Origin of the sequence: Streptacidiphilus cavernicola, assembly GCF_042510955.1 — a bacterium.
GTDB lineage: Bacteria > Actinomycetota > Actinomycetes > Streptomycetales > Streptomycetaceae > Streptacidiphilus > Streptacidiphilus cavernicola.
Genome location: NZ_JBHFAB010000023.1, coordinates 54,717 through 108,402 on the forward strand (window position 1 = coordinate 54,717; position 53,686 = coordinate 108,402).

Annotated in this window: 59 protein-coding genes (2 of these 59 only partly in view); 29 read left to right on the plus strand and 30 right to left on the minus strand. The window is 72.7% G+C overall.

The window, feature by feature from the left end:
- From ACEZDE_RS26220 to ACEZDE_RS26235, 4 genes are all read right to left on the minus strand, one after another.
- Positions 1 to 311, minus strand: partial view of a hypothetical protein gene (locus ACEZDE_RS26220; protein ID WP_380540692.1) — the 5' portion only. It extends 97 nt beyond the left edge of the window; the window shows 311 of its 408 coding nt (coding positions 1-311); the start codon lies at positions 309 to 311; its stop codon lies off the left edge, out of view.
- Between the two features lie 172 nt (positions 312 to 483).
- Positions 484 to 1,158 carry a peroxiredoxin-like family protein gene (locus tag ACEZDE_RS26225; protein WP_380540695.1) on the minus strand — a complete coding sequence of 225 codons (675 nt, stop codon included), beginning with the start codon at positions 1,156 to 1,158 and terminating at the stop codon, positions 484 to 486.
- Positions 1,159 to 1,248: 90 nt separating this feature from the next.
- Positions 1,249 to 1,908: a TetR/AcrR family transcriptional regulator gene (locus ACEZDE_RS26230; RefSeq protein ID WP_380540698.1), complete on the minus strand. Its 660-nt coding sequence runs from the start codon at positions 1,906 to 1,908 to the stop codon at positions 1,249 to 1,251.
- Positions 1,909 to 1,924: 16 nt separating this feature from the next.
- The gene (locus ACEZDE_RS26235) at positions 1,925 to 3,196 is read right to left on the minus strand and encodes an MFS transporter (RefSeq protein ID WP_380540701.1); all 1,272 of its coding nucleotides are present in this window, start codon (positions 3,194 to 3,196) and stop codon (positions 1,925 to 1,927) included.
- Between the two features lie 114 nt (positions 3,197 to 3,310).
- On the opposite strand from ACEZDE_RS26235, the gene ACEZDE_RS26240 reads away from it, so the two are divergent.
- Positions 3,311 to 4,318 (plus strand): ArsR/SmtB family transcription factor, encoded by a 1,008-nt coding sequence (locus tag ACEZDE_RS26240; RefSeq protein WP_380540704.1) that lies wholly within the window; start codon positions 3,311 to 3,313, stop codon positions 4,316 to 4,318.
- A gap of 38 nt (positions 4,319 to 4,356) precedes the next feature.
- Entirely contained in the window at positions 4,357 to 5,124 is a 768-nt protein-coding gene (locus ACEZDE_RS26245; protein WP_380540707.1) for a dienelactone hydrolase family protein, read from the plus strand.
- Positions 5,125 to 5,188: 64 nt separating this feature from the next.
- Here the strand turns inward: ACEZDE_RS26245 and ACEZDE_RS26250 are convergent, their stop codons facing one another.
- The gene (locus tag ACEZDE_RS26250) at positions 5,189 to 6,028 is read right to left on the minus strand and encodes an alpha/beta fold hydrolase (RefSeq protein WP_380540710.1); all 840 of its coding nucleotides are present in this window, start codon (positions 6,026 to 6,028) and stop codon (positions 5,189 to 5,191) included.
- Positions 6,029 to 6,093: 65 nt separating this feature from the next.
- On the minus strand, positions 6,094 to 6,663 hold the full coding sequence (locus ACEZDE_RS26255; RefSeq protein ID WP_380540713.1) for an AAA family ATPase: 570 nt from the start codon (positions 6,661 to 6,663) through the stop codon (positions 6,094 to 6,096).
- Between the two features lie 149 nt (positions 6,664 to 6,812).
- Between ACEZDE_RS26255 and ACEZDE_RS26260 the strand changes: the two genes are divergently transcribed.
- Positions 6,813 to 8,651, plus strand: a complete 1,839-nt coding sequence (locus ACEZDE_RS26260; protein ID WP_380540716.1) for a glycoside hydrolase family 15 protein — start codon at positions 6,813 to 6,815, stop codon at positions 8,649 to 8,651.
- 61 nt (positions 8,652 to 8,712) lie between these two features.
- On the opposite strand, the gene ACEZDE_RS26265 is transcribed toward ACEZDE_RS26260, so the two are convergent.
- The 5 genes from ACEZDE_RS26265 to ACEZDE_RS26285 all read right to left on the minus strand — a co-directional run bounded on the left by ACEZDE_RS26265 (position 8,713) and on the right by ACEZDE_RS26285 (position 12,829).
- Complete coding sequence (locus ACEZDE_RS26265; protein ID WP_380540718.1) at positions 8,713 to 9,273, minus strand: hypothetical protein; 561 nt, start codon at positions 9,271 to 9,273, stop codon at positions 8,713 to 8,715.
- 106 nt (positions 9,274 to 9,379) lie between these two features.
- Positions 9,380 to 10,240, minus strand: a complete 861-nt coding sequence (locus ACEZDE_RS26270; protein WP_380540721.1) for an ABC transporter permease — start codon at positions 10,238 to 10,240, stop codon at positions 9,380 to 9,382.
- A 2-nt stretch (positions 10,241 to 10,242) separates the two neighbouring features.
- Entirely contained in the window at positions 10,243 to 11,217 is a 975-nt protein-coding gene (locus tag ACEZDE_RS26275) for an ABC transporter ATP-binding protein (protein ID WP_380540725.1), read from the minus strand.
- Positions 11,214 to 12,101 carry a DUF4097 family beta strand repeat-containing protein gene (locus ACEZDE_RS26280; protein ID WP_380540728.1) on the minus strand — a complete coding sequence of 296 codons (888 nt, stop codon included), beginning with the start codon at positions 12,099 to 12,101 and terminating at the stop codon, positions 11,214 to 11,216. The genes ACEZDE_RS26275 and ACEZDE_RS26280 overlap by 4 nt, the downstream gene beginning before the upstream one ends.
- Before the next feature lie 206 nt (positions 12,102 to 12,307).
- Positions 12,308 to 12,829, minus strand: a complete 522-nt coding sequence (locus ACEZDE_RS26285) for a hypothetical protein (RefSeq protein ID WP_380540731.1) — start codon at positions 12,827 to 12,829, stop codon at positions 12,308 to 12,310.
- A 104-nt stretch (positions 12,830 to 12,933) separates the two neighbouring features.
- Between ACEZDE_RS26285 and ACEZDE_RS26290 the strand changes: the two genes are divergently transcribed.
- The 4 genes from ACEZDE_RS26290 to ACEZDE_RS26305 all read left to right on the plus strand — a co-directional run bounded on the left by ACEZDE_RS26290 (position 12,934) and on the right by ACEZDE_RS26305 (position 15,549).
- Positions 12,934 to 13,650, plus strand: coding sequence for a Clp protease N-terminal domain-containing protein (locus ACEZDE_RS26290; RefSeq protein ID WP_380540734.1), 717 nt, complete (start codon positions 12,934 to 12,936; stop codon positions 13,648 to 13,650).
- A 293-nt stretch (positions 13,651 to 13,943) separates the two neighbouring features.
- Positions 13,944 to 14,387: a helix-turn-helix domain-containing protein gene (locus tag ACEZDE_RS26295; protein ID WP_380540737.1), complete on the plus strand. Its 444-nt coding sequence runs from the start codon at positions 13,944 to 13,946 to the stop codon at positions 14,385 to 14,387.
- Entirely contained in the window at positions 14,371 to 14,952 is a 582-nt protein-coding gene (locus ACEZDE_RS26300) for a hypothetical protein (protein ID WP_380540740.1), read from the plus strand. Before ACEZDE_RS26295 ends, ACEZDE_RS26300 begins: the two co-directional genes overlap by 17 nt.
- Positions 14,953 to 15,135: 183 nt before the next feature.
- A complete protein-coding gene (locus tag ACEZDE_RS26305) occupies positions 15,136 to 15,549 on the plus strand; it encodes a DUF2516 family protein (protein ID WP_380540743.1) in 414 nt (137 codons plus the stop codon).
- 88 nt (positions 15,550 to 15,637) lie between these two features.
- Here the strand turns inward: ACEZDE_RS26305 and ACEZDE_RS26310 are convergent, their stop codons facing one another.
- Positions 15,638 to 16,954, minus strand: a complete 1,317-nt coding sequence (locus tag ACEZDE_RS26310; RefSeq protein WP_380540745.1) for a PP2C family protein-serine/threonine phosphatase — start codon at positions 16,952 to 16,954, stop codon at positions 15,638 to 15,640.
- Between the two features lie 251 nt (positions 16,955 to 17,205).
- On the opposite strand from ACEZDE_RS26310, the gene ACEZDE_RS26315 reads away from it, so the two are divergent.
- Positions 17,206 to 17,409 carry a hypothetical protein gene (locus ACEZDE_RS26315; protein WP_380540748.1) on the plus strand — a complete coding sequence of 68 codons (204 nt, stop codon included), beginning with the start codon at positions 17,206 to 17,208 and terminating at the stop codon, positions 17,407 to 17,409.
- A gap of 103 nt (positions 17,410 to 17,512) precedes the next feature.
- Here ACEZDE_RS26315 and ACEZDE_RS26320 read toward each other — a convergent pair whose 3' ends face one another.
- Positions 17,513 to 18,349 (minus strand): class I SAM-dependent methyltransferase, encoded by an 837-nt coding sequence (locus tag ACEZDE_RS26320; RefSeq protein ID WP_380540751.1) that lies wholly within the window; start codon positions 18,347 to 18,349, stop codon positions 17,513 to 17,515.
- A gap of 124 nt (positions 18,350 to 18,473) precedes the next feature.
- On the opposite strand from ACEZDE_RS26320, the gene mshA reads away from it, so the two are divergent.
- Both mshA and ACEZDE_RS26330 read left to right on the plus strand, forming a co-directional pair.
- Entirely contained in the window at positions 18,474 to 19,832 is a 1,359-nt protein-coding gene (gene mshA / locus ACEZDE_RS26325; protein WP_380540905.1) for a D-inositol-3-phosphate glycosyltransferase, read from the plus strand.
- A 10-nt stretch (positions 19,833 to 19,842) separates the two neighbouring features.
- The gene (locus ACEZDE_RS26330) at positions 19,843 to 20,370 is read left to right on the plus strand and encodes a type III secretion system chaperone family protein (RefSeq protein ID WP_380540754.1); all 528 of its coding nucleotides are present in this window, start codon (positions 19,843 to 19,845) and stop codon (positions 20,368 to 20,370) included.
- Between the two features lie 35 nt (positions 20,371 to 20,405).
- On the opposite strand, the gene ACEZDE_RS26335 is transcribed toward ACEZDE_RS26330, so the two are convergent.
- Together ACEZDE_RS26335 and ACEZDE_RS26340 are read right to left on the minus strand one after the other, a co-directional pair.
- Complete coding sequence (locus ACEZDE_RS26335; RefSeq protein WP_380540757.1) at positions 20,406 to 21,419, minus strand: asparaginase; 1,014 nt, start codon at positions 21,417 to 21,419, stop codon at positions 20,406 to 20,408.
- Between the two features lie 6 nt (positions 21,420 to 21,425).
- Positions 21,426 to 21,992 carry an RsiG family protein gene (locus ACEZDE_RS26340; protein WP_380540760.1) on the minus strand — a complete coding sequence of 189 codons (567 nt, stop codon included), beginning with the start codon at positions 21,990 to 21,992 and terminating at the stop codon, positions 21,426 to 21,428.
- A 257-nt stretch (positions 21,993 to 22,249) separates the two neighbouring features.
- Between ACEZDE_RS26340 and dtd the strand changes: the two genes are divergently transcribed.
- Positions 22,250 to 22,693: a D-aminoacyl-tRNA deacylase gene (gene dtd / locus ACEZDE_RS26345; protein ID WP_380540764.1), complete on the plus strand. Its 444-nt coding sequence runs from the start codon at positions 22,250 to 22,252 to the stop codon at positions 22,691 to 22,693.
- A 40-nt stretch (positions 22,694 to 22,733) separates the two neighbouring features.
- Here dtd and ygfZ read toward each other — a convergent pair whose 3' ends face one another.
- The 3 genes from ygfZ to ACEZDE_RS26360 form a co-directional block, all read right to left on the minus strand.
- On the minus strand, positions 22,734 to 23,720 hold the full coding sequence (gene ygfZ, locus ACEZDE_RS26350; RefSeq protein ID WP_380540767.1) for a CAF17-like 4Fe-4S cluster assembly/insertion protein YgfZ: 987 nt from the start codon (positions 23,718 to 23,720) through the stop codon (positions 22,734 to 22,736).
- Positions 23,717 to 24,163, minus strand: a complete 447-nt coding sequence (locus ACEZDE_RS26355) for a Fur family transcriptional regulator (protein ID WP_380540770.1) — start codon at positions 24,161 to 24,163, stop codon at positions 23,717 to 23,719. The genes ygfZ and ACEZDE_RS26355 overlap by 4 nt, the downstream gene beginning before the upstream one ends.
- An 88-nt stretch (positions 24,164 to 24,251) precedes the next feature.
- On the minus strand, positions 24,252 to 24,836 hold the full coding sequence (locus ACEZDE_RS26360) for an FABP family protein (protein WP_380540773.1): 585 nt from the start codon (positions 24,834 to 24,836) through the stop codon (positions 24,252 to 24,254).
- 207 nt (positions 24,837 to 25,043) lie between these two features.
- On the opposite strand from ACEZDE_RS26360, the gene ACEZDE_RS26365 reads away from it, so the two are divergent.
- Positions 25,044 to 25,406, plus strand: a complete 363-nt coding sequence (locus ACEZDE_RS26365) for a DsrE family protein (protein WP_380540908.1) — start codon at positions 25,044 to 25,046, stop codon at positions 25,404 to 25,406.
- Positions 25,407 to 25,497: 91 nt separating this feature from the next.
- Here ACEZDE_RS26365 and ACEZDE_RS26370 read toward each other — a convergent pair whose 3' ends face one another.
- The 7 genes from ACEZDE_RS26370 to ACEZDE_RS26400 all read right to left on the minus strand — a co-directional run bounded on the left by ACEZDE_RS26370 (position 25,498) and on the right by ACEZDE_RS26400 (position 31,241).
- Positions 25,498 to 25,788 carry a DUF1416 domain-containing protein gene (locus ACEZDE_RS26370; RefSeq protein ID WP_030255809.1) on the minus strand — a complete coding sequence of 97 codons (291 nt, stop codon included), beginning with the start codon at positions 25,786 to 25,788 and terminating at the stop codon, positions 25,498 to 25,500.
- A 49-nt stretch (positions 25,789 to 25,837) separates the two neighbouring features.
- Positions 25,838 to 26,677, minus strand: a complete 840-nt coding sequence (locus tag ACEZDE_RS26375; RefSeq protein WP_380540776.1) for a sulfurtransferase — start codon at positions 26,675 to 26,677, stop codon at positions 25,838 to 25,840.
- A gap of 195 nt (positions 26,678 to 26,872) precedes the next feature.
- Positions 26,873 to 27,052 carry a putative leader peptide gene (locus ACEZDE_RS26380; RefSeq protein ID WP_380540778.1) on the minus strand — a complete coding sequence of 60 codons (180 nt, stop codon included), beginning with the start codon at positions 27,050 to 27,052 and terminating at the stop codon, positions 26,873 to 26,875.
- Positions 27,053 to 27,155: 103 nt separating this feature from the next.
- A complete protein-coding gene (locus tag ACEZDE_RS26385; protein WP_380540781.1) occupies positions 27,156 to 27,857 on the minus strand; it encodes an LmeA family phospholipid-binding protein in 702 nt (233 codons plus the stop codon).
- A 101-nt stretch (positions 27,858 to 27,958) separates the two neighbouring features.
- The gene (locus ACEZDE_RS26390) at positions 27,959 to 30,040 is read right to left on the minus strand and encodes a hypothetical protein (protein ID WP_380540784.1); all 2,082 of its coding nucleotides are present in this window, start codon (positions 30,038 to 30,040) and stop codon (positions 27,959 to 27,961) included.
- A gap of 8 nt (positions 30,041 to 30,048) precedes the next feature.
- Positions 30,049 to 30,357, minus strand: coding sequence for a MoaD/ThiS family protein (locus tag ACEZDE_RS26395; protein WP_380540787.1), 309 nt, complete (start codon positions 30,355 to 30,357; stop codon positions 30,049 to 30,051).
- Between the two features lie 32 nt (positions 30,358 to 30,389).
- On the minus strand, positions 30,390 to 31,241 hold the full coding sequence (locus ACEZDE_RS26400; RefSeq protein ID WP_380540790.1) for an alpha/beta hydrolase: 852 nt from the start codon (positions 31,239 to 31,241) through the stop codon (positions 30,390 to 30,392).
- Positions 31,242 to 31,412: 171 nt separating this feature from the next.
- Between ACEZDE_RS26400 and ACEZDE_RS26405 the strand changes: the two genes are divergently transcribed.
- From ACEZDE_RS26405 to pstB, 14 genes are all read left to right on the plus strand, one after another.
- The gene (locus tag ACEZDE_RS26405; protein WP_380540793.1) at positions 31,413 to 32,195 is read left to right on the plus strand and encodes a response regulator transcription factor; all 783 of its coding nucleotides are present in this window, start codon (positions 31,413 to 31,415) and stop codon (positions 32,193 to 32,195) included.
- A gap of 56 nt (positions 32,196 to 32,251) precedes the next feature.
- On the plus strand, positions 32,252 to 33,298 hold the full coding sequence (locus ACEZDE_RS26410) for a LacI family DNA-binding transcriptional regulator (RefSeq protein ID WP_380540796.1): 1,047 nt from the start codon (positions 32,252 to 32,254) through the stop codon (positions 33,296 to 33,298).
- Between the two features lie 122 nt (positions 33,299 to 33,420).
- Entirely contained in the window at positions 33,421 to 34,644 is a 1,224-nt protein-coding gene (locus tag ACEZDE_RS26415) for a S1C family serine protease (protein WP_380540799.1), read from the plus strand.
- Positions 34,645 to 34,785: 141 nt separating this feature from the next.
- The gene (locus ACEZDE_RS26420) at positions 34,786 to 35,553 is read left to right on the plus strand and encodes a response regulator transcription factor (RefSeq protein ID WP_380540802.1); all 768 of its coding nucleotides are present in this window, start codon (positions 34,786 to 34,788) and stop codon (positions 35,551 to 35,553) included.
- A gap of 59 nt (positions 35,554 to 35,612) precedes the next feature.
- Entirely contained in the window at positions 35,613 to 37,094 is a 1,482-nt protein-coding gene (locus tag ACEZDE_RS26425) for a sensor histidine kinase (RefSeq protein ID WP_449341716.1), read from the plus strand.
- Between the two features lie 72 nt (positions 37,095 to 37,166).
- Complete coding sequence (locus ACEZDE_RS26430) at positions 37,167 to 38,384, plus strand: MFS transporter (RefSeq protein WP_380540808.1); 1,218 nt, start codon at positions 37,167 to 37,169, stop codon at positions 38,382 to 38,384.
- A gap of 28 nt (positions 38,385 to 38,412) precedes the next feature.
- Complete coding sequence (gene mshD, locus ACEZDE_RS26435; RefSeq protein WP_380540811.1) at positions 38,413 to 39,390, plus strand: mycothiol synthase; 978 nt, start codon at positions 38,413 to 38,415, stop codon at positions 39,388 to 39,390.
- Positions 39,391 to 39,546: 156 nt separating this feature from the next.
- Complete coding sequence (locus tag ACEZDE_RS26440) at positions 39,547 to 41,748, plus strand: RNA degradosome polyphosphate kinase (protein WP_380540814.1); 2,202 nt, start codon at positions 39,547 to 39,549, stop codon at positions 41,746 to 41,748.
- Positions 41,749 to 41,812: 64 nt separating this feature from the next.
- The gene (locus ACEZDE_RS26445; RefSeq protein ID WP_380540817.1) at positions 41,813 to 42,856 is read left to right on the plus strand and encodes a CHAD domain-containing protein; all 1,044 of its coding nucleotides are present in this window, start codon (positions 41,813 to 41,815) and stop codon (positions 42,854 to 42,856) included.
- A complete protein-coding gene (locus tag ACEZDE_RS26450; protein WP_380540820.1) occupies positions 42,838 to 43,278 on the plus strand; it encodes an NUDIX hydrolase in 441 nt (146 codons plus the stop codon). The genes ACEZDE_RS26445 and ACEZDE_RS26450 overlap by 19 nt, the downstream gene beginning before the upstream one ends.
- Positions 43,279 to 43,532: 254 nt before the next feature.
- Positions 43,533 to 44,672, plus strand: a complete 1,140-nt coding sequence (gene pstS, locus ACEZDE_RS26455; protein ID WP_380540823.1) for a phosphate ABC transporter substrate-binding protein PstS — start codon at positions 43,533 to 43,535, stop codon at positions 44,670 to 44,672.
- 181 nt (positions 44,673 to 44,853) lie between these two features.
- Positions 44,854 to 45,903 carry a phosphate ABC transporter permease subunit PstC gene (pstC, locus tag ACEZDE_RS26460; protein ID WP_380540826.1) on the plus strand — a complete coding sequence of 350 codons (1,050 nt, stop codon included), beginning with the start codon at positions 44,854 to 44,856 and terminating at the stop codon, positions 45,901 to 45,903.
- Positions 45,903 to 46,979 carry a phosphate ABC transporter permease PstA gene (gene pstA / locus ACEZDE_RS26465; RefSeq protein WP_380540829.1) on the plus strand — a complete coding sequence of 359 codons (1,077 nt, stop codon included), beginning with the start codon at positions 45,903 to 45,905 and terminating at the stop codon, positions 46,977 to 46,979. The genes pstC and pstA overlap by 1 nt, the downstream gene beginning before the upstream one ends.
- A 45-nt stretch (positions 46,980 to 47,024) precedes the next feature.
- Positions 47,025 to 47,801 carry a phosphate ABC transporter ATP-binding protein PstB gene (pstB, locus tag ACEZDE_RS26470; protein ID WP_380540832.1) on the plus strand — a complete coding sequence of 259 codons (777 nt, stop codon included), beginning with the start codon at positions 47,025 to 47,027 and terminating at the stop codon, positions 47,799 to 47,801.
- A 149-nt stretch (positions 47,802 to 47,950) separates the two neighbouring features.
- On the opposite strand, the gene ACEZDE_RS26475 is transcribed toward pstB, so the two are convergent.
- Positions 47,951 to 48,946 carry an inorganic phosphate transporter gene (locus tag ACEZDE_RS26475; RefSeq protein WP_380540835.1) on the minus strand — a complete coding sequence of 332 codons (996 nt, stop codon included), beginning with the start codon at positions 48,944 to 48,946 and terminating at the stop codon, positions 47,951 to 47,953.
- 7 nt (positions 48,947 to 48,953) lie between these two features.
- Positions 48,954 to 49,574 carry a DUF47 domain-containing protein gene (locus ACEZDE_RS26480; RefSeq protein WP_380540838.1) on the minus strand — a complete coding sequence of 207 codons (621 nt, stop codon included), beginning with the start codon at positions 49,572 to 49,574 and terminating at the stop codon, positions 48,954 to 48,956.
- Positions 49,575 to 49,782: 208 nt separating this feature from the next.
- Between ACEZDE_RS26480 and ACEZDE_RS26485 the strand changes: the two genes are divergently transcribed.
- Positions 49,783 to 50,091, plus strand: coding sequence for a metal-sensitive transcriptional regulator (locus ACEZDE_RS26485; protein WP_380540841.1), 309 nt, complete (start codon positions 49,783 to 49,785; stop codon positions 50,089 to 50,091).
- On the opposite strand, the gene ACEZDE_RS26490 is transcribed toward ACEZDE_RS26485, so the two are convergent.
- Positions 50,088 to 50,297, minus strand: a complete 210-nt coding sequence (locus ACEZDE_RS26490; RefSeq protein WP_380540844.1) for a hypothetical protein — start codon at positions 50,295 to 50,297, stop codon at positions 50,088 to 50,090. The genes ACEZDE_RS26485 and ACEZDE_RS26490 overlap by 4 nt on opposite strands.
- Before the next feature lie 162 nt (positions 50,298 to 50,459).
- Positions 50,460 to 51,338, minus strand: coding sequence for a hypothetical protein (locus ACEZDE_RS26495; protein WP_380540847.1), 879 nt, complete (start codon positions 51,336 to 51,338; stop codon positions 50,460 to 50,462).
- A 127-nt stretch (positions 51,339 to 51,465) separates the two neighbouring features.
- Between ACEZDE_RS26495 and ACEZDE_RS26500 the strand changes: the two genes are divergently transcribed.
- Together ACEZDE_RS26500 and ACEZDE_RS26505 are read left to right on the plus strand one after the other, a co-directional pair.
- Entirely contained in the window at positions 51,466 to 51,657 is a 192-nt protein-coding gene (locus ACEZDE_RS26500; RefSeq protein WP_380540850.1) for a hypothetical protein, read from the plus strand.
- 133 nt (positions 51,658 to 51,790) lie between these two features.
- Complete coding sequence (locus ACEZDE_RS26505; protein WP_380540853.1) at positions 51,791 to 53,416, plus strand: FAD-dependent oxidoreductase; 1,626 nt, start codon at positions 51,791 to 51,793, stop codon at positions 53,414 to 53,416.
- A 76-nt stretch (positions 53,417 to 53,492) separates the two neighbouring features.
- On the opposite strand, the gene ACEZDE_RS26510 is transcribed toward ACEZDE_RS26505, so the two are convergent.
- Positions 53,493 to 53,686, minus strand: partial view of a phosphatase PAP2 family protein gene (locus ACEZDE_RS26510; RefSeq protein ID WP_380540856.1) — the end only. 523 nt of this gene lie beyond the right edge of the window; the window shows 194 of its 717 coding nt (coding positions 524-717); the start codon falls outside the window, past its right edge — the gene reads right to left on this strand; its stop codon occupies positions 53,493 to 53,495.

The window sequence follows — 53,686 nt, forward strand, 5'->3', positions numbered from 1 at the left end:
AGCACGTAGACGTTCACCAGGTGCAGCAGGCCGAGCACCAGCAGCACCGTGCCGATCTTGTAGGAGAGGGCGGTGAAGATGCCCGGGACGTCGGCGACGTCGGCGCCGCGCAGCCAGAGCGACACAAAGCCCAGGTTGACCAGGTAGAAGCCGACCACCAGCAGGTGGTTCACCGCGTCAGTGAGCTTCTCGTTGCCGTGGAAGACGTCGGCGAGGAAGACCTTGCCGCTGCGGCTGAGGGTGCGGGCCACCCAGACGGTGAGTCCGATGCTGATGGCCAGATAGATCACATAGCTGTCGACAGTGTACATGGGTCGGCTCCGCTCTCGTGGGTTTTCTTGAACGCGTTCAGTTTCTGCGTCGATCAGGACTGTAGCCATGTTTTTGAACATGTTCAAGTACGACGAAGGGCCCGGCCGAAGCCGGGCCCTTCGCTGCGGATTCCTACGCCACCGACACCGCTGACACCACCGACGCCGCCGGTCAGTCGTCCAGACCGGCCACCGCCGCGAGGATGTCGGCGACCTCGCTCCTGGTGGTGTAGTTGGGGTGCACGTCGATCCAGCGCAGCGTCCCCCGCCGGTCCACCACGGCGACCGTCGGCATCGGCAGCCCGTAGGTGCCGTCCGCGTTGACGGTGGCCAGGTCCAGGCCGAGCGCGCCCTGCGCCTCGCGGGTGCCATCGGTGGGCGCGGTGAGGATGCCGAGCTGCCCGGCGACGCTGTTGCCGGGGTCGGACAGCACGGTGAAGGTCAGCTCATTGGCCTCCTGCGTCGACAGCGAGCCGTCCGCCTTCTGCGGGCTGACCGCGATCAGCCCGACCCCACGCCGCTCCAGCTCCGGCAGCAGGCCCTGCTGGTAGGTGCGCAGGGTGACGTTGCAGTACGGGCACCAGGCGCCGCGATAGAAGACCACCACGGCGGGCCGGTCGGCGCGGGCCACCGTGAGCGTGGTGGGCGAGCCGTGCACGTCCAGCAGCGCACCGTCCGGCATCGGGGCGCCGGGGGCGGTGACACCCGCGGGCAGGCCCGCGGCGTCGAGGCCGGCCTGCTCCGCACTGAACGCGGCGACGACCTCCGGCGGCAGGCGGGTCGCCGCGCCCGCGGAGACGGCGGCGGACTGCTCGGCGATGGTGGGCTGGGGCTGGGTGGTGGTCATCTGGGCTCCCGTGAGTGGAGTGTTCATTCCATTAATGACCGTCGCAGATCTATTTTGGAGTGTCAACTCCAGAAATGAGAGCGGGAAGAGTCAGGCCGGAACGGCGACGACCAGCGAAGCGATGTGGTCGATCATCGCGCCCATCGCCGCCTCCAGGGCGACGGTGTCGCGGCGGATCTGGGTCAGCAGCAGCCCGCCCTGCAACGCGGCGAGGGTGGCCAGCGCCAGCGCCTCCGGGTCCACGTCCCGGCGCAGTTCACCGCGGTCGTGCATGGCGTGCAGCCCGCTGCGGATGCCCTGCTCCCAGCGCGAGAAGCCGGCCGCGACGTCGACCCTGGCCTCGTCGTCGATCTCGGCCAGCTCGCTGCCGAGCGAGCCGATCGGGCAGCCGCCCTGGCACTGCCGACTGCGCTGGAGCCGCACGATGGCATCGCTCCAGGCGCGCAGCCCGGCCACGCTGTCCAGCTTGCCGAGCAGCGGCTCCTGGGCGCCCACGACGGTGTCGCTCTGATATGCGATCACCGCCTTGACCAGGGCCTTCTTGTCGCCGAAGTAGTGGTAGACCTGCGAGGTGCTGACTCCGGCGGCGAGCTGGACGTCCTCGATGCTGGTTCCGGCCACGCCGTTCTCGAACATCAGCCCGGCCGCCGCGGCGACGATCCGCTCCCGGGTCGCCCGACCCTTGCTGGTGAGGCGGGGCGTGGCGGCGGGGGACGCGGGGGTGGCGGCGGTGCGCGCAGGGGTGGGCATACCGCCAGCGTACCGGTTATGGAGTGCTCACTACAGAAACCGCAGGCTCGGGCCCCGACTCCGGCCCCAGGTCATCGACACCACCGGCACCACCGACACCACCGGCACCGCCGACCTCACCATTCACGCCGACCTCGCCCCGCAGCCCGCGGCCGAGCAGCAAGGTGACCATGACCGAGGCCCCCGCCAGCACCGCCATCGTCTCGGCCGGCGCCAGCCGCTGGGCCAGCAGACCGGCCAGGGTCGCGCCGACCGCCTGCATGGTGAGCATGCCCGAGCTGTGCAGCCCCAGCGCCTGGCCGTGCACCTGCTCCGGCGTCAGCGCGATCAGCCGCTCCTGCAGCACCAGGCTGGCGGCGTACCCGGCCGAGGCCAGCAGCACGGCGACGGCCGCGAGCGGCAGCGGCGGACGCAGCGCGAAGACCAGGTACGGCGCCGCCAGCAGCAGCCGCAGCGGCGCGGCCAGCCGGACTCGCCAGCGCTGCGGGACGACCCGTCCGACCAGCAGGTCCCCGGTCAGCATCCCGGCCGCCGCGACCGCGAACAGCAGCCCCGCGTACCGGGGCGCGTACGGGACGAACAGCGCCTCGCAGCCGACGATCAGGCCGTTCGGCACCCACAGCGCCAGGTAGACGTAGCGCCGCGGACGGGAGGACCAGAGCCGGGCGTTGGTGCGCCAGGTCTCGCCGACCGTGGGCCGCCCCGCGGTACGCGGCGGCCGGGCGCTGAGCCCGAACCGGGCCACGGCCGCGCCGACCAGGCCCAGCGCCGCCGCGACCAGCAGCGTCCCGCGCGGGGAGAACGCGGCGACCAGCGCGCCGCCCGCGGCGTACCCGCAGATCTGCATCGCGCCGACCGCCAGGTTCGTCGCCGAGCGCCCCAGCACATAGCCGTCCTTGGGCAGGATCTCGCTGAGCAGCCCGTAGCGCACCCCGCCGCCCAGCGAGCTGAGCAGGCCGAGGGCCAGGATGACCGCGAACATCGCCCCGAGCGGCAGACCGGGCAGTGCGAGCACGGCCGTGCCGACGCCGAAGCAGCCCGCCAGTGCGGTCAGCGTCGCCCTCGGCGGCAGCCGATCGGCGGCGGAGAGCAGGAACGCGGCACCGATGACCTGGGCGAAGGACGAGCCGAACATGCTGAGCGCGGCGAGCAGCGGCGAGTGGGTGGCGGAGTAGACGAGGGTGCCCAGCGCGATGCCGCTGACGGTCGAGGCCGCGATCCCCGCTGCCACGGTGCTGAAGAACGGAGTGAACTCCGGTGTGCGGAACAGCTCCTGATAGGTGCGCATGCGCAGAGTCTGCGGACGCCCGACCCGGGGTGGACAATGTTTCGCAGTACCGCGAAATGTCCACGGGAAAGAGGGACAAACCGACAAGGGGACAAAGGAAGGGATGGGCACGGCATGGGGCTCTGGCTGGTGGACGCGGACACCCTGGCGCGCAGCAGCTTCGTCGTCTCGCCGCTGGTCGAGACCGTGGCCTGCCTGACCACCCTCGCCGTCCGCCGACCGCCGCACCCCGGTGTGCGCCCCTGGCTGGACCGGCACCTGCCCGACTACGACGAGCGGCTGCGGGCCGACCCGGTCACCGCGCTGCTGGTGGAGGCCGCGCTCCAACCGCGCTGGATCGCCGACTTCCTGGCCCCCGTCCCGCCGCACCCACAGAGCTTGACGTTCCGTCAGGAGCTGGGCCGGATCCGCGGAGCGTCGCCGGACACCGTCCTGGCCGACCTGGACACCGCGACCGGGGGACGGCTCCCCGCCGCGCTCGCCCGGCACCGGGACGAGCTGCCGGGCCGCGCCGCCGACCTGCTGGAGTGGGTGTGGAGCAGCACCCTGCAGCCGCTCTGGCCACGCCGGCGGCGGCTGTTCGAGGCCGACGTCCTCTCCCGCACCGGGCAGTTGAGCAGCGGCGGCTGGGCCGCGGCGCTCGACCGGATGCGCCCGGGGATGCGCTGGCTCGGCGACGGGCGGCTGCAGATCAACCGCACCGACAACCCGCCCCGGGACCTGTCCGGCGCGCGGCTGGTGTTCGTCCCGGCGAGCGTGCACCGGGGGTGGGTGAGCTGGGACGAGCCGCACCACTACGCCGTGGTCTACCCGTGCTCGGGCCCGCTGGCCGAACCGGCGGCCCCGGCCGCGCCGGAGGCGTTGAGCCGACTGCTCGGACCCGGGCGGGCCGCCGTCCTGGTGCTGCTGGCGGCGCCGAGGAGCACCACCCAGCTGGTCGCGCTGACCGGCCAGGGGCTGGGCTCGGTGGGGCGGCACCTCAAGGTGCTGCTCGACGCCGGCCTGGTCGACCGCCGCCGGGCCGGGCGCTCGGTGCTCTACCAGCGCACACCGGCCGGGGACGTGCTGACCGGGGCCGCCCCGAAATCCACGAGCCCCGGACCGGTTGACGACATAGCGTAGGGACGACAAGGCTTGTGCAACGAGGGGAAGTTGTGAACATGTCGGATGCTACGACGGACATCGTCACCGGCTGGACCGAGATCGCCCCGGGATTCGCGGCGTACCAGGCCGTGCCCAGCGGACAGGACCCGGCCGGGGCGGTGATCGTGCTGCCGGAGCTGTTCGGACTGAACGCCGACATCCGCGGCGTGGTCGAACGGCTCGCCCGGGAGGGGTACGCGGCCGTCGCCCCCGACGTCCACTGGCGGCGCGAGCCGCGCGCGTCCCTGCCGTACGGCGACGCCGGGCGGACCCGCGGATTCGAACTGCTGCATGCGATAACCCGTGCGGAGGTCCTCGCCGACCTCGCGGCGGCGCACGAGGCCGCCCTCCGGCTCGCCCCCGGCGGGCGCGTCGCCGTGTTCGGGGTCAGCTTCGGTGGCCACCTGGGCCTGCTCGGCGCCACCGAGCTGCCGTTCGCGCTGGTGGTCTCCGTCTACGGCGGCTGGACCGTCCACGGCGGGATCCCGGTCGCCGAGCCGCGCCCGCCGCTGGCGGACGCGCCGAAGATCGCCGCGAACGGGGCGTTCGTGCTCGGCTTCTACGGCACCCTCGACCACGCGGTGCAGCCGAGCGAGGTCGAGGAGATCGAGGCGCTGCTGACCGAGGCGAAGGTGCCGCACGAGGTGGTACGGATCCCCGGCGTCGGCCACGGGTTCCTCTGCGAGGCCCGCCCGGACGACTACGACGCCGATGCCGCCGCGCTGACCTGGGCGAAGGTGAACCAGGCGCTGCGCGAGCAGCTGACGGTGCCCGACGGGGCCTGACGGTTCGTCAATTCTGGTGGGGAATGACTGCTAGAGCTGGTAGATGAAAACCCGGTCTCCCGGCTCAGGGATGGCGCTTGACGAAGGCCAGCGCCGCTTCCGCGACGACCTCCCAGCCGCTGTCGAGGACCAGCGAGTGCCCCCGGTCGGCGATCTGCTGGAACTCGGTGGTGGCGAGGTTGCGCCGCTGCCTCCGATAGCTGGCGGCGGCGATCGCGTGTGGGGCGATCCGGTCCTTGTCCCCGCTGATCAGCAGCATCGGGCCGCGCCGGGTGCCGAGGGTGTCGACCGCGGCCTCGGTGGACGGGTCCAGGTTCGCCGTCGCGGCCTGGAACAGCGGTCGGCCCGAGCCCGGGACCGCGAAGGTCTCGTAGAGCCGCTCGGCCTCATCCGCACTGACGGCGTTGGCGAACGCGTAGCGGAACTGCTCCCGGCTGAGCATCACCGCCTGCCTGCGGTTGGCCGGATTGCCGAGCACCGGGAAGGACGACCGCAGCGCCGACAGCGGAAGCGGCAGCACGCCGCGGAACGGCGCCGAGCCGATCGGCACGGACGCGGCGGCCAGACCGCGGCCGGCCAGCTGCTGGACCACCAGGCCTCCGAAGGAGTGCCCGACCAGCACCGGCTGCCGCCGCAGCGCCCGGATCAGCTCGGCCGTGTGGTCGGCGACCTGCCGGATGCCCTTCCCGGCGAACAGCCGCGGGCGCTCCCGCGCCTCGGCGACGGTCTCCGGATCGTCCGGCCAGCCCGGCGCCAGCGTGGCGTAGCCGTTCTGCTCGAACAACGACCGCCACGGCTGCCAGCTGGACGCCAGCATCCACAGCCCGTGGACGAACACCACCGGGGGCAGCTCGGACCCGTTCGCCCGGTCGATCTCCAGCCGCTCGCGATCACTGAGACTCATCGGTGCACCACCGTTCAGCGTGCCGTCCCGTTCAGCGTGCTCTCTTGTTCAACGTGCTCTCTCGTTCAGCGTGCCGTCCGCCTGTCTGAATTGTCCCGCAGATCGGCGGCCGGGTCGATCACGGTCCGCTGCCAGGCCTGCGCCGCCCGCGGGGTGCCGAGGTGGACCACGTCGAGCGGGGCGAACCGGGGGTCCGCGCTGCGGGCGGCGATCTCCGCCCTGCGGTTCGCGTACTGCGACCAGGCCCAGCGGGCCGGGTGGTCGGCGCTGAACCAGGAGCCCGCGGTCTCGACGTTCCCGCCGAAGACCCGGCGGCGCAGCAGCGTGCGGGCCGCTGACCTGCGCAGCACCCGGCGCATCACCACCGGACGGGAGTAGTCGAGCCAGACCACGGTGTCCGCGCGGGACCACAGCAGGTCGCGGACCTCCGGATAGCCGAGCGAGTCGAAGATCCAGGACTGCTCCGCGCTGATCCGCGACACGTCCTCGAACAGGCGCGGGTTGTCCTGCCAGCCGGGACCGGTGATGGCCAGCGCGTCCATCTCGTGGAACGGGATGCCCAGCCGTCCGGCCAGCGCACGGGCCAGGGTGGTCTTGCCTGCACCGGTGCTCCCGGCGACCAGGACGCGTTCCATACGGGTGTCCTCCTCGGTTTCGCTACCGGGTGACCGTAGCCCAGCACCCGTCCCGGGCCCGCGGGCGGTCGCGGTGACTCGTACGGCGCCGGTCACTCGTACGGTGCACACCCCGCGCCGCCGGCCGCGCCTGCTGAAAGGCTCGACCCATGCGCCGCTATCCCCCCATCGCCGACCACGGCATCGTCGGTGACCTGCAGACCGCCGCGCTCGTCTCCTCCGACGGCGTCATCGACTGGTTCTGCGCACCGCGCTTCGACTCGCCCAGCATCTTCGCCGCGCTGCTCGACCACGACAAAGGCGGCCACTTCACCCTCACCGCCGCCGCGGACGCCGGGCCGGAGGAGGTGACGGTCCGCCAGCTCTACCTGCCCGACTCGGCGGTCCTGATCACCCGCTTCCTCACCGTGGACGGCATCGGCGAGGTCATCGACTTCATGCCGCTCGACGAGCCGTCCCGCGCCTCCGACCAGCACCGGATCATCCGCGCGGTACGGGTGGTGCGCGGAACCGTGGCCTTCCGGCTGGAGTGCCGCCCGCGCTTCGACTACGGCCGGGCCGAGCACCGCACCAGCGCGGACGCGGGCGGGATCGGCTTCCACGGGCCGGACGTGAGCGCCTACCTGCAGCCGGTCGGCCCGGTCGAGCTCACCGTCGAGGACGGCGACGCCACCGCGGGCTTCACCCTGAGCCACGGCCAGCTGGCCGCGTTCGTGCTGACCACCGGCGCCGCTGACGCCGCGCCGCCCGAGCCGATGACCGAGGACGCGGTCCGCGCCCGGTTCACCGCCACCCGCGACTTCTGGCACGGCTGGATCAGCCGCTGCCGCTACAAGGGCCGGTGGCAGCAGATGGTCAACCGCTCCGCGATCACCCTGAAACTGCTCACCTACGCCCCCACCGGCGCACTGATCGCCGCCGCCACCGCCGGCCTGCCGGAACAGGTCGGCGGCGAGCGCAACTGGGACTACCGCTTCACCTGGATCAGGGACGCCTCACTGTCCGTCAGCGCGCTGATCGCCCTGGGCTACACCGAGGAGGCGGACGCCTTCCGCCGCTGGCTCGGCGCGCGGCTGCGCGCGGGCAGCACCGCCAGCGGGGAGAGGCTGCAGATCATGTACCGGGTCGACGGGGACCCCGAGCTGTCCGAGGAGGAACTGCGGCACTTCGAGGGCTACCGCGGCTCCGCGCCGGTCCGGATCGGCAACGGGGCCGCCGACCAACTGCAGCTCGACATCTACGGCGAAGCCGTCTACGCCCTCTCCCAGACCGAGAACATCGCCGAACTGGCGGGCTACGACGGCTGGGTGGTCCTGGCCGGGCTGCTGGACTGGCTGGCCGACCACTGGGACCGCCCCGACGAGGGCATCTGGGAGACCCGGGGCGGTCAGCAGGACTTCACCTACAGCCGGCTGATGTGCTGGGCCGCCTTCGACCGCGGCATCCGGGTGGCCACCGCCATGGCCCGCCCGGCCGACCTGCCGCGCTGGACCGCCGCCCGGGACGCGATCATGACCCAGGTGATGGAACGCGGCTGGAGCCCGACCCGCCAGGCCTTCGTCCAGCACTACGGCAGCGAGGTGCTGGACGCCTCGCTGCTGCTGATGCCGAAGATCGGCTTCGTCTCACCGCGGGAGACCCGCTGGCTGTCCACCCTGGACGCGATGGACCAGGAACTGGTCTCCGACAGCCTGGTATACCGCTACAACCCCGAGGCCTCGCCCGACGGCCTGCGCGGCAGCGAGGGCACCTTCTCGCTCTGCAGCTTCCTGTACGTGGACGCGCTGGCCCGCGCCGGACGCCTGGACCAGGCCCGCTACGCCTTCGACAAGATGCTCACCTACGCCAACCACGTCGGCCTGTTCGCCGAGGAGATCGGCCCCACCGGGGAGCAGTTGGGCAACTTCCCGCAGGCCTTCACCCACCTCGCCCTGGTCAACGCCGCCCTCGCACTCGACGCCGAACTCGACCGCGAGGGGCCGGGCTGACCTCAGCCCTGCCCGCCGCGCCAGCTGACCTGACGGCCGGATCCGGCTCAGCAGGCCTGGCTCACCAGGTGGGGTTCTGGAGCCGGGTGAGCGCGGCCTTCATCGGGGCCTCGGCCTCGGTCAGCTCGTTCTCGGACGCGGTGAGCTCGGCGAAGTTCGCCCGGTCGACCCCGTTGTCGGTCACGTCCACCGCCGAACTCGCGCAGTCGGCGGCCGACTGCTGGAGGGCGTTCAGCGCCTGGGACCAGTCGGCCTGGGTGTCCGGGTCGGGTATCTCGGGGTATCCCTGGGCGGTCGCGGTGTCGCGGACCAGGGCCGCGCAGTCGGTGGCCTCGGCCGCCAGGTCGAAGTTCAGCCCGTCCGCGGAGACCTTCCGCAGGTCCGCTCGGACGGTGTCGATCTGCCGCTGCCCGCCCTGATCCCGCCAGGAGGTCAGCCGAGCCTGAACCGCGGCGGTCACCGCTGCCGGCCGGGCCTCGGGCCGGGCCTCGGAGTGGTGGCTGCTCAGATCGGCGCCGGCCCAGGTTCCGGCGATGCCGACGGCCGCGAGGCAGGCGATGGCCAGGTAGCCCTTGCGGGAGAAGCGCGCCGATGCGCCGGACGATGTCTCGGGTGGTGCCATGACGCGGTTCTCCAGCTGTACGCACGTGCGATAGGACAAGCCATCATGCCAGGTGGGAGGCCATGCCCGGGAACCACTCCCCCGGGCGGCGGCCTCCCCGTCCTGCTCAGCGCGGCTTGGGCTCGCGCTCGTACAGGCGGCGCGACCAGGTGTACGACAGCACCGCCGTCCCGACGCACCAGGCGATGGTGATGACCAGGTTGTCGCCGATCTTCGTGCCGGTCAGCAGCCCGCGCAGGGTCTCGTTGACCGGGGTGAACGGCTGGTACTCGGCGAACCAGCGCATCGCGGTGGGCAGCGAGTCGGTGGGGACGAAGCCGCTGCCGAGGAAGGGCAGCAGGATCAGGAACATCGGCGAGTTGCTGGCCGTCTCCACGCTCTTGGCCGACAGTCCGAGGCCGACGCACAGCCAGGTGACGGCGAAGGTCAGCAGCAGCACCACGCCGAGGGCGGCGAGCCACTCGGCCACGTTGGCGTGCGGGCGGAAGCCGACCGCGATCGCGGCCCCGGTGACCACCGCCACGGCGGCCAGGGTCTGGATCGTCGCGCCCACGACGTGCCCGGTCAGCACGGAGGAGCGGGCGACGGCCATGGTGCGGAACCGGGCGATGATGCCCTCGGTCATGTCCTGGGCGACCGCGATCGCCGTCCCCTGCGCCGCGGCGGCCACGGCCATCAGGATGATCGCCGGAGCCACGTAGTTCGCGTACGCCGCCCGCCCGCCGTGCATCCCGGCGGGCAGGCCGCCGCCGAGCCCCGATCCCAGCGTCCCGCCGAAGACGTAGACGAACAGGAGCAGGAAGACCAGCGGCATCAGGGTGATCATCAGGGTCAGCGACGGGTAGCGCTGCATGTGCCGCAGGTTGCGGCGCAGCATGGCCCGCGCGTGGACGAAGGCGTGCGAGCCGGAGTCGGCGGCGGCGTCCGTCGGCGCGACGGTGCCCATGGTGCTCGTGGCGGCGCTCATGGTCAGGCTCCCTTTCTGCCGGTGAGGGCGAAGAAGACGTCGTCGAGGTCGGGGGTGTGCACGGTCAGCGACTCGACCTCCACGGCCGCGTCGTCCAGCCGCTTCAGCAGCGTCCGCAGGGTGCTGACGCGGCCGTCGGCGGCCAGTTGCAGGGTGAGTCCGTCGTCGTCGCGGCTGGTCGGGTCGAGCAGCGCCGCCGCGGCGTCCAGTGCGCCGCGGTCGGCGAAGGTCAGTTCGATGTGGCCCCCGGGGATCCGCGCCTTGAGCTCGGCCGGGGTGCCCTCGGCGACGATCCGGCCGCCGTCCAGCACCGCGACGCGGTGCGCGAGTTGGTCGGCCTCGTCCAGGTACTGGGTGGTGAGCAGGATCGTGGTGCCCTCGGCGACCAGGCCCCGGATGATGTCCCACATGGTGCGGCGGCTGCGCGGGTCCAGGCCCGTGGTCGGCTCGTCCAGGAAGATCACCTTCGGGTCGCCGACCAGCGTCATGGCCAGGTCGAGCTTGCGCTTCATCCCGCCGGAGTAGGTCGAGGCCGGCTTGTCCGCGGCCTCGTCGAGTTCGAAGCGCTCCAGCAGCTCCCCGGCCTTCCGGCGGCCCACGGCCTTCGGCAGCAGGTGCAGGTCGGCCATCAGCAGCAGGTTCTCACGGCCGGTCAGGTACCCGTCGACGGCCGAGAACTGGCCGGTGACGCCGGTCGCGCGCCGGACCGCCTGCGGGTTCTTCGCGGGGTCCTGTCCGGCGATCCGGATGTCCCCGGCGTCGGGGCGGAGGTAGGTGGTCAGCAGGTGCACGGCGGTGGTCTTGCCGGCCCCGTTCGGTCCGAGCAGGGCCAGCACCGTGCCCTGCTGGACCGTCAGGTCGATGCCGTCGAGCACGGCTTTTCCGGCGAAGGACTTGCGCAGGCCGCGGGCCGAGATCGCGGCGGTGCCGGCGACCGGGTCCGGGACGGTGGCGGGGCGGGGTATGGCGGTGTTCACGCGTTCTCCTCCAGACGGGGGGTGCGGCGGACCACGACGTCGCCGAGCTTGGTGCTGGCGTGCACCTCGACCTTGTCGACCGGCTCGCCGTCGTCGGGCGCGTCGGCGGAGTCGAGCTCGTTGTAGACGCGGCCGACCGTGGTGTCCAGTTCCAGCCAGGCGGCGCTGCCCTCGCGGACGCCGACGTCGACCCGGCCGTTCTTGCTGGTGGCGCTGACCTTGCCGCGGACGACCTCGCCGATCCGCACCGCACCGTTGGAGTTGGCGGCGGTGATGTCGGACAGCGCCCGGTCGACGGACAGTCCGCCATTGCTGACCTTGACGTTCGCGGGGCCGGTGACGACGCCGATCCGGATGGTCCCGTTGCTGGTGGAGACGTCGGCGGGGCCGTCGACCGCGCCGATCCAGATCTCGCCGGCCCCGCTGTGCACCTCGGCGGAGCCGCCCGCGGTGTCGACGGAGATCTCACCGAGCCCGGTGTGGACGTTCAGGGTGCCGCTCTCGGCGATCCGGACGGCGCCGAGACCGGTCTTCAGCGCGACGGCGCGGAGCGCGCCCTCGGTCCGGTAGTCGCCGAGCCCGGCCTCGCCGCGCACGTCGGAGTCGGTGGGCAGGTGGATCACGACGTCGATGGACTCGGGGCGCTTGCTGAAGTTCACGAACCGGTTGCGGGGTTTGCGGACGACGCTGAGGACGCGGGTCGCGTCGTCGTACTCGACCCGGGTGTTCTCGGCGGCCTTGACGTCGACCGGCTTGCCCGGGTCGCTCGGGCGGACCTCGACGACGGTGTCGGCGCGGTCGGCGGCGACGATGTGGACGTCGGCGACGTAGAGGTCGAGGGTGACGGCGATCGGGGACGGGGTGTTGAAGTTCGAGAGGGACATCTCGGGTTCCTTCGCGGGGTGTGTGGTGGTGGGTGGTGGTGCCGGTCGTGCCTGTCGTCGTGCCGTGTGCCTTCGTGCCGGTGGTGCCTGTCGTGCCGGTGGTGCCTGTCGGGTCGTGCGCTTGCTCGGGTCAGGGACAGCGGTCGGTGGTGCCGGCGGTGTCAGTGACGGCGGTGTCAGTGACGGCGTGGTGTCGGTGACGGCGGTCAGCGGGCCCAGCCGGTGAAGCTCTGACCAACCTGGCCGGTCTTCTGGGCGGCGGCCGGGGCCTGCGTCCGTCCCTCCCCGGCCAGGCCGGCCGCCGCGGCCCGGACGATCCAGGCGTTGACGGAGAGTCCGCCCGCCGCGGCGGCGTCCTCGATCAGGGCCTTGAGGTTGCCGGGGAGCCGGAGGTTGATCCGGACCATGGCGGCGTCGTCGCCGTCCGCGACCGGCAGCCGCACGTCCACCGGCCCGGGGCCGACGGCAGGCGGAGCGGCGGCGGCGGGCGGCGGCGTCACCACGAACGCGGCCGAGCCGCTCCGCAGTCGGACGTCGACGGCGCCGGGCGCGAGTTCGGCGGAGATCTCCTCGGCGGCGCTGGAGAGCGCCTCCAGCAGGGTGAGCCGAACCGCCGCGTCGAGCGGCTGGAGCAGCCGGTCGGCGAGCACGCGAGCGTCCTCGCCGCCGACCCCGGCCGCGAGCGTCAACTCGCGGCGGAGGCTTTCGACATAGGGGGTGAGTTCCATGGCTCTAATGTGGCACCACTTTGGCACCAACGCAAGCCTTTATGGCTCACGGCAATTGTCAACTTCGTCTTGACGCCCGCCGATCGTCAATTTAAACTTGACGCATGAGCCCACTCGACATCAGCCTCGCGGACCTGATCGCCCGTCTCGACGAGGAACTCCCCGAAGCCAGCGAGCTGGCCCGCATCAGCGAAGCGCGCCTGCGCGCCCAGACCCTGACCGACCTCGGCGACCAGCTCCTGGACCACTACGTCAGCAAGGCGAAGCAGACCGGCGCGTCATGGAGCGAGATCGGCGACGCCATCGGGGTCACCAGGCAGGCCGCCCAGCAGCGCCACACCCCCGCCCCGTTCGAGCAGTTCACCAACCTGAACCGGCACACCATCGTGCTGGCGCAGGAGGCCGCCCGGACGCACAAGCACGACTTCATCGGCACCGAACACCTCCTGCTCGGCCTGCTCGGCGAACCGCGCGGCCTGGCGTACGAGCTGCTGGTCGCACAGGCCGGATCGGAACAGCACGTCCGCGACGTGATCGAGGAGGCGCTGCCGCCGGCCGGGGAGAAGGCGCTGCGCGGTCACATCGCGTTCCGTCCGGAGGGCAAGCAGGCCATCGAACAGGCCCTCCGCGCCTCGGCCGACCTCGGCCACGACTGGGTCGGCACGGAACACTCCCTGCTCGGCCTGATCCGCACCGAGGGCAGCCCGGCCGCCCAGATCCTGCACACCCTCGGCTTCACCCCGGACACCCTGCGCGAGACGGTCAAGACTGAGATCACCAACCGCGGCACCGCCCGTCCCACTCCCCGCACCAACCCCTGACCGGACGGCACCACGCGCACCAGCGGGCGGCGCCGTAGAGTCCCTCCCGCTGGTGCGACGGAGAAGGGGGACCCGCTCGTGCCCGAGGACCTGTCCGGTGCGCTGGCCTCGCCTGCTGCCGCTATTCCGGGTCGCCTGCACGGCCGGCGCCTGGCGCCGCGAACGCCGGGCGCGGGTCGCGCTGCGCTGGGATGGGCCGCATTCAGGGGGACCGGCAGCAGCCACGCGCGACATGGGTCACAGTTGCAAGCGGTGTGCTTGCAATAGTTAGCACGGGCGTGCAGAGTGGAGTCATGGCCTCACTGAACGTTGGCTCGCTCGGGGAGTACATCCGTGAGCAGCGGCGGCATGCGCAGTACTCGCTGCGTCAGCTGGCCGATGCCGCGGGCGTGTCGAATCCGTACCTCAGTCAGATCGAGCGCGGGTTGCGGAAACCGAGTGCGGAGATCCTGCAGCAGATCGCCAAGGCGCTGCGGATCTCGGCGGAGACGCTGTACGTGCAGGCGGGGATCCTCGACGAGCGCGAGGAGGCCGGCCTGGAGCTCCGGGCCGCGATCTTTGCGGACTCACTGATCAACGAGCGGCAGAAGCAGGTGCTGCTCGCCGTCTACGACTCCTTCCTCAAGGAGAACGCCCACCTGGGCGCGCACGACGAGGCGGAGGCCGGGACGAGTGCCGGCAGGACCAAGGACGATCCCGAACCAAGGGGAGGAACTCCCAATGCCCATCACCGATGATCTGCGCAAGACCCTTTCGGACCCGACGCCGCTGTACGCGCTCGCCGGCGCCGGCGACCTCGCGGTCGAGAAGCTCCGCGAGGTGCCGGAGAAGGCCGCGACGCTGGCCGGCACCGACCGCACGGTCGTGCAGGAGCGGGCGACCGCGCGGCTGAAGGAGGCCCAGGTCAGGCTGACCGAGGCGCAGGCCAAGGTCACCGAGACGGTCTCCACGCTGCCGAACGACTTCAAGTCGCTGCAGGAGAAGGCCCAGGACTTCGCCCTGCAGTCGGTCGGCCGCGCCGCCGAGCTGGCCGTCAAGGCCCGCGAGGTGTACGACGAGCTGGCCGAGCGCGGCAAGGTCGTCGTCGACCGCCAGCGCAAGGAGACCGCGGACGAGCTGGTCGGCATCGCCGGCAAGGCCGAGTCCAAGGCGGACGCCTTCGCCGCCGAGGTCGACAAGGTCGCCGACACCGCGGCCGACAAGGCGACCGATGCCGCCGCCAAGGTCGAGCCGGAAACCCCCGCCGCGCCGAAGCCCGCCGCCAAGCGGACCACGCCGCGGAAGAACGCGCCGAAGGCCTGAGCACGACGCACGACTCTGTGCCGCTCACAGCACCACAGCATGAGGGCGCACAGCTGAGAGGAGAGGGACGCCGCCGGGCACGCTCGGCGCGTCCCTCTCGTTCTCGTTTCAGAGGCCGGCCCCGTGGGACACTCCCCATCGGGACAGGCTGGACAGGCAGTACGGCAGGACGAGGGAGAAGCGATGGTCGAGCAGTTGGCTGCGAGCGGCATCCTGATGGACGGGTTCAGCTCCGTGCTGACCTGGCTGTCGCTCGTGCTGCTGGTGTTCAAGGTCGCGGTCTTCATCGACGCCGCTTTCCGGCGCGGCGACGCATACCAGGCCGTGGACAAGCAGACCAAGACGTTCTGGCTGATGGTGCTGGGCTTCGGGGCGATCATCGGCTTCCTGCCGATTCCGCTGCTGGGCCAGATGCTGAGCCTGATCGGGCTGGTCGCGGCGATCGTCTATCTGGTGGACGTCCGGCCGCGGTTGAAGGCGATCACGCCGCAGCGCGCCGGGAGGCTGGGCGGGCTCGGCGGCGGGCGCGGCCGACTGGGTCGGACCAAGCCCAAGAAGGACGAGCGCAACCACATGGGTCCGTACGGGCCCTGGTAGTCCGGACCCGGGCCTGGACCCGGCCCTGGGCAGGGAACCGCAGGCGACGGGACCGCCCGCGAAGCCCGCGCCCGCCCGGAAGCCGCCGTCAGCCGGTCGGGAGGACGGCAGGCAGCCCGGCCGGCGCCGGGCGGGTGAGCAGCAGGACCGCGACGTCGTCGGCGAGCGCGCCGCCGTTGAGGTCCTCGACCTCGGACATCGCCGTGTCGATCAGCAGTTCGTCGCGCAGACCGGTCTCCCGGTGGTCGCCGATCATCGCGATCAGCCCCTCCTGGCCGAGGCGGCGCGTCCCCGCCCCTATCCGGCCCTCGATCAGGCCGTCGGTGTAGAGCATCAGGCTCCACTCCTCGCCCAGCCGGACCTTCCGCGGCGGCCACTGCTCCTCCCCCGCGTCCGCCTGCAGCGGGAAGCTCAGCAGCCCCAGCGCCGGGCCGCCGTTGTCGTACGGGAGCAGCTCGGGCTCGCAGCCGTCCTGGAGCAGCAGCGGGGCCGGGTGCCCGGCCAGGTGCAGTTCGGCGTACTCGCTGTCGGGTTCGATGGCGAGCATGCACAGGGTCGCGAAGATCTCGTCGCTGCGCCGCTCGTGCTCCAGCACCCGCTGGAGCGTGCCGAGCAGGGCCTCGCCGTGCAGTCCGGCGAAGACCAGGGTGCGCCAGGCGATCCGCAGCGCCACGCCGAGCGCGGCCTCGTCGGGGCCGTGTCCGCAGACGTCGCCGATGACCACGTGCACGGTGCCGTCGGCGGTGCGGACGGCGTCGTAGAAGTCGCCACCGAGCAGCGCGCGGCGGCGTCCCGGCCGGTAGCGGGCGTGGAATTCGAGCCCTGAGCCCTCCAGCAGCGGGGTGGGCAGCAGGTGGCGCTGGAGCCGCGCGTTCTCCTGGCCGCGCAGTTCGGCCTCGACCAGGCGGCGCTGCGACTCGTCGGCGCGCTTGCGTTCGACCGCGTAGCGGACGGCGCGGGTCAGCAGGCGGCCGTCGATCTCCTGCTTCACCAGGAAGTCCTGTGCGCCGGCCGCGACCGCGGCGGCGCCGAGGTGCACGTCGGCGGTGCCGGTGACGGCGAGGACCGCGGTGCGGGGCCAGCGGCGGAACAGCCGGCGCAGGCCGTCGAGGCCGCCGCCGTCCGGGAGTTCGAGGTCGAGCAGGATGCAGGCGGTGTCGGCGTCGATCATCGTCGCGGCCTCGTCGAGGGTGCGCGCCCAGCGCAGCGGCGCCTCCGCGCCGACCTCGGCCAGCAGGTTGCGGAACGTCTCGGCGTCCTCCGGGCTGTCGTCGATGAGCAGGACCGAGAGCGGGGCCGCGGTCGCGGCCGACGTGGAGGACGGGCGCGGGCGCGGGTGAGGTATCGGCGCGGCGGCACTCGACGTGCTCGGCTGCGGTTCGTGCGCGCGGTCAGTCGCGGGCATCAGCGGTACCTCCCTCTCCCAGACGGTGCAACGCTTGGGCGATCGTTGCGGTGCCCATCAGACACCACGTTCCTGCGGTATTCCCGTGACCCTAACGTGATCTCCACAGGCCCTCCGCACCATCGGTCACCCCGATGGCGGCGTCGGCCATGACGGCCGTGGCCTGCGGGAGTGCGGGAGGGTGCGGTGGGTCTCGGCAGTCGCCGGTGCGGGCGGGGCCCGGCTGCGCGGACGGACGAAAGGGGTTGGTGATGGAGATCACGTTCATTCAGGGGGACATCACCGAGCAGCGGGTGGACGCGGTGGTCGGCTGGCCGCTGGACGACGCCGCGCGGATCGCGGTGCGCGCGGTCGGGGACGCGGCGCTGGAGAGCGGGAGCGGGGTGGAGGAGGCACGGTTCGTGCTGTTCGGTGTCGAGGCCTATCAGGCGTTCGATTCCGTCCGCCTGGAGTAGGGCGCGGGACGAGGGTGGGGCCATGCGTCCATGGTGGACCGTGGGGACCCGAGAAAGCCACGATTATTCGATAACTTGTTCGAACAGTTGTGCTTCGTCCCCGTCACGGTGTACGGGGTGCGACCGCCTCCCAACGCACCGTCAGTTCGCCCAGCCGCCAACGGCTCCGGCCGCCGACCAGCGGCCAGTCCGCGGCGACCGCCGCCGCCGTGGCGATCCAGCGCTGACGTGCGCCGAAGTCCGCGTACGGGGCCGCCGCCGCCCAGGCCCGGTCGAGGTCGCGGAGGAAGGCGTGCACCGGCTCGCCGGGGACGTTGCGGTGGATCAGCACCTTGGGCAGCCGCTCCGCCAGATCGGACGGCCGTTCGAGTCCGCCGAGCCGGGCGGCGAAGGTCACCGTGCGCGGGCCGCCCCGGTCCAGGGCCACCCAGACGTGCCGCCGGCCGATCTCGTCGCAGGTGCCCTCGACCAGCAGCCCTTCCGGCGCCAGCCGCCCGCGGAGCAGCGCCCAGGCGTCCGCGACCTGGCCCTCGTCGTACTGGCGCAGCACGTTCGCGGCCCGGATCAGCAGCGCGCCGTCGCCCACCCCCGAGCCGGGGTCGGGGTCCAGCGGGACCTCGAAGCCGCCGCGCCGGAAGCTGAGCGCGGGCGGACGGGCGTGGCGCTGCGCCGCCGCGACCCGCTCCGGCTCGATCTCGATGCCGACCACCCGGACGTCCGCCCGCACCGCGGCCAGCCGGGCGTGCAGTTCCACCGCGGTCCACGGCGCGGCGCCGTAGCCGAGGTCGACCGCGACCGGAGGCGGGCCCGCGCGGCGCAGCGCCGGGGCCAGTTCGGCGGCGATCCAGCGGTCCATCCGGCGCAGCCGGTTGGGGTTGGTGATGCCACGGGTGACCGCGCCGACCGGTCGACCGCTGCTGACCCGTGCGCGCGCTCCCATGCCAGGCAGCGTATGCCAGTGCCGGGCAGCGCATGCCGGGCAGCGGGTGCGGCCGGGCATGCGGGTGCGGCCGGGGAAGCGGCCCGCCGGGGGAATCAGTGGGGCCACGATTCTGTTGGCCACTCTGTTGACGGGTCGCCGAGCGGCCGGAGCTGGAACGAAGGGACGACCAGTGACCCAGCGCCCTCGCCGCGTGGCGATGCTGAGCGTGCACACCTCCCCGCTGCACCAGCCGGGCACCGGCGACGCCGGGGGCATGAACGTCTACATCGTCGAGCTGTCCAAGCGGCTGGCCGAGCAGGGCGTCGAGGTGGAGGTGTTCACCCGGGCCACCTCCTCCGACCTGCCGCCGACGGTGGAGCTGGCGCCGGGCGTGCTGGTCCGGCACGTCACCGCGGGTCCTTTCGAGGGCCTGCTCAAGGAGGACCTGCCCGCGCAGCTCTGCGCCTTCACCCACGGCGTGCTGCGGGCCGAGGCCGGCTACCGTCCCGGCTACTACGACCTGGTCCACTCGCACTACTGGCTGTCCGGGCAGGTCGGCTGGCTGGCCGCGGAGCGCTGGGGCGTGCCGCTGGTGCACACCATGCACACCATGGCCAAGGTCAAGAACGCCGCGCTGGCCTTCGGCGACACCCCCGAGCCGGCCGCCCGGGTGATCGGCGAGACCCAGGTGGTCGAGGCCGCCGACCGGCTGATCGCCAACACCCGCGACGAGGCCGAGGAGCTGGCCGCGCACTACGGCGCGCACGAGGACCAGCTCTCGGTGGTCCACCCCGGGGTCAACCTGGAGGTCTTCCGACCCGCGACGGCCACCCCGGTCGGCGACGTCGGCGACGCGCTCAGCCATAGCGATCAGGCCGGGATCCGGGCCGGGCTCGGACTGCCGCAGGACGCGACGGTGCTCCTCTTCGCCGGGCGGATACAGCCGCTCAAGGCCCCCGACGTGCTGCTCCGCGCGGTCGCGGTGATGCTGCTGCAGGACCCCTCGCTGCGCGACCGGCTGGTCGTACCGATCGTCGGCGGTCCCAGCGGGAGCGGTCTCGCCCGCCCGGAGAGCCTGCACAAGCTGGCCGCACAGCTCGGCATCTCGGACGTGGTCCGGTTCCATCCGCCGGTGGGGCAGGAGCGGCTGGCCGACTGGTACCGCGCCGCGACGGCGCTGGTGATGCCCTCCTACAACGAATCCTTCGGCCTGGTCGCCCTGGAGGCGCAGGCCTGCGGCACCCCGGTGGTCGCCGCCGCGGTCGGCGGGCTGCCGGTCGCCGTCCGGAACGGCGAGACCGGTTTCCTGGTCGACGGCCACGACCCCCGCGACTGGGCCCGCACCCTGCGCCGCTTCATCGACGACCCGGCCCTGGGCCCCCGGATGGGCGAGGCCGCGGCCCGGCACGCCGCCGGCTTCGGCTGGGCGAACGCCGCCGCCGAGACCGCGGCGGTGTACGGCGGGGCAATGGACCGGATGAGCGGCGGTACCGCGCGGTAACGTCGGGGGCATGGACTCACCGCGTGCACAGACCCGCGCACAGGCGCTCGACGTCGTCCGGTCCGCACTGGACGACGCGGGCGTCGCCTGGGAGCAGCCGACCGACGATCCGTACGCCTGCGTGGCGACGCTGCCGGGGAGCAGGAAGCTCTCCACCACCTGCTCGCTGCGGGTCGGCGAGCACACCCTGAGCGTCAACGCCTTCGTGGTCCGGCACGCCGACGAGAACCACGAGGCCTTCTACCGCTGGCTGCTCGAACGCAACACCCGGATGTACGGGATCGCCTACGCGGTGGACCGCCTCGGCGACGTCTACCTGGCCGGACGGCTCCCGCTGGCGGCGGTGACGGCCGAGGAGGTGGACCGGCTGCTGGGGGCGGTGCTCACCCACGCGGACGAGCCGTTCAACACCCTGCTCGAACTGGGATTCGCCACCGCGATCCGCCGGGAGTGGGAGTGGCGCACCAAGCGCGGCGAGTCCACCCGCAATCTGGACGCCTTCACCCACCTCACCGGCCCGGCCGCGGAAGGGCCCTGACCGTCCTGGCCAGGACCCTCAGAACTGACCAGCGGTCAGAACGCGGCGCGGACCTCGCCCACCGGCCTGCCGCCGCCGTACAGGGGGGCGGAGCCGATGCGGGAGAGGGTGTCGCCGTCCGCGCTGACGCCCATCCGGCGGAGCACGGCGGCCAGGACCGGGCCCACCGCCCGGTAGCCGCCGTCGTCGATCTTGAAGGCCAGCGCCCGGCCGTCCGCCAGCGCCACCGCCTGGACCGCCTCCGCGCCCATCTTGGCCATCGCGCCGGGCACGCCCCGCATCAGCCAGGTGTCGATCCGACGGGTCCCGGCGACGTACTCCGGGTGCGCCCGCATCGCGTCGGCGACCCGGCGCTCCGGGGTGCCGGGCTCGGCCAGGACGACGGCGCGGAAGGCGCGGGCCAGGCCGACCAGGCTGGTCGCCAGCAGCGGCGCGCCGCAGCCGTCGGTGCCCGCCGCCGCGGCCGGTCCGCCGGTCAGCTGTTCGAACGTGCTGAGCACCTGCTGCTGCAACGGGTGGCCCGGGTCCAGGTAGCCGCCGGTGTCCCAGCCGCGGGCGACGCAGGCGGCCAGCATCGCGGCGTGCTTGCCGGAGCAGTCCATCAGGATCGGCTCGGGGTGGCCGCCGGAGCGGATCCAGGCCTCGCTCTCGGCCTCGTCCAGCGGCAGCGACGGAGGCGTCTGCAGGGCGGCGGTGGTCAGCCCGGCCCCGGCCAGGATCTTGCGGACGGCGTCCAGGTGGAACGTTTCCGCGGAGTGGCTGGCAGCGGCCAGCGCGAGCAGCTCGCCGTCCAGGTCGAGCCCGGTCCGCAGGATGGCCGCCGCCTGCATCGGCTTGTTGCTGGAGCGCGGGAACACCGGAGGGGTCGGATCGCCCAGGACCAGGGCGGTGTCGACGCTGCCGTCGGCGGCCAGCACCACCAGCGAGCCCCGGTGCCGTCCCTCCACGAAGCCGGACCTGACCACCTCGGCGAGCACCGCCGAGTCCGGCGCCTCGGGCCTCGCGGCTCCGGGTATCGCTGATGCCGGGACGGATGCCGGGGTGGTCATGGCGGTTCAGCCTCCGGAGAGCAGGTCGTCGATGCGCGCTTCCCCCTCACGGTACCTGCGGGTGATCTCCGCGCTGCATCCGTCGACGGTCCGCTGCAACCCCTGCCGACGCCCGGACAGGGTGCGCTCGTGGGCGGTGAGCCGGATGCAGGCGGCCTGCAGCGCCGTGTCCGACTGGGATCGGAGGTCGGCCAGGGCGACGTCGTCCATCAGTTCGTCCGCGAGCGCCTGGTACTCCTCGCTACGCGGAGTGTTGAGCGTCACATGGCGGGCGGAGTTGCGGACCTCCGAGGGGAGGTCGGTGAGGATCTCCGCCAGTTGCTCCAGAAGGGTGTCCGACACCGCCGTCCGGCCGCTGCGGCGGGTCAGCTCGGCGCGCAGGATGTCGACCCGGCCGTGCAGCAGCCGACGGAGGTAGGAGAGGTCGGCCTCGTCGTCCTGGGCCTGCCGGCGCAGGTCGCGGAGCTGGTCCAGCCCGAGGCTGCCGAGGCCGTCGAGGTCCGCCGTGACCGCGCAGGCCGCCGCCGCGCCTCGTCCGGCCGTGTCGCGCCCGGTCGTGCACTGTTCGGGCATCAGCTGCTCCCTCTGGTCGGGCCTGCCACCCACAGGCACGCATCGTGCCACCCGGTGACTGCCCCGCGCAGGCGAGCTGCACCCAATCGGGCCCAAACAGACCCCTGGCGAATTCGGGTGGCTCATACGACTGGTGCATATTCCCTGCGCACGGCCATGCGTCCGTCCGCCGGGGGGCGCGTAGCCGTCACCCTCGCGCCCCTGCGAGCACCCCCCGATCGGCCCTCCGTGACCGGGCCTCCGCGACAATGGGGCGCATGCGTGCTGTGGCTCAGGTCGTGACCGAGGCGAAGGTGACCGTCGACGGGGAGGTGGTGGGCTCCATCCTCGGCCCGGGACTGTGCGTCCTGGTCGGGGTGACCCACGAGGACACCCCGGAGCAGGCGGCGCTGCTCGCCCGCAAGCTCTGGTCGCTGCGGGTCTTTTCGGGCCAGCACAGCCTGGAGGGCGAGAAGTCCTGCTCGGACCTGGCCGCGCCGCTGCTGGTGATCAGCCAGTTCACCCTCTACGGCGACGCCCGCAAGGGCCGCCGCCCGACCTGGAACGCCGCCGCGCCGGGGCCCGTCGCCGAGCCGCTGGTGGACGAGGTGGTGGCGCAGCTGCGGGCGCTCGGCGCGACCGTCGAGACCGGGCGCTTCGGCGCGGACATGAAGGTGTCGCTGGTCAACGACGGCCCGTTCACCGTCCTGCTGGAGTTCTGACGGGCCGTCGGCACACGGCAGCTGCTGCCACGGGAGCGGTCTACTGCGGGACGATGACTTCCTGGCCCGCCGGGACCGTCCCGGCCAGCAGCGCGGCGTCCACCGCGGTGTTCCGCTTGACCAGGGCAAGCGCCACCGGGCCCAGCTCGTGGTGCCGGGCCGAGGAGGTCACGAAGCCCACCGGACGGGCGTCCGGGCCGCCGTCCGCGAGCCGGACCTCGGCGCCGTGCGGGGGCAGCACCTCCATGCTGCCGTCCAGGTGCAGCAGCACCAGCCGGCGCGGGGGCTTGCCCAGGTTGTTCACCCGGGCCACCGTCTCCTGGCCCCGGTAACAGCCCTTGTTCAGGTGCACCGCGGTCTCCAGCCAGCCCAGCTCGTGCGGGATGGTGCGGTGGTCGGTCTCGAAGCCCAGCCGCGGCCGGTGCGCCTCGATCCGCAGCGCCTCGTAGGCCCACAGCCCGGACGGGGCGCCGTACCCGGCGGTGGCCGCGGCCAGCTCGGCCCGCGGCAGGAACAGGTCCCGCCCGTACGGCAGCTCGCGGACCGCCGCAGCGGCCCCGGCGTCCGCCGTCGATCCGGCCGGGAGGTGCACCACGGCGTAGTCGGCGGTGGCGTCGGCGACCTCGACCTGGTTGAAGAACTTCATCTTCTCCAGGTACGCCACCAGCTCGGCGGTGGTACCCGGCTCGACGTGCATCCAGGTCGTCGCCCCGTCGTCGACCAGGTAGAGCGCGTGCTCGATGTGGCCGTGCGGGGAGAGGATCAGCGCCTCGGCCGCCTGCTGCGGCGGCAGCTCGCTGACGTGCTGGGTCAGCAGCAGGTGCAGCCAGCTGAGCCGGTCGGGGCCGCTGACGGTGACCACGCCGCGGTGCGACAGGTCCACGAAGCCGCGGCCCGCGGCCAGCTCGCGCTGCTCCCTGAACAGCCCGCCGTAGTGCGCGGCGACCGGGGCGTCGATGCCGTCCCCGGCCACGGCGCCCGGGAGCGAGAGGAGCGGGCTGGCGGTCGCTGTCGGTGCGGTGGTCACGTGGCGTCGTCCCTACGGTTCTCGGTCGTGCCGGAGCAGTCTGCGCAGCGGCCGAAGATGGCGAAGTGCTTCACATCCGTCTCGAAACCATGGGAGGCGCGCAGCGATTCCACGAACGGCGCGGCGATCGAGACGTCGGTCTCGGTGACCTTGTCGCAGTCGCGGCAGACCAGGTGCATGTGCTGGAGCCGGTCGGCCAGGTGGTAGGTGGGCGCGCCGTGGCCGAGGTGGGCGTGCGAGACCAGCTGCAGTTCCTCCAGCAGGTCCAGCGTGCGGTAGACGGTGGAGATGTTGACGCCGCTGGCGGTGCGGCGCACCTCGGTGAGGATGTCGTCCGGCGTGGCGTGCCCCAGCACGTCCACGGCCTGCAGCACCAGCTGGCGCTGCGGCGTCAGCCGGTAGCCGCGCGCCCTCAGATCGGTCTGCCAGTCGGTGCCGCTCACCACAACGTCCGCCCCTCTGCACGCGGAAGTCCCGCACCCCCGATTCTAGGGCGGTGCGGGACCGGAGCGGGCGTCCGGGGCGACCGGGTCAGCGGAAGAAGGCGATGCCGTCGTCGGGCAGGTCGTTGATGTCCTTGACCAGCTGGGCCGGGCTGAGCACCTTCTTCAGCTGCCCGGACATGTACGGGCGCAGCGGCACCTCGGGGGCGGCCTTCTCGCCCACCCACATCAGCTCGGCGCCGACCAGCCCGTACAGCCGCTTGCCGCCGGTGTACGGGGGCGCGCCCTCGATCCGGGCGACCGCGTCCGTGGCCAGCTCGATCTGCGGCTTGCCGTCGGCCAGCTCGCCGTACCAGATCTCGACGGTGCCGTCGTCGCGGACCGAGGAGACCTCGATCTCGCGGGCGCCGGTGTTGCCGTGCGGGTTGCCGGTGACCCGCCAGAAGCCGGACTCGTTCTCCAGCGGGCGGACCTTCTCGCCCTCGGCGTCCAGCACCCAGCTGCGCGAGCGGTACTCGACGAACGGGCGGCCGTCGTGGCGGAAGATCAGCTCCTGGCCGAAGTTGCACTTCTCGGCGCCCGGGAAGTCGTGCACCCCGGCGCCCTCCCAGGTGCCGAGCAGGAAGGCCAGGGAGACGACGTCCTGATGGAGGCCGGACGGGATCTCGATCATGTCAGCGCTGGCCCTGGTAGAGCTTCTTCACCGAGAAGTAGGCGAACCAGACGATGACGAGGGCCATGACGATCAGCAGACCGTCGAAGAAGTACTCAAGACCGGACACGCGCGGGCTCCTCGGTGCGGGGAAAGGACCATCGCCGAGTCTAGTCCGCGGGCGCCGGGGGCTCGTGCCGAGGGCTGCGTAGGGTGAGCGGCATGTCGATGTCGAAGAAGCTGGTCATCAAGGTCACAGCGGGGGCGGACGCGCCGGAGCGCTGCTCGCAGGCGTTCACGGTCGCGGCGGTCGCGGTCGCCAGCGGGGTCGAGGTGTCGCTCTGGCTCACCGGCGAGTCCTCCTGGTTCGCCTTGCCAGGACGCGCGGCCGAGTTCGAGCTCCCGCACGCCGCGCCGCTGCCGGAGCTGCTGGACGCGCTGCTCGCCGGGGGCACGGTCACCCTGTGCACGCAGTGCGCGGCACGGCGCGGGATCGGGCAGGCCGACGTGCTGGACGGGGTGCGGATCGCCGGTGCGCAGGTGTTCGTGAGCGAGGTCATGGCGGACGGGGCGCAGGCGCTCGTCTACTGACGGGGTCCGCGGATCGCCGCGGTGCGCGCAGGACGCGGTGAAGCCCCGCACCGGGGAGAGCCGGTGCGGGGCTTCGTTCGTTCGGCGGTCGTCAGACCGCGATGGCGACCTCGGCCACCGCGCCCTGCTGGGCCGCGACCACGCGGTCCACCGTCGCGCCGGGCACCAGGGCGCGCAGCGTCCAGGTGCCGGGGGCGGCGAAGAAGCGGAACTGCCCGGTCGCCGAGGTGGGCACCTCGGCGGTGAACTCGCCGCCCTCGTCCAGCAGCCGGACGTAGCCGTTGACCGGCTCACCGTCGCGGGTCACCGAACCCTGGATGATGGTCTCGCTCGCCACGTCGACTCCTGCCAGATCGGGGCCGCCGGCCTTCGCACCACACATGTGCGGTCTCCTTTGGTTTCTTGTTCGGTCAAACGGAATTGACGGAGGGTCAGGCGCCGAGCTCGATCGGCACGCCGACCAGGCTGCCGTACTCGGTCCAGGAGCCGTCGTAGTTCTTGACGTTGGTCTGGCCGAGCAGCTGGTGCAGCACGAACCAGGTGAGCGCGGAGCGCTCGCCGATGCGGCAGTAGGCGATGGTGTCCTGGGACAGGTCCACGCCCTCCTCCTGGTAGAGGGCCGTCAGCTCCTCGTCCGACTTGAAGGTGCCGTCGTCGTTGGCGTTCTTGGACCACGGGATGTTGCGGGCGCTCGGCACGTGGCCGGGGCGCTGCGACTGCTCCTGCGGAAGGTGCGCCGGGGCGAGCAGGCGGCCGGAGAACTCGTCCGGCGAGCGGACGTCCACCAGGTTCTTGGCGCCGATCGCGGCGACCACGTCGTCACGGAAGGCGCGGATGGACGTGTCCTGGGCCTTGGCCTTGTACTCGGTCGCGGCACGGGCCGGGACCTCGGCGCCGTCGACCAGGTCGCGGGAGTCGAGCTCCCACTTCTTCCGGCCGCCGTCCAGCAGGCGGACGTCGCCGTGGCCGTACAGCTTGAAGTACCAGAAGGCGTACGAGGCGAACCAGTTGTTGTTGCCGCCGTAGAGGACGACGGTGTCGTCGTTGCCGATGCCCTTGGCGGACAGCAGCGCCTCGAAGCCGGGCTGGTCGATGAAGTCGCGGCGGACCGGGTCCTGGAGGTCCTTCTTCCAGTCGATCCGGACGGCGTTGCGGATGTGGTTCTTGTCGTACGCGGCGGTGTCCTCGTCGACCTCGACGACAACGACCTTCGGGTCGTCCAGGTGGTCCTGGACCCAGTCGGCGCTTACCAGGACGTCACTGCGGCTCATCGGGATTCTCCATCCGGGGCAGTTGCGGAAGAGCGGCGCCGCGCGGGCAGGCGTCCGGAGGGGAGTCCGGATCGTGGGACGCGCGGCAGTGTTCTGCGAGAGATATGCGAGGGGGGCGGGCTACGACGAGCCCAGCGGCCTGCGGGTGAACCCCTCCGGCGCCGGCGGTGCGGCGCGGGCTGAGGAGACGCCCTGTCAGCGCATTCGACAGAGGCAGGCGGACACGCGGCACAGGTCTACCGCCCGCCGCTTCGTGAGATCCGCCTGTCGCTTCATGGGGTCGATGCTAGGGAACGAAGACGGCGCTGTCATCGATGTCTTGAATAGTGATACTAAACGCTCCACATATTGATACAGGGAGGGTCGGGGCGTCATCGGGACGGCACCCGGCACGGGTCGGTCCGCCTGCGGGGACGTCGGACAGCCGATCCGCGAGACGGCGGTGGACAGTGCGTCTCGCGGGTCGGGACGGGGCCGGTTACTGGCTGAGCGAGACGTCCGTGCCCGAGACGGTGACCGCGACACCGTCAGGACCGGCCTGCACGCTGTCCAGCTTCAGGCCCGACGGCAGCCCGGCGATCTGCAGCTTGGGCTGAAGCACCGAGCCGACGATGTCGCCGAGGCCGGCCGGGACGCCACTGATCCCGCCGAGGTTGCTCAGGCTGATGCCGCTGCCGTCCACCACGTTCACGTCCGCCGTGCCGGAGACGTTCTGCTGCCCGAGGACCGGCACGTCGACCTTGCCGGAGACCTTCACCTTGCCGGGGGTGCCGCCATAGGCGACCACCACGTGGTTGGGCAGGGCGTTGGAGAGGTCGGTGTAGGAGATCAGGGCGCTGCCGGTGCCGCTGTCGGCCACGATCCCCGAGTAGTTGCCGGTGATCCTGACCCCCTTGCCGTCGATGGCGAAGTTCTGCAGCCGGATGTCGGGGCCGCCCTTGCCGTCGTTGACGGTCAGCTCCGGCGAGGTCACCTTCACCTCGTCGAACTTCGAGCCGGCCAGCTGGGTCAGGAACGGGAACCCGCCGATGCTGACGCTGGGCTTCTGCGGCAGGTTCCGGGCCGACTGGATCTTGCTGGCCGCCTCGCTCTCCGCGAAGTGCAGGGCGAGCCGGTCGGCTGCCACGAACAGCCCGAACAGGACCAGCAGGACGATGAACAGGCGGCGTGCGGCACGCATGGGGTTCCCCTCCGGTGACGGCCGGCGGCGCTGGGCCGCCGGCCGGGATTTCCTCGCGGTAGCTGGGACTCCCGGAGGCGCCCCTGCGGTTCTCTCCGGGTTCAGCTCGCGAGCAGGTGGCCGACCAGGTAGGTCACCGGCGCGGCGCAGGCCAGCGGCAGCACCACCCCCGCGGTGAGGTGCACGAAGCGCGACGGGAAGTCGTACGCCGCGACCCGCCGTCCGACCAGGGCGCAGGCCCCCGCCACCAGCCCGAGCAGCAGGCCGCCGCCCAGGCCGAAGCCGGTGACCGCGCCGAGCAGCGCACCCAGCGCGAGGGCGGCGAAGCCGCCGACCGCGAAGCCGATGTTCGCCGGGATCCCCGGCAGCGCGGAGGCCGCGGTGGCGGCCCCGGCCGCGAGCGCGCCGACGATCACCGCCGCGCCGGTGGACCAGCCGGGGTGGGACAGCGACCCGGCCGCCAGGAAGCAGCCGGCCAGGACGGTCAGGACGGTCGCGGAGGCGCTGACGGTGAGGGCGTAGAAGCGCTCGTCCGGGTTGCTCGGACGGAAGATCTGCAGGATCAGCACCAGCAGGAAGAATCCGCCCAGCGTCCCGGCCAGCACCGCGGCTGCGGTGCCGCCGGCGGCGGCGAGTGCGGCGGCGTCGGCGGTGAAGCCGCCCAGCGCGGCCAGGGCGATGCCCTGCCGGGCGGGCCACATCCCGTTCAGGCGGAACCATCCGGCGGCGGTGACCGCTTGCAGCAGCAGCACCGGCAGAACCAGCCCGAAGCGTCCCAGCAGGGCGGCCAGCGCGAGCAGGACCGCCAGGCCGAGGGTCGCCGCGGCGGGCTGGATGCCGGGGTCGATGATCGGCGAACCGGCCCTCGCGGGGACGGAAGCCTGGACGGGGCGGCCGGGGGCCGGGTGGCCCTGAGTGGGGCGGCCCGGTGGGACGGCGGCGGAGGCCGCCTGGCCGCTGGGGCCGACGGGACCGGTCGGGCTCGTCGGGCCAGTGGGGCCAGTCGGGTGCGCTGCGGCGAAGGCCTCGCGGAGGGAGCCGCCTGCGGCTTGCGCCTCCAGCGGGGACGGCGGCGGGGGTGTGGCTGCGCCACCGGCCGGGCCGGTGGGCTGGGCCGCCGCGAAGGTCTCGCGAAGCGAGGAGGGCGCGGCAGCGTAGGCCAGCGGCGCGTCCGACCATCCGGTCGCACCCGGCGCCAACGGCTCGACCCCCAGCGGGTACGGCTCCGCACCGGGCGCGAACCCACCCTGCGTCCCCTGCGGCTGCGCGAACGGGGGCTGCGCCCCGGACCCGGAGCCGAAGCCGGGCTGCGCCGGGACGGGCGGAAGCAGCGCCGTCTGCTCGGCCGCGGTCTGCGCCTGCGGCGGCTGGCCGCCGGGCGCGGTGGCGAAACCGGCGTGCGTGCCGGGCTCGGCGTAGCCGGACGGGATGGGCGGAAGCAACGCCGTCTGCTCGGCAGCGGCCTGTGCCTGCGGCGGCTGGCCGCCGGGCGCGGCGGCGAAACCGGCGTGCGCGCCCGGCTCGGCGTAGCCGGACGGGATGGGCGGAAGCAACGCCGTCTGCTCGGCAGCGGTCTGCGCCTGCGGCGACGGGGCGGGCTGTGGTGCGAAACCCGCCTGCGGCTGGGGGCCGGGGGCGAAACCGGGTTGCGCGCCAGGGGGCTGCTGGGCGGGCCAAGTGGGTTGCTGCTGGGGCTGCCAGGTGGGGGGCGGGGTGGTGGGGGCCGCGGTGGGCTGGGTCCAGGCGTCGGGCCAGGACGGGTCGCCCTGCGGCGGGAGCGGGACCTCCGTGGTGGCGTACTTCTCGTGGATCTGGCTGAACGAGGAGCCGGCCGGCGGCTGAGCAGCGTCCCACCCCTGCTCCGCGGAGGCCTGCGGCAGCTGAGCGCCGTCCCAACCATGCCCTGTAGACGTCTGCGGCGATGGGGCGGCGTTCCAACCCTGAACAGCAGGGACCTGCGGCGGCTGGGCGGAGCCCCAGCCCTGCTCCGCAGGAGCCTGCGGCGGCTGGGCGGCGTCCCAACCCTGCCCGGTACTCCATCCCTGCCCCGCAGGGGCCTGCGGCAAGCCTGTGGGGTCGGGCCAGGGGGGTTGCTGGGGGCGGTCCGCGTCGGCCTCGGCGCGGGCGCGGGCGGCGGGGTCTTCGGCCGGGAAGATCGGGGAACCCGAGTACTGGTCGGACATGTTCCGGCTCACCCTCCCGCGAACGGCGGGAGGACCTCGACGGTGCCGCCCTGGGCCAGTTCCACCGTGGCGTGGTCGCGGGTGCCGACCGGGTCGCCGTCCACCAGGAACGAGCACAGCCCGAGCACCTGGGCGAACCGCGGCCGGTCGGCGTGCAGCCGCCGCGCGGCGGCCAGTGCCTCGGCGAGCGTCGCCGCGCGGTACGGCTCCTCCGCGGTACCGGCCTCCGCCTTGGCGGCGGCCCAGTAGCGGATCACGCCCTCGCGGATCACGCCCTCGCGCACCGCCGATTCGTCTGTCTCCGTGGAACCTCGCATCGGGCCATCATGGCCTCCCGAGCCCTTGTTCGTCACAAACCCCTGGTCAGCCACTCGCCCACGCGTTCGATAAGCGCCTCGTCGGCGGCGTTCTCGGCGTGGCCGAAGCCCTCCTCGATCCACAGCTCGGAGACCCCCGAGGCCGCCGCCGCCGCCCGGTACAGCGAACGTGGGTGGTCCAGCGGGAAGTACGGGTCGCTGTCCCCGTGCACCACCAGCAGCGGGACCCCGCGCTCCCCCAGCACGGCCGCCGCCTCCACCGGCGGCACCGGCACGTCCGTCCACTCCTGCGGATCGATCCTGGTCCGCAGGCCGAGCCGGCCGACCACCCGGCCCAGCGGCTTCATCACCACCCAGTGCAGCCGGCGCATCGGCACCGTCCCCCGGTAGTACCAGCGCGCGGGGGCGCTCACCGCCGCGACCGACTCGACGCCCGGGTAGAGCGCGGCGTGCCGGACGGCCACCGCGCCGCCCATCGAGAAGCCGACCGTGGCCACCCGCGGGTAGCCGAGCGACCGGGCCCAGTCGATCGCTGCCTCCAGGTCCAGCACCTCCCGGTCGCCGACCGTCGAACGGCCCTCGGACCGGCCGTGGCCGCGGAAGGAGAAGGTCACCACGCCCGCGTGCCGGGCCAGCACCTCGGCCGCCCGGCGCAGCGCGGGCCGCTCCACCGCGCCGGTGAAACCGTGCGCGACGACCACGGCGAGCGACGGCGCGGCCACGCCGGTGACCACCGCCGGGACACCGTCCGCGGAGCCGTCCGCGGGGCGGTGCACGGCGTGGATCCGGACCCCGTCCGCGGTGATCAGCAGCGCCTCGGCGGGCGCGCCCCAGGGACGCGCGCCCCCTGTGTTCCTGGTCAGACCCTTCGCGACAGCGTCCATGTGGGCTATTCTCACTCCCCAAGGGATCCGGGCAGAGTCGCCCCGGGTCCTTTTGCGCTTCAAGGACGACCGGCGCCACCACCAGACGGGCCGCACAGCGCCGTGCCCCCCGGCTGGACCAACGGGAGTCGCCGACCCCTCCGTTCCACCCGGAAAGGGGACCAACCGGGTATGAGTTCTCTGCTGCTGCTGACCAACGCCCTCCAGCCGTCCGCCGAAGTCCTTCCCGCGCTCGGGCTGCTGCTGCACAACGTCCGCGTCGCCCCAGCGGAGGGCTCCGCCCTGGTGGACACCCCCAGCGCCGACGTGATCCTGGTGGACGGCCGCCGTGACCTGCCGCACATCCGCAGCCTGTGCCAGCTGCTGCGCTCGACCGGCCCCGGCGCGCCCGTGGTCCTCATCGTCACCGAGGGCGGCCTCGCCGCCGTCACCGCCGAGTGGGGCATCGACGACGTGCTGCTGGACACCGCGGGCCCGGCCGAGGTCGAGGCCAGGATCCGGCTCGCCACCGGCCGGATGCAGGTGGTCCAGGACGACAGCCCGATGGAGATCCGCAACGGCGACCTCTCCGTGGACGAGGCCACCTACAGCGCCAAGCTCAAGGGCCGGGTCCTGGACCTGACCTTCAAGGAGTTCGAGCTGATCAAGTACCTCGCGCAGCACCCGGGCCGGGTCTTCACCCGGGCCCAGCTGCTGCAGGAGGTCTGGGGCTACGACTACTTCGGCGGCACCCGCACGGTGGACGTGCACGTCCGGCGGCTGCGGGCCAAGCTCGGCCCCGAGCACGAGCAGCTGATCGGGACGGTCCGCAACGTCGGCTACCGCTTCGTGGTGCCGGAGAAGGGCGACAAGGGGGTCGTCCCCCGGTCGGTCGAGAGCCCGGCAGAGGCGGAGGCCGACCGCGCCGCCGCCACTCGGGACGGTGCCAGGGACGGGGCCGGCGTCGAGGCCTGAACCGCCTCGTCGCGGACAGGTCTGCCGGGACGGTTCCGTGCGCGTAGACTGCGGCCGTGCCCAAGGTGACCCGCGACGATGTGGCCAGGCTGGCAGGGACCTCGACCGCGGTCGTCAGCTACGTCATCAACAATGGCCCCCGCCCGGTCGCCCCGGCGACCCGTGAACGCGTGCTCGCGGCGATAGCCCAACTCGGCTATCGCCCGAACAGCGTCGCCCAGGCGATGGCGAGCCGCCGTACCAACCTCATCGGCATGGTCGTGCCCGACGCCCGGCAGCCGTTCTTCGCCGAGCTGTCGCACGCGGTGGAACGGGTGGCCTCGGAGCGCGGCAAGATCGTGCTGATAGGGAACTCGGACTACGTCGGCGACCGCGAGATGCACTACGTCCGCGCCTTCCTCGGGATGCGCGTGGCCGGGCTGATCCTGATCAGCCGCAGCGCCTCGCAGCAGGCCGCGCACGAGTTCGCGGCCCAGGACGACTCCCGCCTGGTGCTGCTGCACCTGCGCCCGGAGACCGCCGAGGACGTCGCCGTGGTCACCGACGACATCGGCGGCTCCGAGCTGGCGGTCACCCACTTGCTCGGGCACGGGCACCCCTACGTCGCCTGCATCGGCGGCCCGGTCGAGGTGGCCGCGGCCGGCGACCCGGTGATCGACCACATCGAGGGCTGGCGCCGGGCGATGGACGCCGCGGGCGTCTCCACCGAGGGCCGGCTGATCGACGCGCCGTTCGACCGCTACGGGGCCTACACCGTCGCGGTCGAGCTGCTGCGCTCGCCGGACCGCCCGCCGGCGATCTTCTGCTCCACCGACGACCAGGCCATCGGGGTGCTCAGGGCCGCCCGCGAGGTCGGCGTCCGGGTGCCGGAGGACCTGGCCGTGGCCGGGTTCGACGACATCCCCGAGGCCGCCTTCTGCGACCCGCCGCTCACCACCGTCGCCTCCGACCGGGACGCGATGGCCCGCGCCGCGGTGGACCTGGTGCTGGACGACTCGCTGCTGGTGCCCGGCTCGGACACGCCCCGGGTCCGCCGCTTCCCGAGCCACCTGGTCACCAGGCGTTCCTGCGGCTGCTCGGCGAACGGGTCCAAGCCGCTCTAGAGGGCGTTCCTGAGGCCCTGTAGAGCGGTCGCTCATCTGCGGCACGAAGCCCGGAACAATCTTTCGTCGGGCTATGAGCCGACTCTCAGTGGGCTCTCATGTTCCCGGCGGACCTTGGTCACATGAACGAGACGCACCGGAACCCCGCAGGCGCCCCCGAGCCGGGCGCGTACCCCACCTACCCCACGGGCGCCGAGCCCACCACGCCGCTGCCGCCGATCCCGGGCCACGCGCCGACGGCGCACGAGCGCCCGATCGAGGGCACGGTCCTCCCCACCGCGTCGCCGTACACGTACAGCACCGACTTCGGCGACGGCGGGCACGGGGCCGGCGGCAGCCACGGCATGGGGGGCGGGGGCGGGATTCCCGGCGACCCGTCGCACCACGCGGCCGAGCCCGCGCCCAAGCGCAGCAGGCTCCGCCGCCCGGCGGCGCTGGTGGCCGCGGTGGCCCTGGTCTCCGCGCTGGTCGGCGGAGTGGCCGGCGGCGTGATCAGCGCCAACCGCAGCGACTCCGGCGCCGACTACAGCACCTCGGCCGTGGTCACCTCGGACTCCAAGACCACCAGCAACACCGCCGCGATCGCCGCCGCCGTCTCGCCCAGCACCGTGCAGATCACGGTGGACTCGGGCAACAGCGAGGACATCGGCACCGGCATCATCCTGACCTCGACCGGCCAGATCCTCACCAACTACCACGTCATCTCGGCGGCGGCCGGCGACAGCAGCGCCACCATCAAGATCACCTTCAATGACGGCAAGACCGCCAGTGCCGGCATCGTCGGCACCGACGCCGGCCTCGACGTCGCGGTGGTCAAGGCCGCGGGCGTCAGCGGCCTCAAGCCGGCCTCGCTCGGCAACTCCGGCACCATGGCCATCGGCGACTCGGTCGTCGCCATCGGCAACCCGGACGGCCTGACCGGGACCGTCACCTCCGGCATCGTCAGCGCGCTGAACCGCAAGGTCACCGTGGACGTCAGCGAGAGCACCGTGCAGCAGAACGGCGGCTACGGCTTCCCCAGCTGGCAGGGCGAGCAGGGCGGCGGCGGTTACGGCCGGGGCGGCAACGGCTCCGGCGGCAACGGCTCGGGCTCCGGCTCCGGGACGCAGACCGCGACCTACAGCGCGATCCAGACCGACGCCTCGCTCAACCCCGGCAACTCCGGCGGCCCGCTGCTCAACAGCGCCGGGCAGGTCATCGGCATCAACGCGTCGATGTACTCCTCCTCGGACAGCCAGAGCTCCGGCAGCCAGGCCGGCAGCGTCGGGCTCGGCTTCGCCATCCCGATCAACGCGGTGAAGGCGGTACTGCCGCAACTGCAGAACGGACAGAGCGTCAACTCCTGACCTCAGGGGGCACGGATGATGCGCCCCGCTCCGGCGGGGCGCATCGATGCGCCTGCCGACGGGCGCGTCGTTGACGGAGAATCGGCGGGGGATGCCATCGTGGCGTCCGATCGCCACCGAGGAAACCCGAGGAAACCCCAGATGACTGCCGCAGCAGCCCAGCCAGGCGGGAACGAGCCCCACGGTACGGACGAGGCGCTCGCACGCGTGCTCGTCGTGGACGACGAACCCGCCCTGCGCGACGCGCTGGAGAGCAGCCTCGCCTTCGAGGGCTACGAGGTGACCACCGCCTCGGACGGCCTGGAGGCGCTGGACGCGATCTCGGCGCACGCGCCGGATCTGGTGCTGCTCGACATCATGATGCCGCGGCTGGACGGGCTGACCACGGTCCGGCGGCTGCGGGCGCGGGGGGACTCCGTCCCGGTGCTGATGCTGACCGCTCGGGACGCGGTCGGCGACCGGGTGACCGGGCTCGACGTGGGCGCGGACGACTACCTGGCCAAGCCGTTCGAACTGGACGAGCTGCTGGCCCGGGTCCGGGCGCTGCTGCGGCGCAGCACGATCGCGCACGCGGTCGGGGCCGCCGGGGCGGCCGAGGACGAGGTGCTGTCGTTCGAGGACCTGCGGATGAACACCACCACCCGGGAGGTCACCCGCGGCGGGGCGCCGGTCGAGCTGACCCGCACCGAGTACATGCTGCTGGAGATGTTCCTGGCGCACCCGCGCCAGGTGCTGACCCGGGAGCAGATCCTGAAGGCGGTCTGGGGCTTCGACTTCGAGCCGTCGTCCAACTCGCTCGACGTGTACGTGATGTACCTGCGCCGGAAGACCGAGGCCGGGGGCCGGCCGCGGCTGGTGCACACCGTGCGCGGGGTGGGGTACGCGCTCCGCGCGGGTGTCGGCACGTGAGTGACACCACTGCGGCGGAGGCGGTCCCGGAGCGGCGCTCCGGCGGCTGGTTCAGCCGGATGTCGCTCCGCGGACGGCTGTCCGTGCTCACCGCGGCGGCGGTCGCGGTGGCGATCCTGGTCTGCGCCCTGTCCTGCTGGTTCATCGTCAGGAACCAGCTGTACAGCCAGGCCAGGGCCACGCTCACGAACACGGAGATCAATTCGATCAAATCCCCGACCTGCGCGGCGTCGGCCACTGCCGCGGCGGCGATCAACAGTGCCAACCCCGCCAACAGCACCCCGTTCGGGCGGCCCGCGAAGGGCCACGGCCAGACGACCCTGCTGCCGTCACAGCTGCTCATCCCGTCGAGGCCGGGCCAGAACGTGTGCATCCTCTCGAACGGCACCGTCGGCATCAACCCCGAGCCCAGTGACCTGACCACACCGACCCCGCACATCCGCAACGGAACCGACACCTCCGGCAAACCCGTCCTGGTGCGGGTCCAGACCGGCGAGCTCGACGACGGCACGCCGGTGGTCGCGCTCCTGGCCTATCCGCTCTCCGACATCCAGAGCTCCCTGCAGACACTGCTGCTGGTGCTGGGCGGCGTCGCGATCGCCGGGGCGCTGGGCGCGGCCGGCATCGGGCTGCTGGTGGCACGGGCGGCGCTCAAGCCGGTCGACCGGCTGACCGAGGCGGTGGAGGAGATCACCCGCACCCAGGAGCCCGGCACGACCATCGCCGTGTCCGGGACGGACGAGATCGCGCGGCTCGGCGAGTCGTTCAACTCGATGAGCACCGCGCTGGCCAGCTCCCGGGACCGGCAGTCGCAGCTGATCGCCGACGCCGGACACGAGCTCCGCACCCCGCTGACCTCGCTGCGGACCAACGTCGACCTGCTGGTGCGCAGCGAGGAGACCGGGCGGGCGCTGCCGGAGGCGACCAGGACCAGAATGCTCGGCAATATGAAGTCGCAGATGGTGGAGCTGTCCACGCTCATCGGCGACCTGCTGGAGCTGTCCCGGCCGTCCCGCCCGAAGGGCTCCAAGCCCTTGGAGGTGCTGCCGCTGCACGACATCGTCGCCCGCGCGCTGGACCGCGCCCGGCTCCGCGGCCCCGGCCTGGCCTTCGCCGTGGACGTCCGGCCCTGGTACGTCCGGGCGGACGCGCACGCGATGGAGCGCGCGGTGATCAACCTGCTGGACAACGCGGTGAAGTTCAGCCCGCCCGGCGGCGCGATCGACGTCCGGCTGCAGGCCGGCACGCTGACCGTGCGGGACCGCGGGCCCGGCATCCCGGCCGAGGACCTGCCACATGTGTTCGACCGGTTCTGGCGCTCGCCCTCGGCCCGGCAGATGCCGGGGTCGGGTCTCGGCCTGGCGATCGTGGCGCAGACGGTCCGCGAGGCGGGCGGCGAGGTCACCCTCGCGGCGGCCGAGCCGGGGGCGGACGGCAGCACCGGCGGCGCGCTGGCGACGGTGCGGCTGCCGGGCGCTCCGACGCCGCCGCCGCCGACCCCGCCGACGGTCCCGGCCGCTGACATCGTGTCCAGCATCTGAAATAACTCGTCCCAACCCTCGGATACCCCGCCATGATGGCCGCATCGTCCACCGGACCTGCGGGAGACAGTCATGGCCAGTCAGCGCACCCTCGGCACCCGTCCGCCGAACCCGATACCCGACCCGGGCGGGAACCGCCGCTGGCTGATGCTGGCGCTCGGCACCGCCGCGCAGACCAGCTCGTTCGCCTTCGTCTACGGGCTGCCCTACCTGATCCCGGTACTGCGCCGGAGCGAGGGCCTGGACCTGGCACACGCCGGGATCCTGGTCGCCTGCCCCACCGTCGGCCTGCTGCTGACCCTGTACGCCTGGGGCGCCGCCGCCGACCGGCACGGCGAGCGGGTGGTGCTGGCCAGCGGCCTCGGCCTGGCCACGCTGGCGCTGGTCGGGGCCCTGCTGGTGCACGGGCTGGTGCTGCTGGGGCTGATGTTCGCGCTGGCCGGCGCGGCCGGGGCGTCGGTCTCGGCGGCCAGCGGACGGGTGGTGCTGGGCTGGTTCGGGCCCGAGCAGCGGGGTCTGGCGATGGGCATCCGGCAGACCTCGACCCCGCTGGGGATGCTGGTGGCCGCGGTGTCGATGCCGCCGCTGGCCGCGGCCTACGGGCTGCACGGGGCGCTGCTGTTCGTGACCGTGCTGAGCGGGGTGATGGCGGCGCTGACCGCGCTGCTGGTGGTGGACCCTCCCCGGCCGCCGGCCGCCGCCCCCGGCGGGGCGAAGCCGGTCTCGCCGTATCGGCACGCGGCGACGCTGTGGCGGATCCACGGTTCGTCCGCGCTGCTGGTCTGGCCGCAGTTCACGGTGGGCGCGTTCGGGCTGGTCTTCCTGACCGACGTGCGGCACTGGTCGCCGGTCGCGGCCGGGCAGCTGATGGCGGTCGGCCAGGGCCTGGCCGCGGTCTGCCGGATCGGCGCGGGCCGCTGGTCCGACGCGGTCGGCAGCCGGCTGCGGCCGATGCGGGTGCTGGCCCTGGCGGTCGGGCTGCTGTCGCTGCTGCTGGCCGGGTTCGCGGCCTGGTGGCCCTCGGCCGCCTCGGTGGTGGTGCTGATCGCGCTGTGCGGGCTGTCGGCGAGCACCAACGGGCTCTCCTTCACCTCGGTGGCCGAACTGGCCGGTCCGCACTGGGCGGGCCGGGCGCTGGGGGTGCAGAACATCGGCCAGAACCTGACCGGCTCGCTGGCGCCGCCGGTGGTCGGCGCGATCATCACCGCCTCGGGCTACGGCACCGCCTTCGCCTGCGCCGCCGGGTGCGCCCTCGCGGCCATCGCCGTCGTCCCGGCGCGGGCCGCCTGACGCACCGTACGGACGTAGGGTCGGTGCCATGGACGCAGTCGTGGTGGTGGGGTCGGTGGACGACGGGCAGCGGGCGGCCGTGGGGGCGCTGCTGGAGGCGGCGGCCGGGGCGGACGGCAAGGCCGCGGTCTCGGAGCAGGGACGGCTGGCCCTGCGCGGGGCCCGACCCGGCGGGAACGGCGCGGACGGCGGGGGCGGCGGGCACGGGGGCAGCGTGGACGGCGGGCGCGGGGACGGCGCGGGCCGCGCGGACGGCGGGGGCGGCGGGGCGGCGGGCGGGGTTCGGCACCTGCTCCAGTACGACGGCGCCGAGCTGGTCGGCTACGGCCAACTGGACGCGGGCGGCACGGCCGAGCTGGTGGTGGCCCCGGCCCGGCGCGGCGAGGGCTACGGCCGGGCGCTGGTCAGCGCGGCGGTGTCCGCCGGCGCGCGGCAGCTGTGGGCGCACGGCGGCCACCCCGCGGCCCTGCACCTGGCCGCGGCGCTGGGCATGGAGCTGGTCCGCGAGCTGCGGCAGATGCGCAGGCCGCTGCCGGTCGAGGAGCTCTCCGCGGAGCTGCCGGACGGCATCGCGCTGCGGACCTTCGTCCCCGGCCGGGACGAGGAGGAGTGGCTGGCGCTGAACGCCGCCGCCTTCGCGCACCACCCCGAGCAGGGCGGCTGGACCCGGCAGGACCTGGCGGACCGGATCGCCGAGCCCTGGTTCGACCCCGACGGCTTCTTCCTGGCCGTCCGGGACGGGCGGATGGTCGGCTTCCACTGGACCAAGGTGGAGGGGGCCACGGGAGAGGTCTACGTGGTCGGGGTGCACCCGTCCGAGCAGGGCAGTGGCCTGGGGCGGGCGCTCACCGCGGTCGGCCTGCGCCACCTCGGCGGAGAGCGGAAGCTGGAGACGGTACTGCTGTACGTGGACGCCGATAACCCGGCCGCCGTGCGGGTATATGAACGGATGGGCTTCACGGTGTACGAGGTGGACCTGATGTTCCGGGTCGGGGCCGCCGCGTGAGCCGCCGAACCGCCTGCCCTGAGCCGTCCGCCTCAGCTTTCCTTCAGGCCACCCTCAGTTCACCCTGAGTTCAGACGCCGTTGCAAAGATCGCGAAATGCAACCCGCAGGGACCATGACACCACCGGAAGACCCCCTGCAGGAGGAGCCGCCCGCCATGACCGCCGCACCCGCCCCCTCGCCGAGCCCCGCACCCACGCCCGTCCCGGTCCCCGCCAACGTCACGGTACTGCTCCCCGACGTCCGGGAGCAGGAGGACGTCGAGGAGGAGCTGCCGCAGGGCCGCTTCCTGGACCGCGAGCGCAGCTGGCTGGCCTTCAACGAGCGGGTGCTGGAACTGGCCGAGGACCCGGCCACCCCGCTGCTGGAGCGGGTCAAGTTCCTGGCGATCTTCGGCAGCAACCTGGACGAGTTCTTCATGGTCCGGGTGGCGGGGCTGAAGCGCCGGATCGCCACCGGGGTGGCCCAGCGCTCCGCCGCCGGGCTCCAGCCGCGCGAGGTGCTGGACCAGATATGGACCCGCTCGCGGGAGCTGATGGCCAGGCACGCCGCCTGCTTCCACCAGGACCTGCTGCCCGAGCTGGCCGCCGAGGGCATCGAACTGGTGCGCTGGTCCGAGCTGAGCGACAAGGAGCAGGGGCGGCTGCTGACGCTGTTCCGGCAGAAGATCTTCCCGGTGCTCACCCCGCTGGCGGTCGACCCGGCGCACCCCTTCCCGTACATCTCGGGGCTGTCGCTGAACCTGGCCGTGGTGGTCCGCAATCCGGTCAGCGGGCACAAGCACTTCGCCCGGGTGAAGGTCCCGCCGACGCTGAGCCGCTTCCTGGAGGCCTCCCCGCAGCGCTACGTCCCGCTGGAGGACGTGATGGGCGCGCACCTGGAGGAGCTGTTCCCGGGCATGGAGGTGCTGGAGCACCACGCCTTCCGGGTGACCCGCAACGAGGACCTCGAAGTCGAGGAGGACGACACCGAGAACATCCTCAAGGCACTGGAGAAGGAGCTGATGCGGCGTCGCTTCGGCCCGCCGGTGCGGCTGGAGGTCGAGGAGTCGATCGACCCCTACGTACTCGACCTGCTGATCCGCGAGCTGAACATCACCGAGGCCGAGGTCTACCCGCTGCCCGGACCGCTGGACCTGACCGGGCTGTTCGCCATCGCCGGCCTTGACCGCCCGGAGCTGAAGTACCCGGCGTTCGTGGCCGGCACCGCGCGCGGGCTCTCCGACGTGGAGTCCGCCTCGCAGCCGGACATCTTCGCCGCCGTCCGCGAGCGCGACGTGCTGCTGCACCACCCCTACGACAGCTTCTCCACCTCGGTCACCGCGTTCCTGGAACAGGCCGCCAACGACCCGGACGTGCTGGCGATCAAGCAGACCCTCTACCGGACCTCCGGCGACTCGCCGATCGTGGACGCGCTGATCGACGCCGCCGAGTCCGGCAAGCAGGTGCTGGTGCTGGTCGAGATCAAGGCGCGGTTCGACGAGCAGGCCAACATCAAGTGGGCCCGCAAGCTGGAGGAGGCCGGCTGCCACGTGGTCTACGGCCTGGTCGGGCTGAAGACGCACAGCAAGCTGTCGCTGGTGGTCCGCCAGGAGGGCGACACCCTGCGCCGCTACGCCCACGTCGGCACCGGCAACTACCACCCCAAGACCGCGCGGATGTACGAGGACCTGGGCGTGCTCACCGCGGACCCGCAGGTCGGCGCGGACCTCTCGGACCTGTTCAACCGGCTCTCCGGCTACTCCCGCCGGGAGTCCTACCGCCGGCTGCTGGTCGCCCCGCGCTCGCTGCGGCAGGGCCTGACCGACCGGATCCACGAGGAGATAGCGCACCACCGCGCCGGACGCCCGGCCCGGATCCAGTTCAAGGTCAACTCGATCGTGGACGAGGCCGTCATCGACGCCCTCTACCGGGCCTCCCAGGCGGGCGTCCCGGTCGACATCTGGGTCCGCGGCATCTGCGCGGTCCGCCCCGGCGTCCCCGGCCTGTCCGAGAACATCAGGGTCCGCAGCATCCTCGGCCGCTTCCTGGAGCACTCCCGGATCTTCGTCTTCGGCAACGGCGGCGACCCCGAGGTGTGGATCGGCAGCGCCGACATGATGCACCGCAACCTGGACCGGCGGATCGAGGCCCTGCTCCGGGTCACCGACCCGGGCCACCGGGCCGAACTGGCCGGGCTGCTGGAGCTCGGCACCGCCGACGACACCTCCTCCTGGCACCTCGGCCCCGACGGGACCTGGACCAGACACGCGCAGGACGCGGACGGCAGACCCCTGCGCAACGTGCAGGAACTGCTGATCGAGTCGCGCCGACGCAAGCGCAGCACCGGCGGCTGGGGCCAGAGTGGCTCGACCGCCTGACAGCCCGCCAGGGCAGGCCAGCACCGCAGAGGCCGCCAACGACAACCACGGGGACTTACGCACCATGACCGACACACCCCTCGCCACGCAGGCTCCGCCGGGCGGCGAAGGGCTGGCCGGCACCCCGCTCGACGAGGGCACCCCGGCCACCCGGGCGCTCTCGGCCCACCTCGCCGCCGAGGCGGGCGGCTTCCTCCGCGAGCTGCCCTCGGTGGACCTGCACACGCTGCGCCGGGTCGGCGCAGCCCTGCACACCTTCGAGCAGCTGCTCGACCCGGCCTGGTCGCAGGAGCTGCGCGAGGAGCTGGCCCGGCTCGGCGGCCTGCTCGGCCAGGAGCGGGCCTACAGCCGCCGCCTGGCCCGGCTGCTGACCAGCCTGGACTCGCTCACCTGCGCCGACGCCACCGGCACCGAGCGCACCGCGGGCCCGGTCCCGCAGCAGCGCGAGGCGGAGGGACTGCTGGCCCGGCACCCGGGCGCGCCGAAGGCCAGGGCGCTGCTGGAACGCCAGCTCACCCTGGGCCGCTCCCGGGCCCACACCACCGCGCTGCAGGAACTCGGCTCGGCCCGGTTCCACGCGCTCGCGGACCGGATGACCCTGCTGGTCTCCGACCTGCCGCTGCGTCCCGGCGCCGAGGCGGCCCCGGTGGCCGCCCTGCTGCCGTGCGCGGTGGCCGAGGCGACCGCCCTGGTCAGCGCGGTGCGGGCGCTGCCGCTCGACCGCGGCGCGGTCCCGTACAGCGGCGACATGCTGCACGACCCGGGCGACGACCAGCCCTGGCAGCAGCTGCGCGGGCTGGTGCTGCGCACCCAGTACGCGCTGGAGGTGTGCGGGCCCCTGCTCGGCACCAGGGCCACCCGTCCGGCCGCGGCGCTCAGCGACCTGGCCCGGACGCTGGCCCGGCACCGGGACGCCGCCGAGGCCGCCGAGGCCGCCGCGCTGGCCGCGCTGACCCCGAGGATCACCCCCGCCACCGCGTACGTCCTCGGCGTGGTCCATGCTGATCAACGACTGGAGGTGGAAGCCGCGCGGCACGCCTTCAGCAGCGCCTGGCCCGACCTCGACCGCTCCGGATGGCTGACCGACACATGGCTGACGAATCGCTGAAGCCCCAGGACCGGATCCGGGCGGCGGGGGTGGTGCTGTGGCGACCCGCCCCGACTCGTTCGGGTGAACCGGAGCTGGCCCTGGTGCACCGTCCGAAGTGGTGCGACTGGAGCTTCCCCAAGGGCAAGCTGGAGCCGGGAGAGCGGCACCGGGACGCGGCCCGGCGGGAGGCGCTGGAGGAGACCGGCCTGGTGGTCGAGCTGCGGTTCCGGCTGCCGACCCAGCACTACCGGGTGAAGGGGCGGCCCAAGCGGGTCCGCTACTGGGCCGCGGTCGCCGTCGGCGGGGCCTTCGCCGCCAACCGCGAGGTGGACCGGCTGGTGTGGCTGCCGGCCTCGTCGGCCCGGACCCGGCTCAGCTACGGGCACGACCGGGAGCTGGTGGACCAGCTGCTGCTCCTGCTGAAGTCCGAGCAGGACTGACGACCCGTCACAATGCCCGTCTTAACCACGCCGTGTTGCGGTCGTGGCGGAACCGTTACTACCGCGCGGCGTATCCCGGCGTCCGTCCGAGGTTCACCTCTCGTTCACTTGTGCTGGCCCATCGCTTCACCTCCCCCGCCTAACGTCCTGAGTACCGAAGGCCGCAAGGCCCTCGATCCACAGCGAAGCCCCCAGGTCAGCGGCGTTCCCCTTACGGAGCCCGGCATCTGCGGGCCCCCAGAAAGGGACACCAAGTGAAGCTCCAGCGGAACGGCCGCACCAAGGCCCTCGCCATCGGCGCCGTGGCGGTCGTCAGCTCGCTGACGCTCGCGGCGTGCGGCTCGGACAACAACTCCACGACGTCGAGCAGCACCACCTCCGCTGCTGCCGCCGGTACCAGTGCGGCCGCCAGTGCCGACTGCGGCAGCGGCCAGCTGCTGGGCGCGGGTTCCACCGCCCAGGCCAACGCGGTCACCCAGTGGGTCAAGGACTTCCAGGCCAAGTGCCCCGGCGTCACGGTGAACTACAACGCCAACGGCTCCGGCGCCGGCATCACCAGCTTCGAGTCCGGCAAGGTCGCCTTCGCCGGCTCCGACGCCGCGATGCAGGCCGCCGACTTCGCCGCCACCAAGGCCGCCTGCCCCGGCGGCCAGGGCATCGACCTGCCGATGATCGGCGGCCCCATCGCCATCGGCTACAACCTCCCCGGTGTGACCGGCCTGATCCTGGACGCCCCCACCCTGGCGAAGATCTTCAACGGCAAGATCACCAAGTGGAACGACCCGGCCATCAAGGCGCTCAACCCGAGCGCCACCCTGCCGAGCCTGGCCATCCAGACCTTCCACCGCGTGGACGGCTCCGGCACCACCGCCAACTTCACCGCCTACCTGGCGGCGACCGCGGCCTCCGACTTCCCGTACCAGGCCAACAAGCTGTGGCCGGCCAAGTCGGGCCAGTCCGCGAACGGCTCCTCGGGCCTCGCCGCCCAGGTCAAGAAGGTCCCCGGCGCGATCTCGTACTTCGAGCTCTCCTACGCCACCGCGGGCAACATCTCCACCGCGAAGATCGCCACCGGCGCCTCGGCCCCGGTCGACGCCACCGCCGCCAACGCCTCGGCCGCCGCGGCCGACGCGCCGGTCGTCGGCACCGGCGCCGACCTGTCGCTCAAGCTCAACTACGCGACCAAGGCCGACAACGCCTACCCGATCATCCTGGTCACCTACGAGATCGCCTGCGACAAGGGCAACAAGGCCGCCACCCTGCCGGCCCTGAAGGCCTTCCTGAACTACACCGTCAGCACCGCCGGCCAGCAGTCGGTCGCCTCGCTCGGCTACTTCCCGCTGCCCGCCACCCTGCAGGCCAAGGTCCAGGCCGCGATCGCCGCCCTGGCCTAGTCGGACCGGGCCCGCGGGCCCACCGAAGCCCGGCGCCGTCCGGTCCCGCCCTCAGGGGGGAGGCAGGACCGGACGGCGCCGACACCAGCCCCTCCCGCACCACCGTCCCACCACCCACACCAGTCCGGTGCACCGCCGCCAGGCGGCGTCTGTCCGATGCCGCCATCAGACCGGAGAAGTCATGGAAATACCAGAAACGGCACCCCCTGCGGACGTGCCCCCCAGCCAGGACCTCGCCGCATCGCCTCGCGCACCCCGGCGGGGCACCGCCGCGTCCAGGCTCAGCGGAAAGGGCTCGTCCCGCCTCGGCGACCTGCTGTTCTCCGCCTCGTCGCGCGGATCCGGCATCCTGCTGCTGGTGATCATGGCCGCCATCGCGATCTTCCTGAGCATCCGCTCGGTCATCGCGATCCACGCCGACACCGGCAACTTCCTCACCAGCTTCAACTGGAACACCGCGATCGGCACCCCGCCGGACTTCGGCATCGCGCTGCTCGCCTTCGGCACCATCGTCAGCGCGCTGATCGCCATGGTGCTGGCCGTGCCGGTGTCCATCGGCGTGGCCCTGTTCATCTCGCACTACGCGCCGCGCCGGATGGCCCAGGCGCTGGGGTACGTGGTGGACCTGCTCGCCGCCGTCCCCAGCATCGTCTACGGCCTTTGGGGCGCGCTGTTCCTGGTGCCGCACATGCTCGGCACCAACGCCTGGCTGAACACCTACTTCGGCTGGACCTACATCTTCAGCGAGGGCGACCAGGCCGGCACCCAGCCGCGCAGCCTGTTCACCGTCGGCGTGCTGCTGGCCATCATGATCCTCCCCATCGTCACCGCGGTGACCCGTGAGATCTTCCTCCAGGTCCCCCGGATGTACGAGGAGGCGGCGCTGGCGCTCGGCGCCACCCGCTGGGAGGTGATCAGGACCTCGGTCCTGCCCTTCGCCCGCTCCGGCATCATCAGCGCCTCGATGCTCGGCCTCGGCCGCGCGCTCGGCGAGACCATGGCCGTGGCCACCGTGCTGTCCTCGAACCTGGTGTTCAGCCTGCACCTGACCGCACCCGGCGGCAGCACCATCGCGCAGAACATCGCCACGCAGTTCGGCGAGGCGCAGGGGGTCGGCCGGGACGCGCTGATCGCCTCCGGCCTGGTCCTCTTCCTGATCACGCTGCTGGTCAACGGCGGTGCTCGCCTGATCATCGCCCGTCGCAAGGAATACTCGGGGGCGAACGCCTGATGTCCACCACCACGTCCCCGCGTCCGGCGCACGGCTCCGCCCTGTCCGGCTCCCTGGTCGAGCGGCGGCTCCCGCGCTGGACCCCCGCCGCCACCGTGGTCGGCGCCGCCGCCCTGGCCGTCGCCCTGGGCCTGGGCTTCTCCATCAGCAGCAAGCTGCAGTGGGGGCTGATGGCCGCGATCTTCTTCGTCGGCGGCCAGTACCTGCTGGCCCGCCGCGTCGAGGGCGCCCGCCAGGCGAAGAACGGCCTGGTCGGCAGCCTGGTCTGGGTGGCCTTCCTGCTGGCGCTGCTGCCGCTGGTCGGCCTGCTGTACTACACCGTCAAGCAGGGCATCGGAGTCATCAACATCGACTTCCTGACCCACTCGATGAACGGCATCGCCTCCAACCAGACCGGCGGCGGGCTCTACCACGCCCTGATCGCCACCCTGGAGCAGGTCGGCATCGCCACCCTGATCGCCGCCCCGGTCGGCATCCTCACCGCGGTCTACCTGGTCGAGTACGGCGCGGGCCGCCCGCTGGCCAAGGCCGTCAGCTTCTTCGTCGACGTGATGACCGGCGTGCCGTCGATCGTCGCCGGCCTGTTCATCCTGACCTTCTGGATCGTGATCCTGAACCAGAGCTACACCGGCTTCGCCGGCAGCCTGGCGCTGATCATCCTGATGCTGCCGGTCGTGGTCCGCTCCACCGAGGAGATGCTCAAGCTCGTCCCCAACGAGCTGCGCGAGGCCAGCCTCGCCCTGGGCGTGCCGAAGTGGCTGACCATCCTCCGGATCGTGCTGCCGACCGCCATCGGCGGCATCACCACCGGCGTCATGCTGGCCATCGCCCGCATCATCGGCGAGACCGCGCCCATGCTGATGCTGGTCTTCGGCACCGACCTGATCAACACCAACCCGTTCAAGGACCCGCAGTCCTCGCTGCCGCTGTACGTCTACCAGCAGTACGGCAACGGGACCGACGCCTCCGAGGCCCGTGCCTGGGGCGGGGCGCTGGTGCTGATCGTGCTGGTCATGCTGCTGAACCTGGTCGCCCGCGGGATCGCCCGCTGGAAGGCCCCCAAGGCTTCGCGCTGACGCGCACTGGTCACCCACCCAGACTTCAGAACAGGATCGAACATCATGGCCAAGCGCATCGACGTCAGCGGGCTGAACGCCTTCTACGGAAACTTCCGGGCGGTCGAGGACATCTCGATGACCGTCGAACCCCGCTCCGTGACCGCCTTCATCGGCCCGTCCGGCTGCGGCAAGTCCACCTTCCTGCGCACCCTCAACCGGATGCACGAGGTCGTCCCCGGCGCCCGGGTCGAGGGCAAGGTGCTGCTGGACGACGAGGACCTGTACGGCACCGGGGTCGACCCGGTGGCCGTCCGCCGCACCGTCGGCATGGTCTTCCAGCGCCCCAACCCGTTCCCCACCATGTCCATCAAGGAGAACGTGGCGGCGGGCCTCAAGCTCAACGGGGTGCGCAACAAGAAGCTGATCGACGAGGCGGTGGAGCGCTCGCTGGTCGGCGCCAACCTCTGGAACGAGGTCAAGGACCGGCTCGACCGTCCCGGCGCCGGCCTCTCCGGCGGCCAGCAGCAGCGGCTCTGCATCGCCCGCGCCATCGCGGTCGAGCCCCAGGTGCTGCTGATGGACGAGCCCTGCTCCGCGCTCGACCCGATCTCCACCCTCGCCATCGAGGACCTGATCGGCACCCTCAAGGAGCAGTTCACCATCGTCATCGTGACCCACAACATGCAGCAGGCCGCCCGGGTCAGCGACCGCACCGCGTTCTTCAACCTCGCGGCGGTCGGCCAGCCGGGCCGCCTGATCGAGATCGACGCCACCGAGAAGATCTTCTCCAACCCGTCGGTCCAGGCCACCGAGGACTACATCTCCGGCCGCTTCGGCTGAGCCGCGGCCCCGCGAACGGCTCCGTGGCGCTGCTAGGCGGTGCCGCCACGGAGCACAGAAGGGCCCGTCCCCGGGTGACCGGGGACGGGCCCTTCGCCATGGCGGCGCGGCGGCGGCACGGCGGCGCGGCGGCGGCACGGCGGCGCGGCTCAGCCGATGATCGCCCAGCTGATCCAGAACACCACCGCGGCGACCAGCCCCGCGGCCGGCATGGTCAGGAACCAGCCGATCACGATGTTCTTGGCGACCCCCCAGCGGACCGCGCGGACCCGCTTGGTCGCGCCGACGCCCATGATCGCCGAGGTGATGATGTGGGTGGTGGACACCGGCACCTTGTAGGCGTAGGCGGTGACGTAGAGGATCGACGCGGCCACCGACTCGGCCGCGAAGCCCTGCGGCGGGTCCAGCTCGATGATCTTCCGGCCCAGCGTCCGCATGATCCGCCAGCCGCCGGCCCAGGTGCCCAGCGACAGCACCAGCGCGGTGCTGACCTTCACCCAGAACGGGATGTCGGTCCCGGAGTAGTGGCCGGAGATGGTCAGCGCCATCACCACGATGCCCATGGTCTTCTGCGAGTCCTGCAGGCCGTGGCCCAGCGCCATCGCCGCCGCGGACACCGTCTGCGCCATCCGGAAGTTGCGCTTGGCCCGGTGCGGGTTGGCCCTGCGGAAGACCCACATGATCGCCAGCATCACCGCGAAGCCGAGCACCAGGCCGACGATCGGCGAGGTGATCATCGGGATGACCACCTTCTCCCAGACCCCGGACCAGATCACATCCGTCCCGCCGACCAGCGCCGCGCCCACCATCCCGCCGAACAGCGCGTGGGTGGAGGAGGACGGCAGGCCGAAGTACCAGGTGACCAGGTTCCAGGTGACCGCGCCGATCAGCGCCGCCCAGAGGATGACCATCCCCTTGGTGCCGTGCGGCGTCTCGATGATGCCCTTGCTGACCGTCTGCGCCACGCCGACCCCGAGGAAGGCGCCGGCCAGGTTCATCACCGCCGCCATCATCAGCGCGACCTTGGGGGTCAGCGCCCGGGTCGACACCGAGGTGGCGATGGCGTTGGCCGAGTCGTGGAATCCGTTGGTGTAGGCGAAGCCGAACGCCACGCCCACCACCAGGATGAGTCCGAGCATGTTCATCGGTGGCTCAGGACTCCTTGACGGCGATGGTCTCCACCGTGTTGGCCACGTGCTCGAACGCGTCGGCGGCCTCTTCGAGGACGTCCACGATCTGCTTGAGCTTCAGCACCTCGATCGCCTCGTAGGCACCGCCGAAGAGGTGGGCCAGCAGCTTGCGGTGGATCTGGTCGGCCTGGTTCTCCAGCCGGTTGACCTCGATCCAGTACTCCGCGAGGTTGTCCATGGTGCGCAGGTGCGGCATCGCCGCGGCGGTCAGCTCGGCCGCCCTGGCCAGCACCTCGATCTGCTGCTCGACGCCCTTGGGCAGGGCCTCGATCTCGTAGAGGACGACCAGGTCGACGGCCTCCTCCATGTAGTCCATGACGTCGTCCAGCGAGGAGGCCAGGCTGTAGATGTCCTCGCGGTCGAACGGCGTGATGAACGACGAGTTCAGCTGGTGGAAGATGCCGTGGGTGATGTCGTCGCCGGCGTGCTCGGCGGCGCGCATCCGCTCGGCGAGCTCGGGCCGGGCGGAGACCTCGGCGCCGAGCAGTTCCAGCAGCAGCTTGGAACCCGTGACGAGGTTGTTCGCCGAGGCGGCGAACATGTCATAGAAGCTCGTCTCCCGGGGGGTCAGACGAATGCGCACAGAGGTCTCCGAAGTACAGGGGCCGGTCGAGGCGATGCTAGGCGCTGCGTGTGGTCGGTGCGCCCACCGGGGTGGGGCAGCGTCGGCACCCGTGCCTCGGTAGTCATCCTTGCTTACCGCGTACTGGTGTTCACAGTGCCTCCACGATTCTCCATGCCGACGGGCGCACCAGGGACCGTACCGCCCGGAGGCACCCTACGATGGTTCAGTGGCGGAAGACGAAGCACACGCGGGTCCACACGGGTACAGCGCGCAGCGCGAGGCGCACGTCAAGCGGCTGCGCCGGATCGAGGGTCAGGTCCGCGGCCTGCAGCGGATGGTGGAGCAGGACGTCTACTGCATCGACATCCTCACCCAGGTCTCGGCGAGCACCAAGGCGCTGCAGTCCTTCGCGCTGAGCCTGCTGGAGGAGCACCTGCGGCACTGCGTCGCCGAGGCCGTGAACAACGGGGGCCCCGAGGGCGACGACAAAGTGGCGGAAGCCACAGCCGCGATCGCGCGGCTGCTCAGAAGCTAGGACTCGGCCGGATCCCGCTGGACGGGTATCCGGACGTCGTCCGGATCCGCCTGCCCCAGGCGGCCGATGGGACGGACCCGCAGCACCTGGTCGATCCGGTCGGCGGACAGCCGCTCGAACGGGGTGGCCGCGGCCGCGATGATCAGATCGCCGTAGAGGTCGATCTCCGCGAGGGCAACCTGGTCGTGCGCAGCCACACGAACCACCTCCTCGTCAGGCCCCGGGACGCCGACGGAAGCAGCCCAGGAACGTCGGGTAGTCGACTCCTTACAGCGTAGGGAGCGCACGCGGGGCGCGCATGGCACGTCTGGGTCATTTCCTGGACCCCCCGTTCGGGGCAGGCGCCCCCCCGCGCGGTCACCCGCCGTTCACTTCGCCGACTGGGTCCCGTACACGTCGGCCGCGGCCGGGAGGGAGACCGTGACCGGGCTGCCGAAGCCGGAGAAGGCACTGGTCGAGGTGACCTGGACCTGGTCCTTCGCCGCGGTGGAGCCGGCCGTGCTGCTGAAGGTGAAGACCTCCACGATCCGGTGGATCCGTCCGTGCTGGTCCAGCCAGACGTCGTAGGGGATCTTCTTCACGGTGAAGGTCCGCCCGGCCAGCTCCATCCCGGTGCCCGCGCCGCCGCCGGTCGCGCTCGCCGCCTTGGCCAGGTCGAGTGTGCCCCTGTAGTGCTTGAGCAGCACTCCGTCCACGGTCTCCGAGCCGACCAGGGCGGCTGTGGCCGCGCCGCGCAGCGCGTTGGCCGCGGTGGCCGGATCCGTCGCCCCGCTGCTGACCAGGTTGCCGTCGGCGAGCTGCCGGACGTCGACCTTGACCCACTTCCCGGCCGGGACCTTGGCGCCGCTGTTCTGCATGTAGACCACGCCGGGGCTGACCACCTCGACCAGCTTGCCGCTGGTGGTGCCGCCGGGCGGGACGGTGATCTCCATCCGGCCGAGCCGGGTGGTGTAGTCGTAGTCCGCGGTGCCGTGCAGCTCGACCTTCTTGCTGCCGGAGACCGTCTGCAGGGTGGTCACGTCCTGCACCGAGCCGGTCCGCCCGGTCATGTCGGCGGCGGCCCTGACCGCGGCGAGCGGGTCGGCGGCCAGCACGTCCGAGGAGCTGCCCTTCAGCCCGGCCGCCGCACTGGCGCCGCCGCCGGCGCTCGCGCACCCGGCCAGCAGGCCCACCGCGGCGACGGCGACCACAGCGGTACGGGCACGCCGCGGCGAGCCCCCTCGGGAACCGGGCTGACGATTCACCACGACCACGCAACTCCCTAGGGACACACCAGATACCGGGCTTCCCATGGAAAACGAGCGGGTGTGGCGGAAGTTACGGCATCCGGGTGCCGCTCCACCGCGCACCGCCGTCCGGGTTACCGTGATGCACGTGGAAAGCGAACGGACCGACCCCGCGGCGGAGCCCCCCGGAACCGGTACGGCCCCCACCCCCGCGCACACCACCCGCATCGCGGAGAAGGGCTCGTTCAGCACCGCCCACTGCAGCTGCGGCTGGTACGCCCCGGCCCGGCGCTCCCGGGACAAGTCCCGCAGGGACGCGGCCCAGCACACCGGCCAGTGACCGATCCGTGCGCTGGCCAGCCCGTCCGCCGCCCTACCCGCGCGGGCGAGCGGCGCGGCAACCGGTCGGTAGTCTTCCGCCGTCCCTGACTGTGGAGCGGATCCCCGCCTCCCGCTGATCGGAGAGCGAGCGCATGGACGAATCGACGACCACCCGCAGGACCGTGCTCAGGGCCGGACTGCTCACCGCCGCGGGCGCGGCCGGTCTGGCCGCCTGCTCGCCGGCCAAGCCCGCCGCGGGCCCGGCCGCCGCCTCCAGCGGCGGCGCGTCACCCGGCGACGCCGCCCCGTCCTCGGCCCGCCCCGCCGCCTCGTCCGCGGTGACCCCGGCCAAACCGGCCGACTGGACCGCGCTGGCCAAGGACCTCGACGGGCTGCTGATCCGCCCCGGCGACAGCCGCTACTCCTCGGCCCGGCGGCTGTTCCAGCCCCGGTTCGACTCGCTCGCGCCGAGCGGCGTGGCCTATGTGGCCGGCGCCCAGGACGTGGCGACCTGCCTGGCCTTCGCCCGGAAGCACAACGTCCCGGTGACCGCCCGCAGCGGCGGGCACAGCTACGCGGGCTGGTCCTCCGGCAGCGGCCTGGTGCTGGACGTCGGCAGGCTCGCGGGCGTCTCCACCGCCTCCGGCTCGGCCACGGTCGGCGCGGGCGCCCGGCTGATCGACGTCTACACCGGGCTCGCCGCCCGCGGGGTGACCGTACCGGCCGGCTCCTGCCCGACCGTCGGGGTGACCGGGCTCGCCCTCGGCGGCGGAGTCGGCGTCACCGGCCGCGCCTACGGGCTGACCTGCGACAGCCTCACCGGCGCCGAGATCGTCACCGCCGAGGGGAAGACCCGCCGGGTCAGCGCGAGCAGCGACCCGGACCTGTTCTGGGCGCTGCGCGGCGGGGGCGGCGGCAACTTCGGCGTGGTCACCTCGCTGTCCTTCCGCACCCACCCGGCCGCGCAGTGCTCCTACGCCTTCCTCAGCTGGCCCTGGTCCCGGGCCGCGGCGGTGGTCCGGGCCTGGCAGGCCTGGGCGCCGAGCGCACCCGACGCGCTGTGGGCCAACCTGCACCTGCTGGTCTGGGCCGACGGCAGGACCCAGCTCGGCAGCACGGTCAACTACCTCGGCTCGGCGAACGACCTCGCCAACCAGATCGACCGGCTCGGCGTGGCGCCCGCCGCGCACACCGTGCACACCGCCTCCTACCTGGAGACCATGCAGGTCATGGGCGGGGTGTCCGGCTGGAGCGAGGACGCCGCGCACCTGCCGGGCAGCCTGCCGGGGCAGCGGCCCGGCGGCCGGGTCACCCGCGAGTCGTACGGGGCGCGGTCGGACGTGTTCACCCGCCCGATCACCGCGGCGGGCGCGGCGGCGCTGGTCGCGGCGGTGGAGCGGTACCCGAGGACCGGCCCGCAGGGCGGCAGCGCGGGGGTGGCCTTCGACGCCCTCGGCGGCGCGATCAACCGGGTGCGGCCCGGGGACACCGCGTTCGTGCACCGGAACGGGCTGTTCCTGGCCCAGTACACCGCCAACTACCCGGACGGGGTGGTCGGCGGAACCGGGGCGGACCGCTCCTGGTCCTGGCTGGACGGGGTGTGGACCGCGATGCGCCCGTACGCCAGCGGGCAGGCCTACCAGAACTACATCGACCCCCGGCTCAGCGGCTGGGAGCAGGCCTACTACGGCGCCAACGCGACCCGGCTGCGGGGCGTGAAGAAGCAGTACGACCCGGGCGCGCTGTTCCGCTTCCCGCAGTCGGTCCCGCTCGGCTGACCCCGGCCGGGGCCCGGCCGCGAGCGGGCCGCCCGGGTGACCGGGCGCGGGCCCGACCGACCCTGGTCGGAGAGGCCTATGCGGCCAGGTCGTCCCGGTTCGCCCGGACGCCGTCGCGGCCGTCCGCGCCGGCCGGGGCCGGCACCGGGGCGCTCCGGGCGCCGCGTCCGCGCCGCGGCGCCCGGACCAGCGGAGCCAGCGGGCCCCGCGCCGCCGAGTGCGCCAGCGGCACCAGCAGCGCCATCGCGATCGGGGCCAGCAGCAGCGTGG

Excerpts from the sequence above, each read along its gene's own strand:
- ACEZDE_RS26225 (WP_380540695.1), bottom strand. The coding sequence starts at position 1,158 with ATGACCACCACCCAGCCCCAGCCCACCATCGCCGAGCAGTCCGCCGCC.
- ACEZDE_RS26230 (WP_380540698.1), bottom strand. The coding sequence starts at position 1,908 with ATGCCCACCCCTGCGCGCACCGCCGCCACCCCCGCGTCCCCCGCCGCC.
- ACEZDE_RS26235 (WP_380540701.1), bottom strand. The coding sequence starts at position 3,196 with ATGCGCACCTATCAGGAGCTGTTCCGCACACCGGAGTTCACTCCGTTC.
- ACEZDE_RS26240 (WP_380540704.1), top strand. The coding sequence starts at position 3,311 with ATGGGGCTCTGGCTGGTGGACGCGGACACCCTGGCGCGCAGCAGCTTC.
- ACEZDE_RS26245 (WP_380540707.1), top strand. The coding sequence starts at position 4,357 with ATGTCGGATGCTACGACGGACATCGTCACCGGCTGGACCGAGATCGCC.
- ACEZDE_RS26250 (WP_380540710.1), bottom strand. The coding sequence starts at position 6,028 with ATGAGTCTCAGTGATCGCGAGCGGCTGGAGATCGACCGGGCGAACGGG.
- ACEZDE_RS26255 (WP_380540713.1), bottom strand. The coding sequence starts at position 6,663 with ATGGAACGCGTCCTGGTCGCCGGGAGCACCGGTGCAGGCAAGACCACC.
- ACEZDE_RS26260 (WP_380540716.1), top strand. The coding sequence starts at position 6,813 with ATGCGCCGCTATCCCCCCATCGCCGACCACGGCATCGTCGGTGACCTG.
- ACEZDE_RS26265 (WP_380540718.1), bottom strand. The coding sequence starts at position 9,273 with ATGGCACCACCCGAGACATCGTCCGGCGCATCGGCGCGCTTCTCCCGC.
- ACEZDE_RS26270 (WP_380540721.1), bottom strand. The coding sequence starts at position 10,240 with ATGAGCGCCGCCACGAGCACCATGGGCACCGTCGCGCCGACGGACGCC.
- ACEZDE_RS26280 (WP_380540728.1), bottom strand. The coding sequence starts at position 12,101 with ATGTCCCTCTCGAACTTCAACACCCCGTCCCCGATCGCCGTCACCCTC.
- ACEZDE_RS26285 (WP_380540731.1), bottom strand. The coding sequence starts at position 12,829 with ATGGAACTCACCCCCTATGTCGAAAGCCTCCGCCGCGAGTTGACGCTC.
- ACEZDE_RS26290 (WP_380540734.1), top strand. The coding sequence starts at position 12,934 with ATGAGCCCACTCGACATCAGCCTCGCGGACCTGATCGCCCGTCTCGAC.
- ACEZDE_RS26295 (WP_380540737.1), top strand. The coding sequence starts at position 13,944 with ATGGCCTCACTGAACGTTGGCTCGCTCGGGGAGTACATCCGTGAGCAG.
- ACEZDE_RS26300 (WP_380540740.1), top strand. The coding sequence starts at position 14,371 with ATGCCCATCACCGATGATCTGCGCAAGACCCTTTCGGACCCGACGCCG.
- ACEZDE_RS26305 (WP_380540743.1), top strand. The coding sequence starts at position 15,136 with ATGGTCGAGCAGTTGGCTGCGAGCGGCATCCTGATGGACGGGTTCAGC.
- ACEZDE_RS26310 (WP_380540745.1), bottom strand. The coding sequence starts at position 16,954 with ATGCCCGCGACTGACCGCGCGCACGAACCGCAGCCGAGCACGTCGAGT.
- ACEZDE_RS26315 (WP_380540748.1), top strand. The coding sequence starts at position 17,206 with ATGGAGATCACGTTCATTCAGGGGGACATCACCGAGCAGCGGGTGGAC.
- ACEZDE_RS26320 (WP_380540751.1), bottom strand. The coding sequence starts at position 18,349 with ATGGGAGCGCGCGCACGGGTCAGCAGCGGTCGACCGGTCGGCGCGGTC.
- ACEZDE_RS26330 (WP_380540754.1), top strand. The coding sequence starts at position 19,843 with ATGGACTCACCGCGTGCACAGACCCGCGCACAGGCGCTCGACGTCGTC.
- ACEZDE_RS26335 (WP_380540757.1), bottom strand. The coding sequence starts at position 21,419 with ATGACCACCCCGGCATCCGTCCCGGCATCAGCGATACCCGGAGCCGCG.
- ACEZDE_RS26340 (WP_380540760.1), bottom strand. The coding sequence starts at position 21,992 with ATGCCCGAACAGTGCACGACCGGGCGCGACACGGCCGGACGAGGCGCG.
- dtd (WP_380540764.1), top strand. The coding sequence starts at position 22,250 with ATGCGTGCTGTGGCTCAGGTCGTGACCGAGGCGAAGGTGACCGTCGAC.
- ACEZDE_RS26360 (WP_380540773.1), bottom strand. The coding sequence starts at position 24,836 with ATGATCGAGATCCCGTCCGGCCTCCATCAGGACGTCGTCTCCCTGGCC.
- ACEZDE_RS26365 (WP_380540908.1), top strand. The coding sequence starts at position 25,044 with ATGTCGAAGAAGCTGGTCATCAAGGTCACAGCGGGGGCGGACGCGCCG.
- ACEZDE_RS26370 (WP_030255809.1), bottom strand. The coding sequence starts at position 25,788 with ATGTGTGGTGCGAAGGCCGGCGGCCCCGATCTGGCAGGAGTCGACGTG.
- ACEZDE_RS26375 (WP_380540776.1), bottom strand. The coding sequence starts at position 26,677 with ATGAGCCGCAGTGACGTCCTGGTAAGCGCCGACTGGGTCCAGGACCAC.
- ACEZDE_RS26380 (WP_380540778.1), bottom strand. The coding sequence starts at position 27,052 with ATGACGCCCCGACCCTCCCTGTATCAATATGTGGAGCGTTTAGTATCA.
- ACEZDE_RS26385 (WP_380540781.1), bottom strand. The coding sequence starts at position 27,857 with ATGCGTGCCGCACGCCGCCTGTTCATCGTCCTGCTGGTCCTGTTCGGG.
- ACEZDE_RS26390 (WP_380540784.1), bottom strand. The coding sequence starts at position 30,040 with ATGTCCGACCAGTACTCGGGTTCCCCGATCTTCCCGGCCGAAGACCCC.
- ACEZDE_RS26395 (WP_380540787.1), bottom strand. The coding sequence starts at position 30,357 with ATGCGAGGTTCCACGGAGACAGACGAATCGGCGGTGCGCGAGGGCGTG.
- ACEZDE_RS26400 (WP_380540790.1), bottom strand. The coding sequence starts at position 31,241 with ATGGACGCTGTCGCGAAGGGTCTGACCAGGAACACAGGGGGCGCGCGT.
- ACEZDE_RS26405 (WP_380540793.1), top strand. The coding sequence starts at position 31,413 with ATGAGTTCTCTGCTGCTGCTGACCAACGCCCTCCAGCCGTCCGCCGAA.
- ACEZDE_RS26415 (WP_380540799.1), top strand. The coding sequence starts at position 33,421 with ATGAACGAGACGCACCGGAACCCCGCAGGCGCCCCCGAGCCGGGCGCG.
- ACEZDE_RS26420 (WP_380540802.1), top strand. The coding sequence starts at position 34,786 with ATGACTGCCGCAGCAGCCCAGCCAGGCGGGAACGAGCCCCACGGTACG.
- ACEZDE_RS26425 (WP_449341716.1), top strand. The coding sequence starts at position 35,613 with ATGTCGCTCCGCGGACGGCTGTCCGTGCTCACCGCGGCGGCGGTCGCG.
- ACEZDE_RS26430 (WP_380540808.1), top strand. The coding sequence starts at position 37,167 with ATGGCCAGTCAGCGCACCCTCGGCACCCGTCCGCCGAACCCGATACCC.
- mshD (WP_380540811.1), top strand. The coding sequence starts at position 38,413 with ATGGACGCAGTCGTGGTGGTGGGGTCGGTGGACGACGGGCAGCGGGCG.
- ACEZDE_RS26440 (WP_380540814.1), top strand. The coding sequence starts at position 39,547 with ATGACCGCCGCACCCGCCCCCTCGCCGAGCCCCGCACCCACGCCCGTC.
- ACEZDE_RS26445 (WP_380540817.1), top strand. The coding sequence starts at position 41,813 with ATGACCGACACACCCCTCGCCACGCAGGCTCCGCCGGGCGGCGAAGGG.
- ACEZDE_RS26450 (WP_380540820.1), top strand. The coding sequence starts at position 42,838 with ATGGCTGACGAATCGCTGAAGCCCCAGGACCGGATCCGGGCGGCGGGG.
- pstC (WP_380540826.1), top strand. The coding sequence starts at position 44,854 with ATGGAAATACCAGAAACGGCACCCCCTGCGGACGTGCCCCCCAGCCAG.
- pstA (WP_380540829.1), top strand. The coding sequence starts at position 45,903 with ATGTCCACCACCACGTCCCCGCGTCCGGCGCACGGCTCCGCCCTGTCC.
- pstB (WP_380540832.1), top strand. The coding sequence starts at position 47,025 with ATGGCCAAGCGCATCGACGTCAGCGGGCTGAACGCCTTCTACGGAAAC.
- ACEZDE_RS26475 (WP_380540835.1), bottom strand. The coding sequence starts at position 48,946 with ATGAACATGCTCGGACTCATCCTGGTGGTGGGCGTGGCGTTCGGCTTC.
- ACEZDE_RS26505 (WP_380540853.1), top strand. The coding sequence starts at position 51,791 with ATGGACGAATCGACGACCACCCGCAGGACCGTGCTCAGGGCCGGACTG.